The 54,029-nt window shown below is 76.0% G+C and carries 60 protein-coding genes, 1 pseudogene and 1 riboswitch (2 of these 62 running past the window's edge); of the genes and pseudogenes, 31 read left to right on the forward strand and 30 right to left on the reverse strand.

Annotation, left to right across the window (positions count from 1 at the left end):
• Window positions 1-1,067: the start of a putative bifunctional diguanylate cyclase/phosphodiesterase gene (locus tag Sya03_RS19595; RefSeq protein ID WP_239107692.1), read on the reverse strand. The gene continues 1,249 nt to the left of window position 1, outside the view; 1,067 of the gene's 2,316 nt are visible here — the first part of the coding sequence; it begins with the start codon at window positions 1,065-1,067; its stop codon lies off the left edge, out of view.
• 141 nt (window positions 1,068-1,208) lie between these two features.
• A complete protein-coding gene (locus Sya03_RS19600) occupies window positions 1,209-1,997 on the reverse strand; it encodes a universal stress protein (protein ID WP_203939785.1) in 789 nt (262 codons plus the stop codon).
• A 194-nt stretch (window positions 1,998-2,191) separates the two neighbouring features.
• Between Sya03_RS19600 and Sya03_RS19605 the strand changes: the two genes are divergently transcribed.
• A complete protein-coding gene (locus tag Sya03_RS19605; RefSeq protein ID WP_203939786.1) occupies window positions 2,192-3,475 on the forward strand; it encodes a citrate synthase in 1,284 nt (427 codons plus the stop codon).
• Window positions 3,476-3,522: 47 nt separating this feature from the next.
• Here Sya03_RS19605 and Sya03_RS19610 read toward each other — a convergent pair whose 3' ends face one another.
• From Sya03_RS19610 to Sya03_RS19620, 3 genes are read right to left on the reverse strand one after another with little or no spacing between them, the layout of a single operon-like run.
• Window positions 3,523-4,773 (reverse strand): glycosyltransferase, encoded by a 1,251-nt coding sequence (locus tag Sya03_RS19610; protein ID WP_203939787.1) that lies wholly within the window; start codon window positions 4,771-4,773, stop codon window positions 3,523-3,525.
• Between the two features lie 5 nt (window positions 4,774-4,778).
• Window positions 4,779-5,276: an SRPBCC domain-containing protein gene (locus Sya03_RS19615; RefSeq protein ID WP_203939788.1), complete on the reverse strand. Its 498-nt coding sequence runs from the start codon at window positions 5,274-5,276 to the stop codon at window positions 4,779-4,781.
• Window positions 5,273-5,584 carry an ArsR/SmtB family transcription factor gene (locus Sya03_RS19620; protein ID WP_203939789.1) on the reverse strand — a complete coding sequence of 104 codons (312 nt, stop codon included), beginning with the start codon at window positions 5,582-5,584 and terminating at the stop codon, window positions 5,273-5,275. Before Sya03_RS19620 ends, Sya03_RS19615 begins: the two co-directional genes overlap by 4 nt.
• Window positions 5,585-5,773: 189 nt before the next feature.
• On the opposite strand from Sya03_RS19620, the gene Sya03_RS19625 reads away from it, so the two are divergent.
• The 5 genes from Sya03_RS19625 (at window position 5,774) to Sya03_RS19645 (ending at window position 11,688) form a co-directional block, all read left to right on the forward strand.
• Complete coding sequence (locus Sya03_RS19625; RefSeq protein ID WP_203939790.1) at window positions 5,774-7,276, forward strand: gluconokinase; 1,503 nt, start codon at window positions 5,774-5,776, stop codon at window positions 7,274-7,276.
• A gap of 64 nt (window positions 7,277-7,340) precedes the next feature.
• Window positions 7,341-7,410, forward strand: a riboswitch (cobalamin riboswitch).
• Between the two features lie 85 nt (window positions 7,411-7,495).
• Window positions 7,496-9,523: a VWA domain-containing protein gene (locus tag Sya03_RS19630; protein ID WP_203939857.1), complete on the forward strand. Its 2,028-nt coding sequence runs from the start codon at window positions 7,496-7,498 to the stop codon at window positions 9,521-9,523.
• Window positions 9,523-10,107, forward strand: a complete 585-nt coding sequence (gene cobO / locus Sya03_RS19635; protein WP_203939791.1) for a cob(I)yrinic acid a,c-diamide adenosyltransferase — start codon at window positions 9,523-9,525, stop codon at window positions 10,105-10,107. Before Sya03_RS19630 ends, cobO begins: the two co-directional genes overlap by 1 nt.
• Window positions 10,104-11,468, forward strand: a complete 1,365-nt coding sequence (locus Sya03_RS19640; protein WP_203939792.1) for a cobyrinic acid a,c-diamide synthase CobB — start codon at window positions 10,104-10,106, stop codon at window positions 11,466-11,468. The genes cobO and Sya03_RS19640 overlap by 4 nt, the downstream gene beginning before the upstream one ends.
• Window positions 11,461-11,688: a hypothetical protein gene (locus Sya03_RS19645; protein WP_203939793.1), complete on the forward strand. Its 228-nt coding sequence runs from the start codon at window positions 11,461-11,463 to the stop codon at window positions 11,686-11,688. Before Sya03_RS19640 ends, Sya03_RS19645 begins: the two co-directional genes overlap by 8 nt.
• Here the strand turns inward: Sya03_RS19645 and Sya03_RS19650 are convergent.
• Window positions 11,685-13,163, reverse strand: coding sequence for a glutamate-cysteine ligase family protein (locus Sya03_RS19650; RefSeq protein ID WP_203939794.1), 1,479 nt, complete (start codon window positions 13,161-13,163; stop codon window positions 11,685-11,687). The two genes, Sya03_RS19645 and Sya03_RS19650, sit on opposite strands and share 4 nt — an antisense overlap.
• Window positions 13,164-13,262: 99 nt before the next feature.
• Here Sya03_RS19650 and Sya03_RS19655 point away from each other — a divergent pair, with 99 nt between their 5' ends.
• Window positions 13,263-13,574, forward strand: coding sequence for a DUF3817 domain-containing protein (locus tag Sya03_RS19655; RefSeq protein WP_203939795.1), 312 nt, complete (start codon window positions 13,263-13,265; stop codon window positions 13,572-13,574).
• Here Sya03_RS19655 and Sya03_RS19660 read toward each other — a convergent pair.
• From Sya03_RS19660 to Sya03_RS19685, 6 genes are all read right to left on the reverse strand, one after another.
• A complete protein-coding gene (locus Sya03_RS19660; RefSeq protein WP_203939796.1) occupies window positions 13,571-14,221 on the reverse strand; it encodes a hypothetical protein in 651 nt (216 codons plus the stop codon). The two genes, Sya03_RS19655 and Sya03_RS19660, sit on opposite strands and share 4 nt — an antisense overlap.
• Window positions 14,218-15,078 (reverse strand): alpha/beta fold hydrolase, encoded by an 861-nt coding sequence (locus tag Sya03_RS19665; RefSeq protein WP_239107693.1) that lies wholly within the window; start codon window positions 15,076-15,078, stop codon window positions 14,218-14,220. The genes Sya03_RS19660 and Sya03_RS19665 overlap by 4 nt, the downstream gene beginning before the upstream one ends.
• Before the next feature lie 24 nt (window positions 15,079-15,102).
• Entirely contained in the window at window positions 15,103-15,663 is a 561-nt protein-coding gene (locus Sya03_RS19670; RefSeq protein ID WP_203939797.1) for a hypothetical protein, read from the reverse strand.
• Between the two features lie 64 nt (window positions 15,664-15,727).
• Window positions 15,728-16,447, reverse strand: coding sequence for an ATP-binding protein (locus tag Sya03_RS19675; RefSeq protein WP_203939798.1), 720 nt, complete (start codon window positions 16,445-16,447; stop codon window positions 15,728-15,730).
• A 78-nt stretch (window positions 16,448-16,525) separates the two neighbouring features.
• Entirely contained in the window at window positions 16,526-17,671 is a 1,146-nt protein-coding gene (locus tag Sya03_RS19680) for a glycosyltransferase (protein WP_203939799.1), read from the reverse strand.
• Window positions 17,668-18,672 carry a glucosyl-3-phosphoglycerate synthase gene (locus tag Sya03_RS19685; RefSeq protein ID WP_203939800.1) on the reverse strand — a complete coding sequence of 335 codons (1,005 nt, stop codon included), beginning with the start codon at window positions 18,670-18,672 and terminating at the stop codon, window positions 17,668-17,670. Before Sya03_RS19685 ends, Sya03_RS19680 begins: the two co-directional genes overlap by 4 nt.
• 169 nt (window positions 18,673-18,841) lie before the next feature.
• Between Sya03_RS19685 and Sya03_RS19690 the strand changes: the two genes are divergently transcribed.
• The 3 genes from Sya03_RS19690 to secA2 are packed head-to-tail and all read left to right on the forward strand — an operon-like array spanning window position 18,842 to window position 23,243.
• Window positions 18,842-19,810 carry a Gfo/Idh/MocA family protein gene (locus Sya03_RS19690; protein ID WP_203939801.1) on the forward strand — a complete coding sequence of 323 codons (969 nt, stop codon included), beginning with the start codon at window positions 18,842-18,844 and terminating at the stop codon, window positions 19,808-19,810.
• The gene (locus Sya03_RS19695) at window positions 19,803-20,894 is read left to right on the forward strand and encodes a zinc-dependent alcohol dehydrogenase (protein WP_203939802.1); all 1,092 of its coding nucleotides are present in this window, start codon (window positions 19,803-19,805) and stop codon (window positions 20,892-20,894) included. The genes Sya03_RS19690 and Sya03_RS19695 overlap by 8 nt, the downstream gene beginning before the upstream one ends.
• Window positions 20,895-20,954: 60 nt before the next feature.
• Complete coding sequence (gene secA2 / locus Sya03_RS19700; protein WP_203939803.1) at window positions 20,955-23,243, forward strand: accessory Sec system translocase SecA2; 2,289 nt, start codon at window positions 20,955-20,957, stop codon at window positions 23,241-23,243.
• Between the two features lie 4 nt (window positions 23,244-23,247).
• Here the strand turns inward: secA2 and Sya03_RS19705 are convergent, their stop codons facing one another.
• The 3 genes from Sya03_RS19705 to Sya03_RS19715 all read right to left on the reverse strand — a co-directional run bounded on the left by Sya03_RS19705 (window position 23,248) and on the right by Sya03_RS19715 (window position 25,334).
• Window positions 23,248-24,207 (reverse strand): DUF3500 domain-containing protein, encoded by a 960-nt coding sequence (locus tag Sya03_RS19705; protein WP_275411463.1) that lies wholly within the window; start codon window positions 24,205-24,207, stop codon window positions 23,248-23,250.
• Window positions 24,204-24,551: an ankyrin repeat domain-containing protein gene (locus Sya03_RS19710; protein ID WP_203939860.1), complete on the reverse strand. Its 348-nt coding sequence runs from the start codon at window positions 24,549-24,551 to the stop codon at window positions 24,204-24,206. Before Sya03_RS19710 ends, Sya03_RS19705 begins: the two co-directional genes overlap by 4 nt.
• 81 nt (window positions 24,552-24,632) lie before the next feature.
• On the reverse strand, window positions 24,633-25,334 hold the full coding sequence (locus tag Sya03_RS19715) for a DUF305 domain-containing protein (RefSeq protein ID WP_203939804.1): 702 nt from the start codon (window positions 25,332-25,334) through the stop codon (window positions 24,633-24,635).
• A gap of 153 nt (window positions 25,335-25,487) precedes the next feature.
• Here Sya03_RS19715 and Sya03_RS19720 point away from each other — a divergent pair, with 153 nt between their 5' ends.
• The 10 genes from Sya03_RS19720 (at window position 25,488) to Sya03_RS19765 (ending at window position 33,609) form a co-directional block, all read left to right on the forward strand.
• Window positions 25,488-26,921, forward strand: a complete 1,434-nt coding sequence (locus Sya03_RS19720; protein ID WP_370872034.1) for an LVIVD repeat-containing protein — start codon at window positions 25,488-25,490, stop codon at window positions 26,919-26,921.
• A 482-nt stretch (window positions 26,922-27,403) separates the two neighbouring features.
• Window positions 27,404-28,087 (forward strand): winged helix-turn-helix domain-containing protein, encoded by a 684-nt coding sequence (locus tag Sya03_RS19725; protein WP_203939806.1) that lies wholly within the window; start codon window positions 27,404-27,406, stop codon window positions 28,085-28,087.
• Between the two features lie 17 nt (window positions 28,088-28,104).
• The gene (locus Sya03_RS19730) at window positions 28,105-28,740 is read left to right on the forward strand and encodes a nucleoside/nucleotide kinase family protein (protein ID WP_203939807.1); all 636 of its coding nucleotides are present in this window, start codon (window positions 28,105-28,107) and stop codon (window positions 28,738-28,740) included.
• Window positions 28,741-28,933: 193 nt separating this feature from the next.
• Window positions 28,934-29,386, forward strand: a complete 453-nt coding sequence (locus tag Sya03_RS19735; protein ID WP_203939808.1) for a TraR/DksA family transcriptional regulator — start codon at window positions 28,934-28,936, stop codon at window positions 29,384-29,386.
• Window positions 29,387-29,461: 75 nt separating this feature from the next.
• On the forward strand, window positions 29,462-30,334 hold the full coding sequence (locus Sya03_RS19740) for a DUF72 domain-containing protein (RefSeq protein WP_203939809.1): 873 nt from the start codon (window positions 29,462-29,464) through the stop codon (window positions 30,332-30,334).
• Window positions 30,331-31,071 (forward strand): DUF72 domain-containing protein, encoded by a 741-nt coding sequence (locus Sya03_RS19745; protein WP_203939810.1) that lies wholly within the window; start codon window positions 30,331-30,333, stop codon window positions 31,069-31,071. The genes Sya03_RS19740 and Sya03_RS19745 overlap by 4 nt, the downstream gene beginning before the upstream one ends.
• A gap of 84 nt (window positions 31,072-31,155) precedes the next feature.
• Window positions 31,156-31,347: a hypothetical protein gene (locus tag Sya03_RS19750; RefSeq protein WP_203939811.1), complete on the forward strand. Its 192-nt coding sequence runs from the start codon at window positions 31,156-31,158 to the stop codon at window positions 31,345-31,347.
• A gap of 4 nt (window positions 31,348-31,351) precedes the next feature.
• Complete coding sequence (locus tag Sya03_RS19755) at window positions 31,352-32,599, forward strand: cupin domain-containing protein (protein WP_203939812.1); 1,248 nt, start codon at window positions 31,352-31,354, stop codon at window positions 32,597-32,599.
• A 39-nt stretch (window positions 32,600-32,638) separates the two neighbouring features.
• A complete protein-coding gene (locus Sya03_RS19760) occupies window positions 32,639-32,998 on the forward strand; it encodes an ArsR/SmtB family transcription factor (RefSeq protein WP_203939813.1) in 360 nt (119 codons plus the stop codon).
• Window positions 32,995-33,609, forward strand: coding sequence for an SRPBCC domain-containing protein (locus tag Sya03_RS19765; protein WP_203939814.1), 615 nt, complete (start codon window positions 32,995-32,997; stop codon window positions 33,607-33,609). The genes Sya03_RS19760 and Sya03_RS19765 overlap by 4 nt, the downstream gene beginning before the upstream one ends.
• A 20-nt stretch (window positions 33,610-33,629) precedes the next feature.
• Here Sya03_RS19765 and Sya03_RS19770 read toward each other — a convergent pair whose 3' ends face one another.
• The 7 genes from Sya03_RS19770 to Sya03_RS19800 form a co-directional block, all read right to left on the reverse strand.
• Window positions 33,630-34,469 (reverse strand): hypothetical protein, encoded by an 840-nt coding sequence (locus Sya03_RS19770; RefSeq protein ID WP_203939815.1) that lies wholly within the window; start codon window positions 34,467-34,469, stop codon window positions 33,630-33,632.
• Window positions 34,466-34,726 carry a hypothetical protein gene (locus Sya03_RS19775; protein ID WP_203939816.1) on the reverse strand — a complete coding sequence of 87 codons (261 nt, stop codon included), beginning with the start codon at window positions 34,724-34,726 and terminating at the stop codon, window positions 34,466-34,468. The genes Sya03_RS19770 and Sya03_RS19775 overlap by 4 nt, the downstream gene beginning before the upstream one ends.
• An 83-nt stretch (window positions 34,727-34,809) precedes the next feature.
• Complete coding sequence (locus Sya03_RS19780; RefSeq protein WP_203939817.1) at window positions 34,810-35,133, reverse strand: hypothetical protein; 324 nt, start codon at window positions 35,131-35,133, stop codon at window positions 34,810-34,812.
• Window positions 35,134-35,195: 62 nt separating this feature from the next.
• A complete protein-coding gene (locus Sya03_RS19785; protein WP_203939818.1) occupies window positions 35,196-35,570 on the reverse strand; it encodes a PIN domain-containing protein in 375 nt (124 codons plus the stop codon).
• 62 nt (window positions 35,571-35,632) lie between these two features.
• On the reverse strand, window positions 35,633-37,147 hold the full coding sequence (locus tag Sya03_RS19790) for a S1 family peptidase (RefSeq protein WP_239107695.1): 1,515 nt from the start codon (window positions 37,145-37,147) through the stop codon (window positions 35,633-35,635).
• 101 nt (window positions 37,148-37,248) lie between these two features.
• On the reverse strand, window positions 37,249-38,226 hold the full coding sequence (locus tag Sya03_RS19795; protein WP_203939819.1) for a LysR family transcriptional regulator: 978 nt from the start codon (window positions 38,224-38,226) through the stop codon (window positions 37,249-37,251).
• Window positions 38,227-38,381: 155 nt separating this feature from the next.
• Window positions 38,382-38,990 carry a hemerythrin domain-containing protein gene (locus Sya03_RS19800; RefSeq protein WP_203939820.1) on the reverse strand — a complete coding sequence of 203 codons (609 nt, stop codon included), beginning with the start codon at window positions 38,988-38,990 and terminating at the stop codon, window positions 38,382-38,384.
• 119 nt (window positions 38,991-39,109) lie between these two features.
• Here Sya03_RS19800 and Sya03_RS19805 point away from each other — a divergent pair, with 119 nt between their 5' ends.
• Window positions 39,110-40,420: a M20/M25/M40 family metallo-hydrolase gene (locus Sya03_RS19805; RefSeq protein ID WP_203939821.1), complete on the forward strand. Its 1,311-nt coding sequence runs from the start codon at window positions 39,110-39,112 to the stop codon at window positions 40,418-40,420.
• Window positions 40,421-40,454: 34 nt separating this feature from the next.
• Window positions 40,455-41,120 carry a hypothetical protein gene (locus Sya03_RS19810; protein WP_203939822.1) on the forward strand — a complete coding sequence of 222 codons (666 nt, stop codon included), beginning with the start codon at window positions 40,455-40,457 and terminating at the stop codon, window positions 41,118-41,120.
• Window positions 41,121-41,324: 204 nt separating this feature from the next.
• Here Sya03_RS19810 and Sya03_RS19815 read toward each other — a convergent pair whose 3' ends face one another.
• From Sya03_RS19815 to Sya03_RS19835, 5 genes are all read right to left on the reverse strand, one after another.
• Complete coding sequence (locus Sya03_RS19815; RefSeq protein WP_203939823.1) at window positions 41,325-41,516, reverse strand: DUF5703 family protein; 192 nt, start codon at window positions 41,514-41,516, stop codon at window positions 41,325-41,327.
• 5 nt (window positions 41,517-41,521) lie between these two features.
• Complete coding sequence (locus tag Sya03_RS19820) at window positions 41,522-42,592, reverse strand: hypothetical protein (RefSeq protein ID WP_203939824.1); 1,071 nt, start codon at window positions 42,590-42,592, stop codon at window positions 41,522-41,524.
• Between the two features lie 79 nt (window positions 42,593-42,671).
• Window positions 42,672-43,322: a response regulator gene (locus Sya03_RS19825; protein ID WP_203939825.1), complete on the reverse strand. Its 651-nt coding sequence runs from the start codon at window positions 43,320-43,322 to the stop codon at window positions 42,672-42,674.
• Window positions 43,319-44,530, reverse strand: coding sequence for a sensor histidine kinase (locus tag Sya03_RS19830; RefSeq protein WP_203939826.1), 1,212 nt, complete (start codon window positions 44,528-44,530; stop codon window positions 43,319-43,321). The genes Sya03_RS19825 and Sya03_RS19830 overlap by 4 nt, the downstream gene beginning before the upstream one ends.
• The gene (locus Sya03_RS19835) at window positions 44,530-45,501 is read right to left on the reverse strand and encodes an aldo/keto reductase (RefSeq protein WP_203939827.1); all 972 of its coding nucleotides are present in this window, start codon (window positions 45,499-45,501) and stop codon (window positions 44,530-44,532) included. Before Sya03_RS19835 ends, Sya03_RS19830 begins: the two co-directional genes overlap by 1 nt.
• A gap of 128 nt (window positions 45,502-45,629) precedes the next feature.
• Between Sya03_RS19835 and Sya03_RS19840 the strand changes: the two genes are divergently transcribed.
• The 6 genes from Sya03_RS19840 (at window position 45,630) to Sya03_RS19865 (ending at window position 50,632) form a co-directional block, all read left to right on the forward strand.
• Entirely contained in the window at window positions 45,630-46,682 is a 1,053-nt protein-coding gene (locus Sya03_RS19840; protein WP_203939828.1) for an LLM class F420-dependent oxidoreductase, read from the forward strand.
• A 20-nt stretch (window positions 46,683-46,702) separates the two neighbouring features.
• Window positions 46,703-47,389: a histidine phosphatase family protein gene (locus Sya03_RS19845; RefSeq protein ID WP_203939829.1), complete on the forward strand. Its 687-nt coding sequence runs from the start codon at window positions 46,703-46,705 to the stop codon at window positions 47,387-47,389.
• Window positions 47,390-47,493: 104 nt separating this feature from the next.
• Complete coding sequence (locus Sya03_RS19850; protein ID WP_203939830.1) at window positions 47,494-48,102, forward strand: DUF3090 domain-containing protein; 609 nt, start codon at window positions 47,494-47,496, stop codon at window positions 48,100-48,102.
• A complete protein-coding gene (locus tag Sya03_RS19855) occupies window positions 48,099-48,905 on the forward strand; it encodes an SCO1664 family protein (RefSeq protein WP_203939831.1) in 807 nt (268 codons plus the stop codon). Before Sya03_RS19850 ends, Sya03_RS19855 begins: the two co-directional genes overlap by 4 nt.
• Window positions 48,906-48,959: 54 nt before the next feature.
• Entirely contained in the window at window positions 48,960-50,198 is a 1,239-nt protein-coding gene (mshC, locus tag Sya03_RS19860) for a cysteine--1-D-myo-inosityl 2-amino-2-deoxy-alpha-D-glucopyranoside ligase (protein WP_203939832.1), read from the forward strand.
• A gap of 77 nt (window positions 50,199-50,275) precedes the next feature.
• Window positions 50,276-50,632, forward strand: a complete 357-nt coding sequence (locus tag Sya03_RS19865) for a HEAT repeat domain-containing protein (RefSeq protein ID WP_203939833.1) — start codon at window positions 50,276-50,278, stop codon at window positions 50,630-50,632.
• On the opposite strand, the gene Sya03_RS19870 is transcribed toward Sya03_RS19865, so the two are convergent.
• A complete protein-coding gene (locus Sya03_RS19870) occupies window positions 50,625-51,416 on the reverse strand; it encodes a GntR family transcriptional regulator (protein ID WP_203939834.1) in 792 nt (263 codons plus the stop codon). The two genes, Sya03_RS19865 and Sya03_RS19870, sit on opposite strands and share 8 nt — an antisense overlap.
• 105 nt (window positions 51,417-51,521) lie before the next feature.
• Window positions 51,522-52,415, reverse strand: a complete 894-nt coding sequence (locus Sya03_RS19875; protein WP_203939835.1) for a TetR/AcrR family transcriptional regulator C-terminal domain-containing protein — start codon at window positions 52,413-52,415, stop codon at window positions 51,522-51,524.
• 142 nt (window positions 52,416-52,557) lie between these two features.
• Here Sya03_RS19875 and Sya03_RS19880 point away from each other — a divergent pair.
• From Sya03_RS19880 to Sya03_RS19890, 3 genes and pseudogenes are all read left to right on the forward strand, one after another.
• A pseudogene (locus Sya03_RS19880) lies at window positions 52,558-53,230 on the forward strand (ABC transporter ATP-binding protein).
• Between the two features lie 150 nt (window positions 53,231-53,380).
• On the forward strand, window positions 53,381-53,581 hold the full coding sequence (locus Sya03_RS19885; protein ID WP_203939836.1) for a hypothetical protein: 201 nt from the start codon (window positions 53,381-53,383) through the stop codon (window positions 53,579-53,581).
• On the forward strand, window positions 53,581-53,907 hold the full coding sequence (locus Sya03_RS19890; protein ID WP_203939837.1) for a hypothetical protein: 327 nt from the start codon (window positions 53,581-53,583) through the stop codon (window positions 53,905-53,907). The genes Sya03_RS19885 and Sya03_RS19890 overlap by 1 nt, the downstream gene beginning before the upstream one ends.
• 10 nt (window positions 53,908-53,917) lie before the next feature.
• Here the strand turns inward: Sya03_RS19890 and Sya03_RS19895 are convergent, their stop codons facing one another.
• Window positions 53,918-54,029, reverse strand: the end of a protein-coding gene (locus tag Sya03_RS19895) for a PAC2 family protein (RefSeq protein WP_203939838.1). Its footprint extends 758 nt past the window's final position; only the last 112 of its 870 coding nucleotides appear in the window; its start codon lies beyond the right edge, outside the window; the stop codon is at window positions 53,918-53,920.

Below are 54,029 nucleotides of genomic sequence, written 5' to 3' on the forward strand. Positions count from 1 at the left end.
ACCCGCGCCGGGGAGTCCCGCGGGGCGGCGGCCAGCAGCGCGCCGATCTCGCGGGCCATCTGGCGGCGGTTCGGCAGGCCGGTCAGCGGGTCGTGGCGCGCCTGGTGCTCGGCGTGCCGCTGGGCGGCGGCCTCCGCCTGCACGGCCGACACGGCGCGGGCGATCAGCAGCAGCGCGATCAGCATGCCGCCCACCGCGATGATCAGGCGGTCGGCGGCGGAGCGGCCGCCGGCCAGCAGGTCCAGCACGAACGGGACCGCCGTCACCGGCACCAGCAGGGTCAGCCGCTGCCACGACCACGCCTGCGGCGGCGGCCGGGTCGCCCGGTCCAGCTCCGCCACCGACGGGTGCAGGGCGGCCAGGCCCAGCAGCCCGTACGTGACCAGGTACGGCGCGTCCAGCAGCGGGGAGCCGTAGATCTCGCCGCGGGTCGAGATGACCCCGTAGGCCAGGTCGCCGACGAGCAGCGACACCACGCCCAGGGTCAGGAAGATCTGGCTGGGCCGCCACACCGTGGTGGTGAACGCCATGTTCACGAACACCAGCACCAGCGCGACGTCGAAGAAGGGGTAGAGGCCCGACAGCACCGACGCCAGGACCGACCGGCTCTCCACGGACGCCGCCGGCACCGACAGCAGCAGCGCGCACGCCAGGCCCGCGCCGATGCACACGATGAACGCGTCCAGCACCGCCTGCCGCTCCAGGCCGCCGCGGGCGCGCAGCAGCAGCACCACGCCGGGCAGCAGCACGAAGTAGCCGGGCAGCACCAGCATGTCGGCGATGAACTGCTGCCACCCCGACAGCTCCGACACGAACGGCCGCACCACAACGCCCAGCAGGAACAGCGACGCCGCCGTCGTCATCAGCCGCCAGGCGGCGCGGGCGCGCACCCGGTGCATCCGGGGACCCGCGACCATCGCGGCCACCGATCCGGCCCCGATGACGGCGAAACAGGCCATGCTGACGGCGAGGGAGACGTCGGCCACGTACAGCACCGTGGCGGCGGCCGCCGCGGCCGCGAAGGCCCGCCACTGCCACCGGCCGGTCGTCGACGGTCCTGTGCGCACCGCCACCGCCCTCCGCAAGCACCGGCGGACAACTGAAGGATCAGGCCACCGTACAAGTCCGACGCCGGTCCCATCGGCACACGAACGGGCACCCTGAGCGCTCCGAAGGAACAACCGTGCCGAGACGTTCAGCCGCCCCCATCAGGGCGTATGTCCGTGCACCACGACGACCGGGCCCGGCGCGTGCCGCACCACGTGCTGCGCGACCGGGCCGAACAGCCGGCTCGCCGTGCCGCGCGCCCCGATGACCAGCCGGCTGGCGCCGGCCGCCGCGCGCACCAGTTCGGCCCCGGGCTCGCCGGTGATCACCTCCGGCGTGTGGTCCTTGGCGGCGTCGTCCAGCGCGGCGGTCAGCTCCGCCGCCAGCGCCGCCGGCTCCGCGCCGGCCCGGGTCACGTGCAGCACCCGCAGCGGCACCGACGCGCGCGCCGCGCACGCGGCCGCGTGCCGGGCCACCTCCGCCGCGGCGGGGGAGGCGTCCACCCCGGCCACCACCGGCCCGCCGGGCGCGCCGCCGGCGCGGGCCACGAGCACCGGCCGCCACGACCGAGCCACCACCTGCAGCAGCACCGAGTCCAGCGGCACCGGGCTCGACGGGGCCTCCAGGTCGTCGCCGACCACCACCAGCCCGGCCGACCGGCTGTGCTGCACCAGCACCCGGGCGGGCGCCCCGTCGACGAGCACGCCGCGCACCGGGGTCCGCGGCGCCAGCCGCACCGCCGTGGCCACCGCGCGGTCCAGCAGCGCGGCCGCCTCGTCGCGCAGCTGCTGATACGGGCGCTCCGCGTCGTGCGGCGACCAGGCGAACGCGTGCACCACCCGCAGCTCGGCCCCGCGGGCCGCCGCCTCACCCGCCGCCGTGCGCACGGCGTGCAGCGCGGCCGCGGTGCCGTCCACGCCGACCACGACCGGGCCGTCCTCGGGATGCATGGGTGTCCGCCTCCTCCGGGTGTCGCCGGGTGTCTGTGTTCATCATGGTCGATGGGGCGGATGGGCGCTGCGTCAAGATTGAGGGCGGGTGATCAATGCCTCAGGGGGTGGACAGGCCGTGGACCGCCTAGATTGAGGGTTTACGGTGAAGTAGAGGTTCGCGGGGACATCTGCCGGTGAAGTGAGGGAAATACATGACGGATGTCAAGCTCGACCACCCCGGTGGGCAGCTGTCGATGCCGGTCCGCCCGGCCGTCGAGGGTCCGGGTGGGATCGACGTCGGCGCCCTGCTGAAGGAGACCGGCTACGTCACCCTCGACCAGGGCTTCGTCAACACGGCGTCGTGCTCGTCGACCATCACCTACATCGATGGTGACGCGGGCATCCTGCGCTACCGCGGTTACCCCATCGACCAGCTCGCCGAACGCTCGACGTTCCTCGAGGTGTCGTACCTGCTGATCCACGACGCGCTGCCGACCCCGGCCGAGCTGGCCGAGTTCGCCGACAAGATCCGCGTGCACACCCTCCTGCAGGAGGAGATGCGCCAGTTCTTCGGCGGCTTCCCGCGCGACGCGCACCCGATGGCCGTGCTGTCGTCCGCCGTCACCGCGCTGTCGACCTTCTACCAGGACGCGCTCGACCCCAACGATCCCGAGCAGGTCGAGATCTCCGGCATCCGCCTGATGGCGAAGCTTCCGACCATCGCCGCGTACGCCTACAAGAAGAGCATCGGCCACCCGCTGCCGTACCCGGACAACAGCCTGGACTACGTGCAGAACTTCCTGCGGATGACCTTCGGCCTGCCCACCGTGCAGTACGACGTGGACCCGACCCTGGCCAAGGTCCTCGACATGCTGTTCATCCTGCACGCCGACCACGAGCAGAACTGCTCCACGTCGACCGTGCGCCTCGTCGGCTCGTCCGGCGCGAACCTCTACTCCTCCGTTGCGGCCGGCGTCAACGCGCTCTCCGGCCCGCTGCACGGCGGCGCCAACTCGGCCGTGCTCGAGATGCTCGAGCAGATCCGCGTCGACGGCGGCGACGTCGACGCCTTCGTGCGCCGGGTCAAGGCGAAGGAGAAGGGGGTCAAGCTGATGGGCTTCGGCCACCGGGTCTACAAGAACTACGACCCGCGCGCCGCCATCGTGAAGAAGGCCGCCCAGGACGTGCTGTCCACGATGGCCAAGCCCGACCCGCTGCTGGAGATCGCCTTCAAGCTGGAGGAGATCGCGCTGGCCGACGACTACTTCGTGTCCCGCAAGCTGTACCCGAACGTCGACTTCTACACGGGCCTCATCTACAAGGCGATGGGCTTCCCGACGAAGATGTTCACGGTGCTGTTCGCGCTGGGCCGCCTGCCGGGCTGGATCGCCCAGTGGCGCGAGATGGTCAACGACCCGGCCAACAAGATCGGCCGTCCGCGCCAGCTCTACACGGGCTCGCCGGAGCGCGAGTTCGTCCCGATCGACAAGCGCTGACCCGCGCTGCGCGTACGGCCGTCCCCGGCGCGGGGGCGGCCGTTCGCTCATTCCCGGTTGCGGATCCAGTCCGCGACGCGGGCCGTGCCGTCCTCGGTGGCCAGCCGGCGCGAGACGCCGCGGGCGCAGCGGGCGTAGTCGTCGCGGCGGGCCTCCGTGATGGCCGCCGCGAGGGTGTCGGCGGTGAGCCGGCGCAGCGGCAGCGGGGGCGGGGCGGCGCCGAGGGCGTGCAGCCGGGCCGCCCAGAACGGCTGGTCGGCCAGCACGGGCACGGCGACGGCGGGCACCCCGGCGCGCAGGCCCGCGGCCGTGGTGCCGGCGCCGGCGTGGTGCACGACGGCGGCCACCCGCGGGAACAGCCAGTCGTGCGGCACCTCGCCGATCGACAGCACCCGGTCGTCGCCGCCGACGTCGAGGCCGGACCACCCGGCCTGCACGACGGCGCGCACACCGGCCCGCTCGACGGCCGCGCGCACGGTGCCGGCGAGCCGCTCGCCCTGGCCGGTGGCCATGCTGCCGAAGCCGACGAACACCGGCGGCGGGCCGGCGGTGAGGAACGCGGCCAGCTCGGGCGGCGGAGTCCAGCCGGGGCGCGGCGCGGGCCACCAGTAGCCGACGACCTCCAGCTGCGGGCGCCAGTCGCGCGGGCGCGGCACGACGGCGGTGCTGAAGCCGTGGAACGTGGGGAAGCGGCCGCCGTCCTGGCGGGCCCGGAGCCGGCGCAGACCCTGCCGGGGCAGGCCGAGCGAGCGCCGCAGGTCCATCACCGGCCCCCGGTACAGCCCCTGGCTGACGGTCAGCGCGGCGGCGGTCAGCGCCCGGTTGCCCGGGGCGCCGACGGACCGGCCGCCCAGCAGCACCGACCCGAACGCGCCGGTCGGGGCGATGGGCTGCAGGAACGCCCCCGCCCACGGCACCCCGGCCGCCTCGGCGACCTGGTAGCCGAGCGGGGCGACCATCGTGGACAGCAGCATCGCCTGCGGCCGGGTGGCCTCGGCGGCGGCCGCGATGCCGTCGCCCAGCTCGGCGATCAGCGGGTGCGCGATGCGCAGCAGCTGCGCCAGGGCGCGCGGGCCGGTGCCGGAGCGCTCGCCGTCCTGGCCGTGCGCCTGGGGCAGGACGGCGCGCAGGTCGCCGGGCAGCGGGTGGAACGCCGTCCCGGCAGCCCGCACCGCGTCGGCGAACGGCGCGTGGGTGGCGAGGGTGACCTCGTGGCCGTCGCCGCACAGGCGGGCGGCGAGGCCGGTGTAGGGCGCGACGTCGCCCATCGACCCGGACGTGACGATGAGGACGCGCACGCCTCCTAGTGTGCCGTGCCGAGGATCTCCGCGTACCGGTCGTGCAGCTCCTGCCACCCGTGGCGCAGCGCCTCCGCGCCCGCGACCGGCTCGGGGTCCGCCCCGGCGAGCAGCGCGTCGGCGGCGTCCAGGCACAGGTGCCAGCCGGCCGCGTTCATCGGCAGCTGCCCGGGCTCGGTGACGGTGTCGCGCAGGGTGAGCCGGGTGCCGCCGCCCGGGGTGGGTTCCAGCTCCCAGCGCAGCACGTTGTCGCCCCAGGTGTGCTCCAGCAGCGACGGCGCCCGCGCCGTCACCACGGTCACCGTCAGCGGGGGCGACGGCTCGTCGTCCACCATGGTCAGCGTGGCCGGGCCGGCGGCGCCGAGGTCGCGGTCGGCGGTGTACGGGGCCCAGCGGGCCAGCAGCTCGGGGCGCACCAGGGCGGCCCACACCCGTTCGGGGCTGTGCCGCAGCTCGCGCACGAACACCAGGGTCAGGCCGTCTGCGTGGACGTCACCGGTCATCGTTCCTCCTCGTCGAGCAGGGTCTCCAGGGCGTCGAGGTGCCGCTCCCACAGCGCCCGGTACGGCGCCAGCCAGGCGTCCAGGTCGCGCAGCGGTCCCGGCTCGATGCGGTAGACGCGCTGCTGGGCGGCCGGGCGCGCCGTGACGAACCCGGCCTCGCGCAGCACCCGCAGGTGCTTGGAGACGGCGGGCTGGCTGACGGCGAGGGCGGCGGCGAGGTCGCCGACCGTGCGGTCGCCGCGGCGCAGGGCGTCGAGGATCCGCCGCCGGGTGGGCTCGGCGAGGACGGCGAAGGTGTCGGCAGGCACCCAGCGACTATGCCTCACCAGGCATATACGCGTCAAGGCATGTACGGAACGAGACCAACCGATCCGGCCGGCTGCGGCCGCCGCCACCGCCGTCGAGGCGACCCGGCCGGGCGCCGCGCCGGTGGTGGTCGCGCTGCCCTGACGGGTCCCCGGCGTTTCGGCGGCGGCCCGGCAGGCAAGATTGCACGGGTGGACGTCGTGATCGCGCTCGATACCGGAACCACCTCGACCAAGGCGGTCGCCGCCGGGCCGGACGGGCGGGTGCGGGCGCACGCCGACGCCGGCTACCCGCTGCAGGTGCCGGGCCCGGGCCGGGCGGAGCTCGACCCCGTTGCCATCGTCGACGCGGTGCGCTCGGCGCTGGCCGACGTGCTCACCAAGCTGCCCGACGGCGACCGGGTCGTCGCGCTCAGCCTGAGCGCCGCGATGCACGGCGTCGTGCCGCTCGACGCCGACGGGCGGCCGTGCGGGCCGCTGGTGACCTGGGCCGACGACCGCGCCGCGGAGACCGTCGGGCGGCTGCACGAGGTGGCCGCCGGCCTGCACCGGCGCACCGGCACGCCCGTGCATCCGATGTCGCCGCTGGCGAAGCTGGCCTGGTGGCGGGAGAACGACCCCGAGCTGCTGGCCCGCGCGCACCGCTGGGGCGGGGTGAAAGACCTGCAGATCGCGGCCGTCTGCGGGCCCGGGCTGCCGATCGACCTGTCCAGCGCCGCCACCACCGGCCTGTACGACATCATGTCCCGCCGCTGGGACGACGAGGCCCTCGCCGTCACCGGGGTGCGCCACGACCAGCTGCCCGAGGTGGTGTCCACCACGCACCGGCTCAAGCCGCTGCCCGACCTGGGCGTCGGCGACGTGCCGGTCATCATCGGGGCCGCCGACGGCCCGCTGGCCAACCTCGGGCTCGGCGCCGTCGCGCCCGGCGTCGCGGCCGTGTCGCTCGGCACCAGCGGCGCCCTGCGGGTCATGACGGACCGGCCCGCCGTCGACGACGACCTGCGGCTGTTCTGCTACCCGCTCACCGACGACCACTGGGTGCTCGGCGGCGCGGTCAACAACGCCGGCTCGGTGCTGCGCTGGGCCCGCGACGCGTTCGAGGCGTCCGAGCAGGAGCTCATCGAGGAGGCCGCCGCGGAACCCGTCGGCGCCGAAGGGCTGCTGTGCCTGCCGTACCTGCTGGGCGAGCGCGCCCCGTGGTGGCGGGCCGGGCTGCGCGGGGCGTACCTGGGGCTGCGCCGCGACCACAATCGCGGCCACCTCGTCCGGGCCGCCGTCGAGGGCGTGTGCCAGCAGCTCGCGCTCGTCCGCGACGCCGTGCGGGCCGCCGGGGTCGAGGTGCGGGAGATCCGGGCCACCGGCGGGGCGGTCGCGTCGCCGTTCTGGGTCGAGACGCTCGCCGCCGCGCTCGACCAGCCGGTGCGCACCGCCGCGTCGCCGGAGGGCACCGGCGTCGGCGCCTGCCTGCTCGCGTTCCACGCCCTCGGCGTGCTGCCCGACCTGGACGCCACCGCCGACCTGGTCGCCCTGAACGAGCCGGTCGGGCCGGACCCGGCGGCCGCCGCCCGGTACGCGCGGATGCGCCCGCTGGTCGAGCGGGCCACCCTGGCCATCGCCGACGTGCTCGCCGAGCTGGACGACATCTCCGACACCCGGGCGCCCGGCGCGGAGCGGACCGCCGCGAAGGAGTAGGGCGGGTCGCGTCACGTTGACGCCGTCACGCCGGGTGGGGGAGGGTGGTCGGCGAGCGGTCGCGGAGGAACCCGGTGAAAGTCCGGGACGGTCCCGCCACTGTGACCGGGCGCGCGCCCGGGAGCCAGGAACTCCGGCCGCTCGCAGCACCCTCACTTCGGACGCGGGCGTGGACACCCGCGGAAGGGATCCGCGCATGCCGTCGCGCCGATGCGGGCGATGACCCCGTACCCGTTCGCCGCCGTCGTCGGCCTCGACGACCTCCGCCTGGCCCTGCTGCTCACCGCCGTGTCGCCCGCCGTGGGCGGGGTGCTGGTGCGCGGCGAGAAGGGCACCGCCAAGTCCACCGTGGTCCGCGCGCTCGCGGCGCTGCTGCCGGGCGTCGACGTGGTCGCCGGGTGCCGGTTCGCCTGCGACCCCGCCGCCCCGGACGCCGCCTGCCCGGACGGCCCGCACGCCGCGCCCGTCGCCGCCACCCGGCCCGCCCGCCTGGTCGAGCTGCCGGTCGGCGCCACCGAGGACCGGGTCGTCGGCACGCTGGACATCCGGCGCGCCCTCGCCGACGGCGTCACGGCGTACGAGCCGGGCCTGCTCGCCGCCGCCCACCGCGGGGTGCTCTACGTCGACGAGGTCAACCTGTTGCCCGACCACCTCGTGGACCTGCTGCTGGACGCCGCCGCGATGGGCCGCGCCCACGTCGAGCGCGACGGCCTCAGCGTCCAGCACGCCGCCCGGTTCCTGCTGGTCGGCACGATGAACCCGGAGGAGGGCGAGCCGCGCCCGCAGCTGGTCGACCGGTTCGGCCTGGTGGTGACCGTGCGCGCGCCGCGCGAGCCCGGCGCCCGGGCCGAGGTGGTGCGCCGCCGGCTGGCGTACGACGCCGACCCGGCCGGGTTCGCCGCGCGCTGGGCCGGCGCGGACGACGCGCTGGCCGTGCGCATCGCCGACGCCCGGCGCCGGCTGCCCGGCGTGCTGCTGCCCGACGCCCAGCTCGACCGGATCGCGCGCATCTGCGTCGAGTACGGCGTGGACGGGATGCGCGCCGACATCGTGGTGGCCCGGGCCGCGGTCGCGCTGGCCGCCTGGCACGGCCACGACACTGTCACCGCCGACGACATCCGCGACGCCGCCCGGCTCGCCCTGCCGCACCGGCGGCGCCGCGACCCGCTCGACCCGCCCGGCACCGACGAGCAGAAGCTTGACGACCTGCTGGAACGCGACGCCGCCGACCACCCCGACGAGCCGCCGCCCGGCGACTCCGACGGCGACGAGGACCCGCAGCCGCCCCCGCCCGGCGGCGGCGGCCCGAATCCGGACGACCCCGGCCCGGATGACGGCGGCCCCGACGGCGGTCCCGGCGGCGGTCCCGGCGGCGGCGCGCCTGCACCAACCGACGGCGCAGCGACGCCGGACGGCGACCCGGCCGGTGACCCCGGCGGCGACCCGGGCGACGCCGACCGCCCCGACCCGCGGCCCGCCCCGCAGCCCGTCGGCGCGCCCGCCGCCGCCGGACCCGCCTACCGCCCCCGCGCCCTGCGCCTGGCCGCCCGCGGCGACGGCGGCCACGCCGGCCGCCGCTCGCCCGCCTACGCCCGCCGGGGCCGGATCGTCCGGTCCCGGGCCCCGCGCGGCGACCGGCTCACCGGCGCGGTGCACCTGCCCGCCACCCTGCGCGCGGCGGCCCAGCGCGGCGCCCGCCGGGCGACCGTGGCGGACCTGCGCGAGGCCGTCCACGTCGGCCGGGAGGCGAACCTGGTGCTGTTCGTCGTCGACGCCTCCGGCTCGATGGCGGCCCGGCGCCGGATGACCGTCGTCAAGACGGCCGTGCTGTCGCTGCTGCGCGACGCGTACCAGCGGCGCGACCGGGTCGGCATGATCACCTTCCGGGGCCGGACGGCCGAGGCGGTGCTGCCGCCCACGTCCAGCCACGAGGTGGGCGTCGCCCGGCTCGCCGACCTGCGCACCGGCGGGCGTACCCCGCTGGCCGCCGGCCTGCGCACCGCGGCCGCGACCCTCGCCACCGAGCGCCGCCGCGACCCGCGGCGGCGGGCCCTGCTCGTGGTCGTCACCGACGGGCGCGCCACCAGCGGCCCGGATCCGGTGACCGTGGCCGGCGCCCTCGCCGGGGTGGCCGCCGTCGTCGTGGACTGCGAGTCGGGGCCGGTCCGGCTCGGGCTGGCCGGGCGGCTCGCCGCCGCGCTGTCGGCCGACTGCATCCCGCTGGAGCACCTGGAGAGGGCCGCCTGATGCCGCAGGGGAAGGTCGAGGTCGTCCCGGACGACGGGCTGACGACCCGCCAGCGCCGCCGCCAGGCCGTGCTGGCCGTGCACACCGGGCACGGCAAGGGCAAGTCGACGGCCGCGTTCGGGATGGCGCTGCGCGCGTGGAGCCAGGGCTGGCCGATCGGCGTGTTCCAGTTCGTGAAGAGCCAGAAGTGGCGGGTCGGCGAGGAGGCCGCCATGCGGCAGCTCGGCAACGTCACCTGGCACAAGATGGGCGAGGGCTGGTCGTGGATCCAGCGCGCCGGCACCGAGCGCGACCACGCCGCCGAGGCCGCCGAGGGCTGGGCGCAGATCAAGCGGGACCTGGCCGCCGAGACGTACCGCTTCTACGTGCTGGACGAGTTCACGTACCCGATGAAGTGGGGGTGGGTCGACGTCGCCGACGTGGTGGCGACCCTGCGGGAGCGCCCCGGCACCCAGCACGTGGTGGTCACCGGCCGGGACGCGCACCCGGACCTGCTGGCCGCCGCCGACCTGGTCACCGAGATGACGAAGGTCAAGCACCCGATGGACGCGGGCCGCAAGGGCCAGGCGGGCATCGAGTGGTGATCCCGCGCGTCGTCGTGGCGGCGCCCGCGTCCGGCCACGGCAAGACCACCGTCGCGACGGGGCTGCTGGCCGCGTTCGCCGCCCGGGGCACCCGGGTCGCCCCGTTCAAGGTCGGCCCCGACTACATCGACCCCGGCTACCACGCCTTGGCCGCCGGCCGGCCGGGCCGCAACCTCGACCCGGTCATGGTCGGCGAGGACACCGTGGCGCCGCTGTTCGCCCACGGCGCCGCCGGCGCGGACCTGGCCGTCGTCGAGGGCGTCATGGGCCTGTACGACGGGCGGGTCGGCGGCGGCGACACCGGCTCTACCGCGCACGTCGCCCGGCTGCTGGACGCCCCGATCGTGCTGGTCGTGGACGCCGCCGCGCAGGGCCGCTCGGTGGCCGCCCTGGTGCACGGCTTCCGCAGCTTCGGCGACGCCCGCATCGCCGGGGTCATCCTGAACCGGGTCGGCTCCGACCGGCACGAGTCGCTGCTGCGCGACGCGTGCGAGGAGGTCGGCACGCCCGTGTTCGGGGCGCTGCGCCGCGCCGACGCGGTCGCCGCCCCGTCGCGGCACCTGGGCCTGGTGCCCGCCGCCGAGCGGCACGCCGAGGCGCTGGCGTCCGTCGCCGCGCTGACCGCGCTGATCGCCGCGAGCGTCGACCTGGACGCGATCCACGCGGTGGCCCGCTCCGCGCCGCCGCTGGCCGCCGCGCCGTGGTCGCCCGCCGCCCCCGACCCGGTGCCGGGCTGCCCGGTGGTCGCGGTCGCCGGGGGCGCCGCGTTCAGCTTCGGGTACGCCGAGACCGTCGAGCTGCTCGCCGGCGCGGGCGCCGAGGTGGTCACCGTCGACCCGCTGCGCGACGAGGCCCTGCCGGCCGGCACCCGCGGCCTGGTCGTCGGCGGCGGCTTCCCCGAGGTGTACGCGGCCGAGCTGTCCGCCAACGCGGCGCTGCGCGACGCCGTCGCCGGCCTCGCCGCCACCGGCGCCCCGATCGTCGCCGAGTGCGCGGGCCTGCTCTGGCTGTGCCGCACCCTCGACGGCGCCCCCATGTGCGGCGTCCTGGACGCCGACGCCGCCATGACGCCGCGGCTGACCCTCGGCTACCGCGACGCCGTCGCCCTCGCCGACAGCCCCCTCGCCGCCACCGGCACCCGGCTCACCGGCCACGAGTTCCACCGCACCGCCGTGCACCCGCGCTCCGGCCTGCTGCTGTCGCCCGCGGGCGCGGCCGCCTGGGCGTGGCGCGGCGGCGACCCGGAGGGCTTCGCGGCGCCCGGCCTGCACGCGTCCTATCTGCATCTGCACTGGGCGGGCCGGCCGGACATCGCCCGGCGCGTGGTCGCCGCCGCGGGGTACAACGATCACCATGACTGAGCAGAACCGCAGCAACCCCGGCTGGGGCACGTCGCCGTGGGCGTGGGGCGTCGGCCTGCCGATCGGCATGATCGTCGGCATCGCCCTGTTCGACAGCATCGCCGTCGCCGTCATCGCCGGCCTGGCGATCGGCACCGCGTTCGCCATCGCCTTCGGCGCGGCCGACCGGGCCCGGCGCGACCGGACCGCGGAGGCGCCCCCGCCCGGCCCGGAGCGCTAGGCCTCCGGCCACTCGTGCACGGGCACGTTGTCGTGCATGGGCGGCAGGTAGCGGCGCAGCATCTCGCGCAGGGCGGCGGGCCGGTCCAGGTGCCCCTCGTCCTCCAGCGCGTGCAGCGTGTCCACCTGCCACGTGGCGCCGTTGCGGCCGGTCAGGCACCGCTGCTCGATGACGCCCAGCAGCCGGTCGCGGTGCTGCGGGGCGACGCCCCAGCGGTCCAGCCCGGCGTGCGCCAGCGGCAGCAGCCGCCGCAGCACCAGCTCGGCGACCGGCACGTAGCCCAGCTGCGGCCAGTAGACGGTGGCGGCGATGCCGTGCCGGGCGCAGGCGTGGAAGTTCTCCTCGGCGGCGCTGAACGACATCTGCGACCACAGCGGGCGCTCCGCCTCGGCGAGGGTGCGCACCAGCCCGAAGTAGAACGCGCCGTTGGCCAGGGTGTCGACGACGGTCGGCCCGGCCGGCAGCACCCGGTTCTCCACCCGCAGGTGCGGCCGGCCGCGCACCACCGCGTAGATCGGCCGGTTCCAGCGGTAGATCGTGCCGTTGTGCAGGCGCAGCTCGCTCAGCTCGGGGATGTCGCCGCGGTTGAGCACGTCGCCCGGGTCGTCGGCGTCCGAGATGGGCAGCAGCGCCGGGAAGTAGCGCACGTTCTCCTCGAACAGGTCGAACACGCTGGTGATCCAGCGCTCGCCGAACCACACCCGGGGGCGTACCCCCTGCGCCTTGATCTCCTCGCTGCGGGTGTCGGTGGCCTGCTCGAACAGCGGGATGCGGGTCTCGCGCCACAGCTCGCGGCCGAACAGCAGCGGCGCGTTGGCGCCGAGCGCGACCTGGACGCCGGCGATGGCCTGCGCGGCGTTCCAGTAACCCGCGAACCGTTCCGGGCTGACCTGCAGGTGGAACTGGGTGCTGGTGCACGCCGCCTCGGGCGCGATCGTGTCCGTGGTGACGGCGAGCCGGTCGACGCCGTCGATGCGGATGTCCAGGTCCTCACCGCGGGCGGCGAAGATCTGCTCGTTGAGCAGCGCGTAGCGCGGGTTCGCCGACAGCGCCGCCGACGTCAGGTGCTCCTTCCGCAGCGTCGGCAGGATGCCGATCATCGCCATGTGCGCGCCGGCCGAGCGGGCGTGCTCCTCGGCGTTGTTCAGGCTGGCCCGCAGCGAGTCCTCCAGCCCGGCCAGCTCGTCGCCGGCCAGCCGGCGCGGCGGCACGTTGATCTCGACGTTGAACTGGCCCAGCTCCGTCTGGAAGTCCGGGTCGGCGATGGCGTCGAGCACCTCGGCGTTGCGCATCGCCGGGTCGCACTGCTCGTCGACGAGGTTGAGCTCGATCTCCATGCCGGTGAGCGGGCGCTCCGCCTCGAAGCGCGACTCGCGCAGCATCTGGGCGAACACGTCCAGGCTCCGCCGGATCTTGTGCCGGTACCGCCGCCGGTCCTCGCGGGTGAACTCCCGGCTGTCGACCTCTTCACCCATCGGGCACCGCCTTCCGACTCGGGCCACCCCCGCTAGCTATGATCGCCGGGTTCGACCGCGCGCGCAGCACGTGCGGGCCCACTTTCGCCGGGAGTGCCAGTGCGCCGCTTCGTGCCACCGCTGTTCGCCGCCGTCGCGGTCGCCGAGGCGTGCAGCTGGGCGGCGCTCATCGTCGGCATGGTGTTCAAGTACGTGGTCGTCGGCAACGAGATCGGCGTCACCATCTTCGGCCCGATCCACGGCGCGCTGTTCGTCGCGTACCTGGGCCTGGCGCTGGCGATGGCGTACCTGGGCCGGTGGCGCTGGTGGGTGGCGCTGATCGCGCTGCTGTGCGCGGTGCCGCCGTTCGCGACGCTGGCGTTCGAGCGCTGGGCCCGCCGCACCGGCCACCTGGAGCCGGCGCCCGCCTAATCGCTGCGGTCCTGCATCTCCCACGCGTGGTCGAGGGCGTGCCAGGCGACGCGCCGGATCACGTACCGGGCGGGCCACCCGGTGGGGTGGGGCGGGCTGCCGTCCGAGGGCGCCCGCAGCGCGGCGAGCAGCTCGTCGCGCAGCGCGGCGATCGCCGCCGCGTCGCCCACCGCCGGCGGCTTGTGCTTCACCCCGAACTTGCGGGCGTACGCCGCCTCGGCCTCCAGCACGTGCGCCACCATCTTCGTGCGGTCCCGGCCGCCGCCGCGCGGGCCCTTGCGCAGCTGTTCGGGCGAGGTGGCGGCGGTCTCGTCCAGCACCTCCCACGCCGCCACGACCAGGGCGAGGAGCCGGTCGGCCTGCCGCCGGTCGTGCGCCCGCCGGTCGTCGGCGCCGATCGCGCCCGGGATGCCGAAGTCGGTGCTGGCGTCGCCGGGCAGCCGCTCGTCGACGACCATCGTGTCGGCGGCGTTCTTCGGCAGCCGCAGCCCGGCCCGCTCCGCCACCACCCGGTAGCGGTCCGCGTAGTCGGCCAGCGCGGCTATCGCCGCCTCCTCCGTGCGCCCGGAGCGGCACCAGCCGGGCCAGTCGTACACCCAGGCGAACGCCTTCTTCGCCGTGCTCTCCACCGCCACCGTCGTGGTCACGGCACCCAGTCTCGCAGGAAGTCGCGCAGCGCGGCGGCGAGCGCGGCGGGGTTCTCCTCCGCCATGTGGTGCCCGCTGTCGATGGGCACGCCGCGCACGTCCGGCGCCCAGTCCCGCCAGATGGCCAGCGGGTCGCCGTACAGCTCGACCATGTCGTCGCGGGTGGACCAGCAGAACAGCGTGGGGCAGCCGACGGTGCGCCCGGCGGCGCGGTCGGCGTCGTCGGCGGCGCGGTCGGCGCGCAGGCCCGCCCGGTAGTCCTCGCACATGGCGTGCACGGTGGCCGGGTCGTGCTGGGCGGCGCGGATGTCGGCGTACGCCTCGGCGGGCAGGCCGGCCGGGTCGAGGCCGTACCAGGCGTCGGGGTCGGCGAGGATGACCCGCTCGGCGGGCCGCGCGGTCTGGCCGAGGAAGAACCAGTGCCACCAGAGCGCGGCGAACCGGGCGTCGGCGCGGGCCAGGGCCTCGCCGATGGGGATGCCGTCGAGCACGGCGAGCCGGTCGACCCGGTGCGGGTGGTCGAGGGCGAGCCGCAGCGCCGCGTAGCAGCCGCGGTCGTGCCCGGCGACGGCGAACCGCTCGTGGCCGAGGGCGCTCATCAGGGCGGCGGCATCGCGCGCCATCGCCCGCTTGGAGTAGTCGCCCGGCTTCGACGACCCGCCGTAGCCGCGCAGGTCCGGGCACACGACGGTGAACCCGTCGGCCAGCTCGGCGGCGACCGCGTGCCAGGTGACGTGGGTGCGCGGGTGGCCGTGCAGGAGCAGCAGCGGCGGGCCGGAGCCACCGTGCCGCACCCGCAGGGTCGCCTCGCCGGTGCCGATGTGGTCGAGGAGGAACCCGTCGAAGAAGCCGTTCACCCCCCGATCATCGCGGCCGCCGGGTCAGCCCGCAGCGGTCGCCGCCAGCACCGCCCCGGCGAGCGTGAGGCCCAGGGCCGCCTGCAGCAGCAGGGCGGGGCCGAGGTGCGACCACAGCGTCGGGATGCGCGGCGTGAGCAGCTGCAGCGTGGTCATGTTGACGATGTGGGTGACCCGGTCGGGCAGGGCCCGGTCCTTCTGCGGCCGGGCGTGCACCTGGACCAGGTCGCCGCGGTGCAGCGCCGACTGGGGCAGGTGACCGTGCAGCTCGACCTCGTACCGGGTGCCGGTGTCGTCGCGCAGCTCCAGGTGCGTGACGAGGTACTCGGGGCCCTTCTTCAGCTCGGCGAACCGGCGCCGCGCCGCCCCCGTGCCGACGCCGCGGCGCAGCACCGACAGCAGGGCCGCGCCGCACGCCCGGGCGATCGAGGCGGCCGCCACGACGGCCATGAGCAGCGGCTGGCCGACCCGCACCTCACGCGTGTACGTGGTGCCGAAGCGGACGAAGCGGGCGTCGATGATCGGGCCGCCGTGCCGCAGCACCGGGTCGCCGAAGATCCGGGTGTCCCATCGCTCGGTGTCCATGTCTCATGGTACTCAGCGTCAGCGTGTGAGCACCTTGAGTGAATGTTTCACCGCGGCGGGCGGGTCAGGAGCCGATCGTCGCCCAGACGACCTTGCCGTCCACGACCGGCAGCACGCCCCAGGCGTCGCTCAGGTCCCGCACGAGGCGCAGCCCGCGCCCGCCGGCCTCGTCCAGCCCGGGGTCGGCGGGCTCGGGCTCGCGGGCGCTGCCGTCGCGCACCGCGATCGACAGCCGGCCGTCGCGCGGCGCCAGGGTGATCTCCATGCCGGTGCGGGCGTGCCGGATGACGTTGGCGACCAGCTCGGTCACCACCACGGCCGCGGTGGCGCGCAGCTCCGCCAGCCCCCACCGCTCGCACGCGTCGGCGACCAGCTCGCGGGCCTGCCGGCAGGCGCCCGTGGTGGGCCGCAGCCGGGCCCGCAGCCGCACGGGCGCCGCGGTGGAGCGCACCTCGTCCAGGGCGTGCTCGAGCGTCGGGTGCACCCGGCAGCCGGTGTCGGCGAGCTGGCGGGCGGTGCGGTCGCCGGGGGAGTGCAGCATGAGCGGCACGGCCGGCCAGTCGGCCGCCTCGGCGGTCATCGCCGGGAACACGTCCAGGGCGGTCGGGTGCCGCACGTCGAGGCCCGCGATGTCGACCACGACCGCGTCGGGCTGCGCCGCCAGGGCGGTGTGCAGGGCGGTGCGCAGGGCGGGCGCCGTCGCCGTGTCGAGGTCGCCCGTGACCCGCAGCACCGCCACGGGGAGTTCCTGTTCGGGCCGGCAGACCAGTCGGCTCGCTGGCATCCGCACTCCTCAACGCCGGTTACCGGTCCGCCGGGAGGTTCCCGGGCGGACCGGCCACCAAACGCGAGCCTGCGTCGGCTACCCGACAGTGGCGACCGCCGCCCGCTCCAGCACGCGCTCGTACAGCTCGGCGTACGCCGCCGCCATGACGTCCGGGGTGAACCGCCGCGCCGCCTCCGCGCGGCAGGCCCGGTCGTCCAGGCCGGCGGCCAGCGTGACCAGCTCGCCCAGCTCCTCCTCGGCGCCCAGCAGGCCGGTGCGGCCGTGCTCGATCAGCTCCGGCAGGCAGCCCTCCGGCGTGGCCACCACGGGGGTGCCCAGCGCCAGCGACTCGACCACGGCGGTGCCGCCCGGCTCCGCCCAGCGCAGCGGGAACAGCATCGCCTGCGCCGACGCCACGAGCGCGTCGCGCTCGGCCCCGGCGACGGTGCCGATCCAGCGCACCCGCACCCCGTCGACGTGCGGGGCCACCCGCTCGCGCCAGAACCGCACGTCGGGGTTCTGCGCCGCCGCCGGGTCGCCCTGCGCGGCGGCCAGGTCGCCGGGCTGGTGGTACGGCCCGACCGGCCCGGCCAGCACCAGGTCGAAGCCGTGCTCGTGGGCCAGCCGGGCGGCGGTGTCCTGGCCCTTGCCGGGCGTGATCCGGCCGAGGCTGACCACGTACGGCCCCTTCGGCACGCTCGCCCGCCGGTCCGCGCCCTCGGCCAGGGGCGTCGCCAGGTGCACGTGCCCGACGGCGTGCGCGCGCAGCGCCTGCGGCGCCCGGGCCAGCTGGGACGCCGAGACGCCGTTGACGAACACCCGGCCGGCGCCGTCGAAGGTGCCGTACAGGTCGGGGTGCTTCGCCAGGTCCCAGTGCAGGGTCTGCAGCGCCGGGCGGCCCAGCGCCGCCGCGAACGCCAGCCCGGCCGCCTCGACGTGGTCGTGCACCAGGTCGATGTCGTCGCGCTCGTGCAGCGCCCGGGCCACCGCGTGCTGGTGGGCCGGCACGATCCCGCACACCTGGTTGTACGGCCGCTGCAGCTGGGCGAACTGCCCCTCGCCGAACACGGTGACGCGGCCGTCGGCCGCCAGCGTGCTGTCGCCGACCGTGGCGAGCACGACGCGCACGCCGAGGCGGCGCAGCGGCGGCACCAGCGTGGCGACGACGTTCTCGATGCCGCCGTAGCCGCGCGGCGGCACGGGCAGCCACGGCCCGGCGTTCATCAGGACCGTGCGGGTCACCGGCCCACCGCCCGGCGGGAGCGCGCCAGCGACGCCAGCGGCGGGCGCTCCTGCACGTCGATGTCGGTGACGTCGATGGTGCGGTCCAGCCCCGGCAGGGCGTCCTCCGCGCCGCGGCGGAACTGGGTCAGCACGGTGGCCGGCGGCCGCTCGGTCAGGACCAGGCCGGCCCGGTGCAGGCGCGACCAGGCGGTCACCATGATCTGCGCCGACATCCGGCCCAGCGCGGCGGTGTCCTGGTGGCGGTGCCGCCGCTCGCCCAGGTCGACCTGGGCCAGGGCGTCGAGGCCCACCAGGTCGAGCAGGTCGACCAGCATGGCGAACTCCACGCCGTAGCCGGACACGAACGGGATGCGCTCCAGGGTGCGCCGGCGGCCGGCGTACTCGCCCGCCAGCGGCTGCACGACGCCGGCCAGGGTGGGCCAGAACAGGTTGAGCAGCGGGCGGGCGGCCAGCTCGGTGACCCGGCCGCCGCCGTCCTGCTCGACGCCGCCGGAGCGCACCAGCGGCCGGTGGTAGAAGCCCTTGACGAACTCGACGGACGGGTCGCTGAGCAGCGGCCCGATCAGCCCGGTGACGAAGTGGTCGGAGAAGCCCTCCAGGTCGCCGTCGATGAACGCGACCACGTCGCCGGTGGACGCGGCGAGCCCGGCCCACAGCGCGTCGCCCTTGCCGCTCAGCCGGGGCAGGCCCCGCGTGACGTCGTCCTGGTGCACCACGCGGGCGCCCGCCGCCTCGGCGACCTCGGCGGTGCGGTCGACGGAGCGCGAATCGACCACGACGATCTCGTCGACCAGTCCGGTGCGCTGGGCGAGCCGCCGCACCGTGGCGACGATGGCCCCGACGGTGGCCTCCTCGTTGCGGGCCGGGATGACGACGCTGACGGTCGTCGTTCCCTTGCGCCGGATCAGTTCGGCGGGTTGCCACCGGCCGGCGCTGCTCGTGCGGTAGGTCGTCCACGCCTCCACGACGGGTGACGCGGTCAGGTCGGTCTGGTCCACGATGCTCCCCCAACGATCGGTAGCCCCTAACCGGCGGGGATCCCCTCGATCGTTCCGCGTCAATCGTTCTCGCCGATAACGATGCGGTGTCGAAGTCGATCGATCCCAGAACGTTTGGGGGAACGGCCGGCGGAGAAGTACCGGGCCGTCGAGAGAGTGGAGATCACCTATGGCGGTCAGCAGGATCGGTCTGGTCGGAGCCGGCGGCGTGGCGCAGCGGCATGCGCGCGTGCTGTCGGGGTTCGCCGACGTGCGCCTGGCGGGGGTGACCGACGTGCTGCCCGAGGCGGCCGAGCGGCTCGCCGGCGAGTACGGGGCCCCGGCGGTCCCGACGGTGGAGGACCTGCTGGCCGACGGCGTCGACGCGCTGTACGTGTGCGTCCCGCCGTTCGCCCACGGCCCCGCCGAGCGGGCGGCGGCCGAGGCTGGCGTCCCGCTGTTCGTCGAGAAGCCGGTCGGGCTCGACGCGGCCGTCCCGGAGGAGGTCGCGGCGCTGGTCGAGCGGCGCGGGCTGCTCAGCGCCGCCGGGCACCACTGGCGCTACCTGCGCACCGTCGAGGAGGCCGCGAGGCTGCTGGCCGGCCGCGAGATCCGGCTGGTCGCCGGCGCCTGGCTGGACAAGGTGCCGCCGGTCGGCTGGTGGCCGCACCGGGACCGCTCCGGCGGCCCGGTCGTCGAGCAGGCCGCGCACGTGCTCGACCTGGCCCGGCACCTGGCCGGGGAGGTGGCCACGGTGAACGCGGTGGGCAACGGCACGCCGCCGCCGGTGCCGGGCGCGGACGTGGACACCGCCACCGCCGCCGTCCTGCGCTTCGCGGACGGCGCGGTCGGCACCCTGTCGGCGACCTGCGCGCTGGGCTGGAAGCACCGGGCCGGGCTCGAGGTGTACGCCGACGGCCTGGCCCTGGCGATCACCGAGGACGAGCTGGTCGTCCGCGACGCCGACGGCGAGCGGCGGGTGGCCGGCGACGCGGAGGCGGCCCGGGTCGCCGTCGACCGCGCGTTCGTCGACGCGGTGCGCGGCGAGGGCCACGACGTGCGGGTGCCGTACCCGGAGGCGCTGCGCACCCACCGGCTGGCCCTGGCGGTGGCCGAGTCCGCGGCGACGGGCCGCACCGTCGAGGTGCCGCGTGGCTGACCGCGAGCTCGTCGTCACCGGGCCGGGCGCCGTCGAGCTGCACGACAGCGAGCCGGCCGAGCCGGCCGGCGGGCAGTTCCGCGTCGAGACCCTGTTCTCCGGCGTCTCCGCCGGCACCGAGCTGACCTTCGTCAAGGGCACCAACCCGTGGCTGCACCGCGGCTTCGACGCCGAGCTGGGCCTGTTCCGCGACACCGACCCCAGCACGCCGTACCCGGTGCGCGGCTTCGGCTACATGCAGGTCGGCCGGGTCACCCGCAGCGCCACCCCGGCGGTGGCGGAGGGGTCGGTGGTGGCGATGACCTACGGCCACCGCACCGCCCACGTGGCCGACCCGCTGCGCGAGCGGGTCGTGCCGCTGCCCGACGGGCTGGACCCGGTGCTCGGCGTGTACGCCGCCCACATGGGCCCCATCTGCGCCAACGGCCTGCTGCACGCCGCGGCCGACCTGCACGGCGCCGACGTGCGCGACCTCGGCGACGGGGTGCGCGGCCGCCGCGTCGCGGTCACCGGCGCGGGCGTCGTCGGCCTGCTCACCGCCCTGTTCGCCCGTCGGCACGGCGCCGCGTCGGTGGTGGTCGTCGACCCGACGCCCGAGCGGCGCGCCGTGGCCGAGGCGCTCGGCCTGGAGACCCTCGACCCGGACGGCGCGCACGACCCGGCCGTCGTCCTGAAGACCCGGTGGCGGCACGCGGCCGGCGACCGCGGTGCGGACGTGGTGTTCCAGTGCCGCGGCCGGGCGAACGCGCTGCACCTGGCGCTGCGCCTGCTGCGCCCCCAGGGCGTCGTCGTGGACCTCGCGTTCTACCCCGGCGGCGCCGACGAGGTGCGCCTCGGCGAGGAGTTCCACCACAACGGCCTGGCGCTGCGCTGCGCCCAGATCGGCCGGGTCCCGCGCGGGCTCGCCGGGCACTGGGACCGCGAGCGGCTGTCCGCCGAGACGGTCGGCCTGCTGCACGCCGACGGGGCCGCGCTGCGCGCGCACCTGATCACCGCGGTGGTGCCGTTCGCCGAGGCTCCGGCCCTGTTCGCCGACCTGGCCGGCGGGCGCCGGCACGAGCTGCAGGCGGTGCTCGCCTGCTGATCCACCGCGGGCGGGAGTAGGCACCCGCGCGGGGGCGCGCGTGCAGTACCGTTGCCGCCCATGGGCGTCTCGCAAAAGCTGAAGAGCCGGCTGCGCAAGTTCCTCCAGCGGCCGGGCACCACGGTCGACCTGGCCCCGCTGGAGAAACTCCTGCCCGCCGTCGAGGCGATGGAGGACGAGCTCGCCGCGCTCGACGACGCCGCGCTCACCGAGCGCGCCGCGCAGGCGGAGGAGTACACCGAGATCTGCGCCGTCGGCCGCGAGGCCGCCCGCCGCGCCCTCGACCAGCGCCCGTACGACGTGCAGCTGCTCGGCGCCATGTCGCTGCTGGCCGGCAAGGTCGCCGAGATGGCCACCGGTGAGGGCAAGACCCTGACCGCCACCATCGCCGCGTACGGCCACGTGCGGCAGGGCCGCGGCCCGGTGCACGTGCTGACCGTCAACGACTACCTGGCCCGCCGCGACGCCACCTGGATGGAGCCGGTCTACGACCTGCTCGGCCTGACCGTCGGCTGGGTCACCGAGGCGTCCACCCGGGACGAGCGCCGCGCGGCGTACGCCCGCGACGTCACCTACGTCTCGGTCAGCGAGGCCGGCTTCGACTACCTGCGCGACCAGCTCGTCACCGACATCGCCGACCGGGTGCAGCCCGAGCTGACCACGGCCATCGTCGACGAGGCCGACTCGATCCTCATCGACGAGGCCCGTGTGCCGATGGTGCTGGCCGGCACCGTGCCCAGCGAGAGCGACCCGGTGCACGCGGCCGCCGCGATCGTCGCCGACCTCAAGGCCGGCCGCGACTACAAGGTCGGCGAGGACGGCCGCAGCGCCGCCTTCACCGCCCGCGGCACCGCGGCGGTCGAGAAGGCGCTCGGCGGCATCAACCTGTACGACGACGAGCACACCGCGCAGCTGTCGGCCGTCAACGTCGCCCTGCACGCCAAGGCGCTGCTGCACCGCGACGTCGACTACATCGTCCGCGGCGGCACCGTCGAGCTGATCGACGAGATGCGTGGCCGGGTGGCGCAGCGGCGCCGCTGGCCCGACGGCCTGCAGGCCGCCGTCGAGGCGAAGGAGGGCCTCGACGCCACCGCCGAGGGCGAGCAGCTCAACACGCTCACCGTGCAGGCCTACATCGCGCTGTACACCACCGTGTGCGGCATGACCGCCACCGCGGTGCACGTCGGCGAGGAGCTGCGCGAGTACTTCGGCCTCGAGGTCGCGGTCATCCCGCCGAACACCCCGAACATCCGCAAGGACGACGAGGACCGCATCTTCGCCACCCGGGTGGAGAAGGAGGAGGCGATCGTCGCGGAGATCGCCGCCGCGCACGAGCGCCGGCGCCCGGTGCTGGTCGGCACGCTCGACGTCAAGGAGTCCGAGCGGCTGGCCACGGCGCTGGAGGCGGCCGGCATCCCGTCGGTGGTGCTCAACGCGAAGAACGACGACGAGGAGGCCTCGATCATCGCCGAGGCCGGCGCGCTCGGCGCGGTCACGGTCTCCACCCAGATGGCCGGCCGCGGTGTCGACATTCGGCTCGGCGGCAGCGCCGGCAAGGACGCGGAGAAGGTCGTCGACCTCGGCGGCCTGCTCGTCATCGGCGCCGGCCGGCACGACAGCCGCCGCGTCGACGACCAGCTGCGCGGCCGCGCGGGCCGGCAGGGCGACCCGGGCGGCTCGCGGTTCTTCGTCTCGCTGGAGGACGAGCTGATCACCCGGCACGCGGGCGAGATGATCCCGCCGTCGCCGAAGATGGACATGGACGGCAACGTCCACGACGAGATCGTCGACTACGCCATCGAGCACGCGCAGCGCGTCGCCGAGGGCGTCAACCACGAGATCCACCGCAACACGTGGCGCTACTCGGTCGTCGTCGAGCAGCAGCGCAAGGCGCTCGCCGAGCGGCGCGAGCGGCTGCTCACCACCGACGTGGCCGGCGACATGCTGCGCAAGCGGCTGGCCGACAAGCTGGCGGACGTCCCGGACGAGGTGGTCAACGAGGCCGGCCGGGCCGTCGCGCTGTACCACCTCGACCGGCTGTGGGCCGAGCACCTGGCCGAGCTGGCCGAGGTGCGCGAGGGCGTGCACCTGCGCGCGCTCGGCAAGCTCGACCCGCTGGACGAGTTCCACCGCGCGGCCGTCCCGGCGTTCCAGAAGCTGATGCCCGAGATCGAGGAGCGCACCGTGCTCACGGTCGAGGAGCTGGACCTCAGCGACGGCTACCAGCCGGACGCCGCCGACCTGGTGCGCCCGAGCGCCACGTGGACGTACCTGGTGCACGACAACCCGTTCGGCTCCGAGCTCGACCGGCTCATCGCGGCCGTCGGCCGCCGCCTCACGGGGCGCTGACCGCTCAGGCGGCGTGCCCGTCGCCCAGGTGGGCGGCGAGCACGTCGTCGCCGAAGTCGCTCAGCGGTCGGCGCAGCACGGTGTGCGCGTGGTTGCCGTCGTCGGTGGTGTTGTCGTACTCGACGAGCAGGTCGGGGGCCTGCAGCCGGTAGTAGTGCCGCACCCCCGGCCCGGGCGGGCCCTCCCACGCGAAGTGCAGGGCGCGCCGGTCGAGCCGCCGGTCCTCCGCGTCGGCCAGCTCCTCGGGCAGCCGGGCCAGGTAGAGGGCGACGAGCTGCTCCACCAGCGACCGCGCGCCCACGCCCAGGTCGGCGACGGGCACCCCGGCCGGTTCGATCGTGGCGGCGGCCCGGGCGGCGATCCCGCTGCGGATGTCGTCCGGCGCCGCGTCGGCCACCACGGCCCGCCGCCGGTCCTGCGGCGCCATGGCCAGCAGCACCGCCCGGCCCAGGTCCTCCTCGGGGGCCAGCGGCCGCAGCACCGGGTGCCCGGCGTGGTCGACGCGCGCCGGGTTGGCGCCCAGGAACAGCGGGGCGGGGGAGACCCGGTCGCCGGCGAGGGTCATGGTGACCGACAGGTGGTGGCCCTCGAACCGCCAGCCGAACGCGTCGTCGCCGGGGCCGCCGAACAGCACCACGCGGAAGTCCTCGCTGTGCCGCCCGCGCGCCCAGCCCTCCCGCCGGTCGAGCACCTCCTCCAGGGCGAGCACCGCCATGGCCTGGGCGTACGCCCCCGGCGACAGCGCCGTGGCGAGCAGCCGGTGGGCGTTCTTGCGCGCGGTGACGCCCAGGTCGGCGAGGCTGACGCCGGGCCGGGGGCGCGGCCGGTACTCGAGCCAGCGGCGCCGGTCGTCGGCGAACGGGCGCCCGGCGGCGGCCCGGCCGCCCTCGTCGAGGGAGCCGAGGAACGCGGCCGCGGCGGCCCGCATCCGGGCCGCGGGGGAGCCGTCGCCGGTCACGGTCACGCGCCCCGCAGCCGGGCCGCCATCTCCGGCAGGCCGAAGAACGCGGCGGTCTCGGCGGCGGACGGGCCGCCCGCGTCCGGGTCGGCTCCGGCGGCCAGCAGGGCGTCCACGGTGGCCGGGTTGCGCCGGAACACGGCGGCCGCCAGCGCGGTCTGGCCGCGGTCGTTGGCCCGGCCGTGGTCGGCGCCGCGGGCGAGCAGCGCCGCCACGGTCTCGGGGTGGTCGTGGTACGCGGCCAGGATCAGCAGCGTGTCGCCCTTGCCGTTGGTGAGGTTCACCGGCAGGCCGGCGTCGACGTTGGCCGCCAGCTCCCCGGTGCTCCCGCCGCGGGCCAGGTCGAACATGCGGTGCGCGTACGCCAGCGTCGCCTCGTCCAGGTCCTGCGCCGTCTCGTCGGTCACGGCTCGACTCTAGGCCGCCCGGCGTCAGCGGACGAGCGACGTCATCCGGTTGATCTCCGCGGCCTGTTCGACGCCGATCTCGTTGGCCAGCTCGCCGAGCATCTGGTCGGCGCCGCCGGACAGCACGTCGCCGACCATTCGCAGCGCGCCGCGGTGGTGCTCGGTCATCATCGCGACGAACCGGCGGTCGAAGTCGGCGCCGCGGGCGGCGGCGAGCGCGTCGAGGGCGGCCTGGCCCTGCATGCCGGGCATGGCGGCGTGGTCGTGGCCGGGCGGGGTGGCGGGCAGCCCGCGGGTGCTCAGCCAGGTCTGCAGCTGCGGCAGCTCGGCGCCCTGGGCCAGCCGGATCCGCTCGGCGACGGCCGCGACGCGGGGGTCGCCGGCCCGGCCGGGCGCCAGCTCGGCCATCCGCAGGGCCTGCTGGTGGTGCGGGATCATCATCTGCACGAACGCGGCGTCGATGCCGTTGTGCGGCGCCTGCGCCGGCGCGCTGACCCGGGCGCCGTCGGCCACCCGGTTCGGCTCGCCGGGGCGGCCGGGCACCACCACGGGCACCGGCTCGCTCGGCGGCACGGGCGCCGAGGAGACCGCCGCCGAGACCGCCGCCGGGGCCGACGGCGCCGGCCCGGCCGTCCCGCCGTCGCCGCCCGCCGCTGCCGCCACCCCGGCGGCGACGCCGGCGCCGGCGACCACGGCCGCCGCGAGGAGCAGGCGCGCCCGGTTCATGATCCCCCTCGGGTCCGGAAGGCATCGACGACCGCCACGCTACCCGCCCGCGCGCCGGTATGTCGTGATCGATACCCGTCCACGTAATGACCCGGGGCCGCATCGATGCTTATCGTGATGGGGTCCTACCACCCCAGACGAGGGAGATCCACAGTGCACACTGCCCCACGAGGGCGGCGGCTCAGACTCCTGGCCGGTGCCGGAGCGGCGGCCACGCTGCTGCTGAGCCTGCTGGTCGCCCCGGGCGGCCCCGCCGCCGCGGCCGACCGCGGGCCCGCCCCGAGCACCCCGCCGGCCGTCGACGAGATCTCGTCGAGCCGCAACCTGCGCCAGATCGCCCACCTGCCCAAGCAGGCGCCCTTCACCGACACGCCCGGCACCGACTGGGCGTTCCAGGGCGGCTACGCCTACGGCGGCAACTACAACGGCTTCACGGTGTACGACATCCGCCGGCCCAGCCGGCCGCGGATCGTCACCCAGGTGCTCTGCCCGGGCGCCCAGAACGACGTGTCGGTGCGCGGCAACCTGCTGTTCCTGTCCACGGACTCGCAGCGCACCGACGACTCCTGCGCCAGCGCCGGCTCGACTGCCGCGGCGCCCGGCGCGCGCTGGGAGGGCATCAAGATCTTCGACATCTCGCGCCCGGCCAGCCCCCGCTACCTGAAGTCGGTCAAGACGGCGTGCGGCTCGCACACGCACACGCTGGTGCCCGGCAAGCGCGGCGAGCGCAACGTCTACCTGTACGTGTCGTCGTACAACCTGGCGCCGGCCTCGCTGCCGAACTGCGAGCTGCCGCACGACAAGATCTCGATCGTCAAGGTGCCGCTGCGCCACCCCGAGCGGGCGGCCGTGGTGGCGACCCCGGTGCTGTTCCCGGACGGCGGTTTCCCCGGCTCGGCGTACGGCTCGGCGACGACGGGCTGCCACGACATCACCGTGTTCCCGCAGAAGAATCTCGCGGCGGGCGCCTGCATGGGTGACGGCGTGCTGTTCGACATCTCCCGGCGCACCGCGCCGCGGGTGATCACGACGGTCCGCGACGAGGCGAACTTCGCGTTCTGGCACTCGGCCACGTTCAACAACGCCGGCACCAAGGTCGTCTTCACCGACGAGCTGGGCGGCGGCGGGGCGGCCACCTGCAACGCGACGGTCGGCCCGAACCGCGGCGCCGACGCGATCTACGACATCACCGGCCGCGGCGACAACCGCCGGCTGGAGTTCCGCAGTTACTTCAAGATTCCGCGGGCGAACACGGCCACGGAGAACTGCGTCGCGCACAATGGCTCGCTGATTCCGGTGCGCGGGCGCGACATCATGGTGCAGGCCTGGTATCAGGGCGGCATCTCGGTCTGGGACTTCACCGACTCGCGCAACCCGCGGGAGATCGGTTTCTGGGAGCGGGGCCCGCTGAACGCGACCACCCTGACTCTGGGCGGTTCCTGGTCGGCGTACTGGTACAACGGATATGTTTTCTCGAACGACATTCAAAAGGGCCTGGATGTCATCCAGGTGAACGACCGGCGCATCCGCTCGGCGAAGCACGTGCGGTTCCGCGAGTTCAACGCCCAGACGCAGTACAGATACTGATCATCGGCAGCACCGGCGCCCGGCACCCGCATCCCGCGGTGGCCGGGCGCCGTCGCGTGGGTAGAGTGTGAGAGCGCTCCCTCGCGGCCGTCCTCACGCCGCACCGGAACGGCGCCGGACCCTGACTGATCGGAGGAACAGGGCCCGGTCGACACGTGTCCCGCGTCACCGAAATCGCTATCTCGCGCCGTCGTTCGGTAAATCGGCACCTTTCCGACGGCCGTCGTTCATCGGAGTGACCGTGGTCGCTTTCATGCCAGGGAAATCGTCATCCCGTCGCGGTTCCACGCTAATGTCGGGACGGCTTCCCACACTGTGGTTGTCGCCTTGACCGCATGCCCCGAAACGCGAAACATCGTCCGCGTGTTTACGCAGGGTGATGGGCCCGTTTCGGCCGCACCCCGCCTACCGGTGGACGGTCCCGGTGCTCATCCCGTGACCGCGGAGGCACCGTCCGGCCCGCAGTCCCACGAGGAGGACCCATGTCCGTCACCGCCCTCCCGGCCCGCGCCGGCCGGCGAGCGTCGCACCCGGCCGGCCCCGGCCGGCTCTCCGGCATCGGCCGGCGCGGCACGCCTGCGGGCGCCCCGGTGACGCCCCCGGTGACCCCGGCGACGCCGCCCGCGACGTCCCCCTCGCTGACGGTCACGCTGGCCATCCCGCTGGCCGGCGAGACGCTGAGCCCCGAGGCCTACCGGCTGATCGACGTCCTGCGCGACCTGGTCGAGCGCGGCAACGGCACGGTGACCGTCGACGGCCCGGCCGGTGCCGCGGCCGGTGACACGCCCGCCGGCGCGCCGGTCCTGCCCCGCCAGCGCGTCCCCGAGTCCGTGCCGGCGGCCCCCGAGGCCCCGGCCGACCCGGCCGAGGTGCGCCTGCTGGCAGGCTCGCGCCAGGTGCTCGTCGGCGGCGTGCCGCTGCCGATGACCCGCCTCGAGTTCGACCTGCTGCACTTCCTCGCCGCCAACCCGCGCCGGGTGTTCAGCCGGGTCCAGCTGCTCGCCGCCGTGTGGGGCTACGAGCACACCGGCGAGCGCACCGTCGACGTGCACGTGCGGCGCCTGCGGGTCAAGCTCGGCGCCAACGTCCCACTGGTCACCACCGTCTACGGCGTCGGCTACCGGCTGGCCGACGACGCCCGGGTGGTGCTGGTCGAGCACGCCTGACGGCTAGCATCGGCGGCATGCCGGTCCGCCCCATCACGCCCGGCGCCCTGCGCGCCGAGCTGGCGGCCCGGCTGGCCGCCGCCGTGCCGCCCGGCGGCCGGCTGCGGGTCGCCGTCGACGGGGCGCCGCCCGCGCACCCCGGTGAGCTGGCCGCCGGCCTGGTCGAGCCGCTGCGCGCCGCCGGCCACCACGCCGTGCACGTCGCCACCGCCGACTACCTGCGGCCCGCGTCGCTGCGCCTGGAGTTCGGCCGCACCGACCCGGACGCCTTCTACACCGACTGGCTCGACGAGCAGGGCCTGCGCCGCGAGGTGCTCCTGCCGGCCGGCCCGGGCGGCACCGGCCGCGTCCTGCCCGCCCTGTTCGACGCCGCCCGCGACCGCGCCACCCGCGCCCCCTACGTGACCCTGCCGCCCGGCGGCGTCGTGCTGGTCAGCGGCGCCTTCCTGCTCGGCGGCACGCTGCCGTTCGACCTGACCGTCCACCTGGAGCTGTCGGCCGCCGCGCTGGCCCGTGCGACGCCGCCCGGCGAGGCGTGGACGCTGCCCGCGTACGCCCGCTACGCCGACGAGGTCGGCCCGGCCGCCGTCGCCGACGTGGTCGTCCGGTGCGACCGGCCCGGCCGTCCGGCCCTCGTCGACGCCGCCCGGTAGACCGCCCGTCCCATCTCTTCGAGCAGTTCGCGGCGGTTTTGACCACGGACCGTTGTGCTTCGATTACATTTCCGCGAAGATCCGGTTTGGCGTCGTCAGGCGCCGGGTACCTGGCCGGTCCTCACGGCGGAAGACGTGACCGGTCAGGGCGGGGGATGTCCACCGGCACGGCAACGGGAAGGCAGGGCAGCACATGCTCGTCAACAGTGCGGTCATCACCGGTCAGCAGGCCGCGCCGGGGATCGCGGCGCCGCTGGGCGGCGATGTGGCGACCGGCCGGTCGCTGCCGGAGGTCGAGCAGATCCGCGAGGTGCTGCAGGGCCGCTACGACGCCCTGAACAAGGAGTACGAGGACGCGGTCGCGCAGAACCAGCAGCTGCGGCTCGTCGAGATCGGCGACGCGGCCGGCGACGACCAGGCCGACAGCGGCACCAAGACGGCGGAGCGGGACGCGGCCCTGTCGCTCATCCGGACCCTCGCCGACCGGCGCGGCCAGGCGGAGCACGCGCTGCAGCGGCTCGCCGACGGCAGCTACGGCAACTGCGAGGGCTGCCACAAGCCCATCCCGACCGAGCGCCTCACCATCTTCCCGTCGGCCACCACCTGCGTGGCCTGCAAGTCCAACCGGGAGCGCCGCGCCCTGTAGGGGGACGCCGCACGCGTGAGATCGTCCGCCGCCGGGTACCACCGGCGGCGGGCGATTCTCGTCGAGGGGGCAGCCATGGGCGCCATCAAGGTCGGCACGGCCTCGTGGACCGACCGCACCCTGCTCGGCTCGGGGTGGTACCCGCAGACCGCGGACAACCCCGAGAAGCGGCTGGCGTACTACGCGCGGCGGTTTCCCGTCGTCGAGGTCGACGCCACCTACTACGCGCCGCCCGCCGAGCAGACCGCGCGACTGTGGGTGGAGCGCACGCCCGCCGGCTTCACGTTCAACGTCAAGGCGTACGGGCTGCTCACCGGTCACCCGGTGAAGACCTCGTCGCTGTACAAGGACCTGCGGCCCGACACCGACAAGAAGAACGTCTACCCGAAGGACCTGCCCGCGCAGGCCTACGAGGACGTGTGGACGCGCTTCCTGTCCGCGCTGGACCCGCTCGTCGGGGCGGGCAAGCTGGGCGCGCTCCTGTTCCAGTTCCCGCCGTGGTTCGGCATCCGCAAGGACAACAAGCAGTACGTCCTGGAGGTGGCGGCCCGGTGCCGGCCGCTGCGCCCGGTGTTCGAGTTCCGCAACGCGTCCTGGTTCGAGGGCGCCAACCGCAACGAGACCCTCGACTTCCTGCGCGCCCACCGGCTCGCTTACGTCAGCGTCGACATGCCGCAGGGCCACCGCTCGTCCGTGCCGCCGGTGCTGGCGGCCACCGCCGACCTGGCGGTCGTGCGGTTCCACGGGCACAGCGACAAGTGGACGAGCCGCGACATCTACGAGAAGTTCGGCTACCGGTACTCGGCGGAGGAGCTGGCCGGCTGGGCGCCGAAGCTGCGCGGGCTGGCCGGCGAGGCGGAGCAGACCCACGTGCTGTTCAACAACTGCTACTCCGACTACGCCCAGACCAACGCCCAGCAGCTGCTCGACCTCCTCGAGGACGCATGATCCACCTCGGCACGTCCGGCTGGCAGTACCGCGACTGGCGCGGCCGGCTCTACCCGGAGAAGCTGCCCCAGCGGCTGTGGCTGGAGCACTACGTCACCGCGTTCGACACCGTCGAGGTGAACAACGCGTTCTACCGGCTGCCGGAGCGCGCCACGTTCGCCGCCTGGCGTGAGCGCACCCCGCCCGGCTTCGTCGTCGCGGTCAAGATGAGCCGGTACCTGACGCACATCAAGCGGCTGCGCGAGCCCGACGAGCCGGTGCGGCGGTTCCTCGACCGGGCGGGCGCGCTGGGCGACAAGCTCGGCCCGGTGCTGCTGCAGCTGCCGCCGACGCTGAAGGCCGACCCGGCGGCGCTCGACGCCACCCTCGCGCTGTTCCCGGCCGGCGTCCGGGTCGCCGTCGAACCGCGGCACCCGACGTGGTGGACCGGCGAGGTCCGCGCCGTGCTGGAACGACGCGCGGCCGCGCTGTGCTGGGCCGACCGCTGCGGCCGGCCGATCACCCCGCTGTGGCGCACCGCGCCGTGGGGTTACCTGCGGCTGCACGAGGGGCGGGCGAAGCCGTGGCCCCGGTACGGCCGGCAGGCCCTGGACACCTGGGCGGCCCGGCTCGACCCGGCGGCGGAGACGTTCGTGTACTTCAACAACGACCCGGGCGGCGCCGCCGTCACCGACGCCGCGTCGTTTGCGTCGCTTGCCCGCCGCCGGGGGCACACCGTCACCCGGTCACCGGGTTAGAGCCGATCATTTGGGGGGTAGATGCTCCTCGCCATCGCGCCCCGTCGCAGACGCCGGGGCGCTCACACCGTTGAAGGGGCCGAGATGACACTCAGCGACGACGACATCACCGCAGGCGGCGCGAACCCGGACGAGGGCCCGGCGGACGGCGGCGCGAACGCGTCCGGCCACGACGGCGGCGCGGACGGCTCGGCCGGCGGCTCCGGCGAGGGCCCGGCCGACGGTGGCGCCAACCCGGGCGGCCACGACGGCGGCGCCGACGGCAGTGCCGACTGATCCCATGCCCGACATCGACGCGCCGGGCGGCATCGACCGCCCGGCGCTCGCCCGTTGCATCGCCGTCGAGCCGGCCAAGTTCGCCGCCGACCACTGGGGCCGCGCCCCGCTGCTGTCCCGCGCGGACGAGCTGAACGGCCCGGACGGCTTCGGCGACCTGCTGTCGCCGGACGACGTCGACGAGCTGCTCAGCCGCCGCGGCCTGCGCACCCCGTTCCTGCGCGTCGCCCAGGCCGGCACGGTCCTGCCCGCGAGCCGGTTCACCGGCGGCGGGGGAGCCGGCGCCGAGATCGGCGACCAGGTCCGCGACGAGGACGTGCTGCGCCTGTACGCCGGCGGCGCCACCCTCGTGCTGCAGGGCCTGCACCGCAACTGGCCCGCCCTGGTCGACTTCGCCGGTGCGCTCGGCCGCGAGCTGCGCCAGCCGCTGCAGGTCAACGCCTACCTGACGCCGCCCGGCAACCAGGGCTTCGCCACCCACTACGACACCCACGACGTGTTCGTGCTGCAGGTCGACGGCCGCAAGCGCTGGCGCATCCACCCGCCCGTGCTGCCCGAGCCGCTGGAGCGCCAGGCGTGGGGCGGGCGCGCCGACGAGGTGTCCGCCTCCGCCGAGGGCGAGCCGGTCCTCGACGTCGAGCTGACCCCCGGCGACGCCCTCTACCTGCCCCGCGGCTGGCTGCACGCCGCCGCCGCGCAGGACAGCCGCTCGCTGCACCTGACCGTGGGCGTGCGCGCTCTGACCCGGTACGCGCTGGTCGAGGAGCTGCTCGCGCTGGCCGCCGAGGACCGCCGGCTGCGCGCGACGCTGCCGTTCGGCCTGGACGTGGCCGACGCCGACCAGGTGGAGCCGGAGCTGACCGAGACCGTCGAGGCGCTGCGCGACTGGCTGACCACGGCCGACCCGGCCGCGCTCGCCGCCCGGCTGCGTGAGCGGTCGTGGCCCGCGTCGCGCCCGGCGCCGATCCGGCCGCTGGCCCAGCTCGACGCCGCGGCGGCGCTGACCGCCGACGACCGGGTGCGGCTGCGGCCCGGGCTGCCCGCCCGGCTGACCGGGTCGGGGGAGCGCGTCACCCTCGCCTTCGCCGGCGGGTCGCTGGGCCTGCCCGCGGGGTGCACCCCGGCGCTGCGGATGCTGCTGACCGGCGAGCCGTGCCGCGTCGGCGACCTGCCGGGCCTGGACGGCGACGCCGACCGCCTGGTGCTGGCCCGCCGGCTGCTGCGCGAGGCCGTGGTGGTTCCCGCTTCTTAACGCTTGACTTATATAAGGCTGCGCTGCAACACTCGGCGCATGCACGCGTTCGACGTCCTCGGGGATCCGGTTCGCCGCCGGATCCTCGAGCTGCTCGCCGCCGGTGAGCAGAGCGCCGGCGCCCTCGCCGCCACGGTCCAGGCCGAGTTCGGCATCTCCCAGCCGGCCGTCTCCCAGCACCTGCGGGTGCTGCGGGAGAACGGGTTCACGACGGTCCGCGCGGACGGCACCCGCCGCCTGTACGCGGTCGACGCCGCCCCGCTGCGCGAGGTCGACGAGTGGCTGGAGGGCTTCCGCCAGTTCTGGAGCCAGCGCCTCGACGCCCTGGCGACGGAGATCGCCCGCGGCAAACGGGCCCGCCGCGCCGCCGAGCGCCCCGATGAGGAGACCGCCCAGTGATCGACATCGTCCGCGAACTGCAGGCCATCCACCGCTCCGTCGCCCGGCTGCCCGCCGGCGACAGCGAGACCGTCAGCGTGGTGCTGCGCCGGGTGTACCCGGCCGCCGCCGCCGACGTGTGGGACGCCGTCACCGACCCCGACCGCCTGAAGCGGTGGTTCTTCCCGATCAGCGGCGAGCTGAAGGAGGGCGGCGCGTTCCAGCTGGAGGGCAACGCGGGCGGCGACATCCTCACCTGCGACCCACCGCGGCACCTGCGCGTCACGTTCGGCGGCCCGGCCAGCGTCGTCGACCTGCGGCTCACCGGCGACGGCGCGGACACCACCCTCGAACTGGAACACACGGTGCCCATCGAGATGGCCGGCAGCGGCGCCGGCGCCCTGTTCGTCGGTCCCGGCTGGGACGGCGGCCTGCTGGCGCTCGGGCTGTTCCTGCGCGGCGAGGTCGCCGACGACCCGGTCGCCGCCGCGAACTCCGCGGAGGGCGTCGCGTTCGCGAAGCAGAGCACCGAGACGTGGGCCGAGGTCGTCGCCGCCTCGGGCACCGCGACCGCGGAGGAGATCGAGGGCATCCGGGCGATGGCCCTGGGCCAGTACGCGCCGGAGGCCTGAGCCTCCACACCGGACACCCGTCAGCGGCGCGCCTCCGCGCGCGGCGCGGCGGCCCGCGGCGCCCGGCCGAGCAGCCCCGCCACCACGGCGGCGACCACCGCGGCGTCGGCCGGGTGGCCGGTGCGCGGGGCCGCGGCGGGCGCGCCGCACACCCCGGCCAGCACCGCCTCCGCGGTGGCCGGGTCGGCGCCGGGCACCAGCCGGGCCGTCCCGGCGGCGGCCGCGCGCAGCGCCGGCAGGTCGGCCGGCCGCGGGTCGTGGCCCAGGCGGTCCCGGGCCAGGTCCCCGAGCACCCGCGCGGCCGCGGCGGCCAGGCCCAGCCCCACCCCGGCGTCCACGACGCGCAGCTCGGCGGCGAGCCGCTCGCGGCCCGCCCCGGCGACCCGCCGCAGCAGCTCCCCGGCGTCACCCGCGGGCGGCCGGGTCGCGCCGCCGTCCGCCGGTGGCGGGTCCGCGATGCCGGTCAGTTCCGCCACCCGGGTGCGCCACCACGACGCCAGCGGCCCCGGCGCGCGGGCCGGTTCCCGCTGCGCGGCCGGGCGCGGCACCCGCGCCTGCGGCCCCGGCCCGGCGGGCGGCGGGGCGGCGGGCGGCGCTCCCGCGTCCCCGGCCAGGCCGGCGGCGGCCAGGTAGTCGCCGAGCGCGTCGCGGGTGGCGAGCAGCTGGTGGACGGCGCGCTCCGCGTGCTCCAGGGCGGCGCCCAGCGGCGGCACGCCGATCGGGTCCACGGAGGACTGCCGCACGCGGTCGAGCAGTTCGGTGGCGGTGCGCAGGCGGTCGGCGGCGGCCGCGATCAGGTCGAGGGGCAGGTCGTCCGACGCGGACCGCACGCGGGCGGCCACGTCGGTCACCAGGCTCACAGGGCCGCCGCGTACGTCTGCGCCTGCTCCACCGCCAGCAGCGTGGCGGACAGGCAGTCGCCGAGCTGCTGGTCGGCCTGGGCGAGTGAGGCGCGGGCGGTGCCGACGGCCTCGGCGGCGCTGCCGTCGAGCGCGGCGGTGAGGGTCGTCTGGGCCTCGCCGACCCGGTCGCGGGCGGCGCGGATCGCGGCCTGGCCCTCGCTGACGTGCTGCAGGGCCGCGGCGACGGCGGCCTTCACCTCGGCGACGCTCGCCACTGCCGGTGCCTCCCGCCCCAGTTCGGTCCGATGTGCCGACTGTAGACGGAGATGACCGATCCGGACTGGATCTTGCGGTGTCGTCAGCGCCGTGTCGCGGTCGGCTCCGGCGACGGGGTGGCGGTGCGGTCGTCGACGCGGGCCGGGAACAGCGGGGTGGCGCCGTCGTCGCGGGCGTCGCGGATGTTCCAGGTGACGATGAGGCCGACGGCGACCGCGACGAACACCCCGACCTTGACCAGCGCCCGGAAGCTCGCCCAGAACCCCTTGCGCATCGACTTCACGGCGCCCTTGGTGGCCTTGTAGTCCCTGTTGGCGCGCCGCATGACCGCCCAGCCGTAGCCGAAGGCGATGAGGATGCCGCCGACCAGGACCAGGGTGAGGAGGGAAATGTTGCTGTGCTGCACCAGAACAGCCTGAATTCCCGGTTACGCCCGTGCAACAGCCGAACGGAGGTTGTGAGTGATCTTCAGCCGGACAGCCAGCGCGGCCCGCGCACCTGCGCGCCGTGGGCGGCGACCCGCTCGCGCAGGGCCCGGTCGGCGGTCACGACGACGGCCGGGCGGTCGCCCGCGGCGGCCACGAGCGCCACGATCGCGTCGTCGCCGGAGCCGGGTGCGCGCTCCAGGCGTACCCCGGCCGTGGCGGGGATGTCGCGGGCCCGGCCCTCGACGACCAGGACGACCTCGACGGGCCCGGCGAGGTCCGGCCAGCTCCCGGCGGCCGCCAGGCGGGCCAGCCGGTCGCGCAGCCGCACCGCTGCGCCGGCCCGGTCGCGCCACCAGCCGTCGGGCACCGAGCCGACGACGTTGGCGCCGTCCACCACCAGCAGGGTCGGGTCCATCCCCCGAGCATGCCGCAACCCCGCCGCGCGGGTGCGCGACGGGGCTGCGGTCGTGCGGGGGCCTACGGGTTGGTCACGCCCAGGCTGTACGAGCCGGAGCCGGAGTACGCGTGCACCCGCACCCGGTAGCGGCCGGCGGTGCCGCTGTAGGAGATGGTTTCGTCCGGGCCGGCGCTGGTGCCGGAGGCGACGTTGGTCCACCCGAAGGTGCCGTACTTCTGCAGGTAGATGTCGAAGTCCGCGCCGGTCGGGCCGTCCAGGCAGATGCGGTGCGTGCCGCTGACGGTGGTGGTGTAGTAGCTGCCGCCGGGCTGGTAGGCGCTGGCGCCCGAGGACAGCGAGCCGCCGTAGGTGGACTCGTAGCCGGTGCAGGAGCCGCCGCCCGGCGGGGGCGTGGTCGGCGGGGTGGTCGGCGGGGTGCCGCCGCCCGAGGTGGTCAGCGTGAGCCCGTACGCGCTCAGGATCTCGTTGACCGGCTGGAAGTAGGTGGTGCCGCCGGTCGAGCAGTTGCCGGAGCCGCCGGAGGTGACGCCCTGCGCCTGCTGGCCGGACAGCCACGAGCCGCCCGAGTCGCCGGGCTCGGCGCAGGCGTTGGTGCGGGTCAGGCCGGTGACGGTGCCCTGCGGGTAGTTGACCGTCGAGTTCTTCGCCTGCACGGTGCCGCAGCGCCAGCCGGTGGTGGAGCCGGAGCGGCAGATCGACGCGCCGACGGCGGCCTCGGTGGAGCCGGCCACGGTGACGTTGCCGCCGGAGTAGTTGTTGACCCACGGCTGCGAGACCCAGTTGCTGTTGGTCTGCACCCAGGCGTAGTCGTTGCCGGGGAACGACGAGCCGCGGAAGGTGCCCTGCGCGACCCGGTTGAAGCCGGTGGTGGCGGCGCCGGTGCTGCCGCAGTGGCCGGCGGTGACGAAGCCGCCCGTGACGGAGAAGCCGACGGAGCAGCGGCCGCTGCCGATGTAGTAGGCGTCGCCGCCGCGGGTGTCGTACAGCGGGCGCGGGGCCTCGGCGCTGGCGACGACGGCGACGCCGCTGACGCCGGCCGCCTTCACGAACGCCTTGGCTGCCTTGTCGCCACCGCGGGCGAGCACGACGACGGCGTTGCGGGCCGGGTCGACGTACCAGCCGGGCACGGCGCCGGCCGGGGCCTTGGCCGCCGCGGCGTCGAGCCGGGCCTTGGTGGCGTCGAGGTCGGCGCCGCTGCGGGTGACGACCTTGGCGGTGGCGCCGGCGGCGGTGACCGTGGCGGCCTGCGCCGCGTCGGTGACGGCGACGGTGAACGTGGTGGCGTCGGCGCTGAGCCACGAGCCGGCGTACGCGGCGCCGAGCGCCTTGCGCAGCCGCAGGTCGGCGCGGGCGGCCTTGTCCTCGGCGGACAGCCGGGCCCGGGCCTTGTCGGGGGTGACCCGCAGGTCGCGGGCCAGGGCGGCGAGCATCTGGGGGTTCGCGGCGTCGGCGGGGGCAACGGCCGTGACGGGGGAGGGGTTCAGCTCGGCGGCGGCGGGCAGTGCGGTGGCGACGGCCAGCGCACCGACGGGCAGGGCGATGGCGGCGGTGACCGCGAGGGTTCTACGGCGCATCCCGGTGCTCCTCGTGCAGGGGAGTTGGATGCCCGTCAACCTAACGGCCGGTATCGACGCTCATATATCCCAGCTGGCTCATACCACCGTGCATCGGTTTCTCAGGCGGCGGTCAGCTGCGCCACCCCGAGCTGCGGGTGCGCCGCCTGCCACAGCACGTACTGCGGGTTGCGGGCGATGGCGTCGCGGTACGCCTCCGTGGCCATCTCCAGCAGCCGCGGGGCCATCGCGGCGGCCGGGCTGTCGGGGTGCCAGCCGAGCACCTGCCGCCAGCGCAGCGGCGCGCCCGCGATCGGGCGGTGCGCCAGCCCGGCGGGCGGCCGGAACGTGGGCTGGCAGATGGCGACGGCCGAGCCGGCCTCCACCATGTCGACGCAGCCGCGGATGTCGGTCTCGAGCATGCGCCGCGGCGCGAAGCCGGCCCGCGCGCAGGCCGCGGCGAAGCAGTCGCCGAAGCAGCCGTCGCCGGCGCCCGCCACCCACAGCTCGTCGGCCAGCTCGGACAGGTCGAGCTCCTCGTTCTTCAGCGCCGGGTGGTCCTCGGGCATGAGGACGCAGACGCCGTCGACCGCGATGGTGCGCCAGACCAGCCCGTACTCCGCCGACGGCATGGCGTCGCCGCACACGCCGACCTGGGCGAAGTCGAGCTTGCCGGCGAGCACCATGGACGCCAGCTCGTCGACGTAGTACGAGGCGTGGGTGGTGATCTGGGCGTTCGGCTGGTCCTCGGACAGCCGGTGCACCAGCCCGCCGATGATGGGACCGCCGCAGGCGCCGATCCGGTAGCGGGACATGCCGGTCTCCTGCTCGGAGCCCGCCAGCCGGGCCGCCTCGTCCTGCAGCCCCTTCATGGCGGGCAGCAGCACCTTGGCCCGGGCGAGCACGAGCTCGCCGAGTGCGGTGGGGCGCGCGCCCCGGCGGTCCCGCTCGAACAGCGGGCCGCCCAGCGTGCGCTCGATGCGTTGCAGCTGGGCCGTCAGGGCGGGTTGCGCCAGTCCCAGCATCGACGCGGCCTTGGTCACACTCCCTGTCTCCGCGATGGCGCAGACCACCTTGAGGTGACGTAGCTCGAGGTTCATAGCGTGACGGTAGGACGTTCGCGGGATTGCCGGAAGACCTTCGGACCCGCAAAGCTCATCCGTTCGTGACGAACCGGTTAATCAAATGGACAAGTCTCGCCAATAAGTAAGGAACTACGAGACGAAAGTCCACGATGCCCGGTGCGCGCGGAACCTCAGAGCTTGTCCGTGTACGTGACCCGCCGGGTCAGCGCGTCGCGCATCTTGTCCCAGACCCCCATCGCCGGATCGACCACCTTGTTCCACGGCGGGGTCGACGGCGTCGCCGGGTGCGGCCGGGTCGGGGCCGCCTCCTCCGCCGTCTCGAACCGGTTGCCGAGCCGGATGAGGTCGTCCGCCGGCGCCAGCTGCAGCAGCAGCGGCAGCAGCTCCTCGCCGGCCGCCTCGGCGTGCCGGCGCACCTGCGTGCACAGCGTCGCCGCGACCGCGCGCAGCTCGTCGCCGCCCGCCGTCTGCAGCTCGCGCAGCGTCACCATCAGGGCGTCGTCCTCGGCCAGCTCCCGGTCGGCCAGCTGCGGGCCGTTCGGCACCGTCACCCGGATCGCCGGGTAGAGGTACTGCTCCTCGGCCGACAGGTGCCGGGCCAGGCTCGCCACCACCACCTGCGCCAGCCGGCGGCGGCGCGCCTCCGGCACCGTGTCGTCCAGCAGGTCCGCGCACAGGGCCAGCAGGTCCCGGTGCTCGCCCGCGACGACGTCGACGACGTTGCGGCCCGACGGGGTCTCGGGCCCGAACGGCGGCAGCGGGGGCAGGGGTACGGACATGCGGGCGCTCCTCGGCTGGTCGTCCTGTTCGGACCCCGACCGGGCTACCCGCGGCGCCCGCCGGTGAAACGCGGGCCCGCGCCGCCCGCGCCCGCCGGACCTGCTGGTATGAAGGGCGGATGGAACCCGGGACTGCGGAGAGCGAGGTCGTCGACCTGTGCCGCGACCTGCTGCGCATCGACACCTCGAACACCGGCGACACCACCACCAGCGCCGGCGAGCGCGATGCCGCGGAGTACGTCGCCGCGAAGCTGGCCGAGGTGGGCGTCCAGGGTGAGATCTACGAGTCCGCGCACCGCCGGGCCAGCTACGTCGCCCGCATCCCCGGCGCCGACCCGGCCCGCGGCGCCCTGCTCGTGCACGGCCACCTCGACGTGGTGCCCGCCGACGCCTCCGAGTGGTCGGTGCCGCCGTTCGCCGGCGAGATCAAGGACGGCTACCTGTGGGGCCGCGGCGCCATCGACATGAAGGACTTCGACGCGATGGTGCTGGCCGTGGTGCGCCAGTGGCAGCGCACCGGGGTCGTGCCGCCGCGCGACATCGTCCTCGCGTTCACCGCCGACGAGGAGGCGGGCAGCGAGTACGGCGCCCACCACCTGGTGCGCGAGCACCGCGACCTGCTGGCCGACTGCACCGAGGCGGTCGGCGAGGTCGGCGGCTTCTCCTACACGGTCAGCGACGACCTGCGGCTCTACCTCATCGAGACCGCCGAGAAGGGCATCGACTGGCTGCGCCTGCACGCCCGCGGCCGGCCCGGCCACGGCTCGTTCGTGCACGACGACAACGCGGTCACCGCCCTGTCCGAGGCGGTCGCCCGGGTCGGCCGGCACCGCTTCCCGCTGGTCGTCACGCCCACCGTGCGGGCGTTCCTCGACCAGGTGTCCGAGGCGCTCGGCATCGAGCTCGACCCGGACGACCCGGAGCTGGCCATCGCCAAGCTCGGCCCCATCGCCAACCTCATCGGCGCGACCGTGCGCAACACCGCCAACCCGACCGGGCTGACCGCCGGCTACAAGCACAACGTCATCCCCGGCCGGGCCTCGGCCACCATCGACTGCCGGCTGCTGCCCGGCCAGGAGCGCGTGTTCCTCGACCAGCTGCGCGAGGTCATCGGCCCCGACATCGACATCGAGCACGTCACCCAGCAGCCGCCCCTGGAGACCGGCTTCGACGGCCCGCTGGTCGACGCGATGGCCGCCGCCCTGCGCGCCGAGGACCCGGGCGCCCGGGCCGTGCCGTACATGCTGTCGGGCGGCACCGACGCCAAGGCGTGGGACCACCTCGGCATCCGCTGCTTCGGCTTCGCGCCGCTGCGGCTGCCCGCCGACCTGAACTTCTCGGCGCTGTTCCACGGCATCGACGAGCGCGTCCCGGTCGACGGTCTACAGTTCGGCGTGCGTGTGCTCGACCGGTTCCTCCGGCAGAGCTGACCCCCGACCGTCCGTCCGAAGGGATTCCCTCACCATGTCCGACCGCAACGCGGAGCTGGCCGCCGCACTCGACAGGGTCGTCGAGGCCGCCCGCGGCCACCTCGCCGCCGTGCAGTCCGCCCAGGGCCGCATCGACGACGACGGGGTGTGGCAGGCGTACGTCGCCCTGAACAACGCCTCCTTCGCGTACGACGAGCTGCTGCTCGACGCGTACGGCGAGGTCACCCCGTGGGACGTCGAGGCGATCGACCCCGACGAGGCCGACCGCGCGTTCGGGTCCGACGTGGCGACGGGCGAGGAGCCCGCCGACCCGCACCCGCAGGTCATCTCGGTGCGCCAGCGCCGCGACTACCGGGTGCCGAGCACCGCCGCCCTGCTGCGGGTCGCCGAGACCGCCCGCCGCGCCGCCGTGCCGGACGACGCCGAGATCGAGCCGGTCGAGAGCGTCGGCGAGGCGGTGCTGGAGCTGCTGCAGTCCGGCGACGGCTCGCTCGCCGCCCTCGACGTGCCGGAGCTGGAGCCGCTCGACGGCGTCGTGACGGTCAGCGAGGTCGCCGTCCCGCTCGACCTGGAGGCGTTCGCCGACGACGACGCGGCCGGCCCGTTCACGCCCGCCGAGCAGGACGTGCTGGTCGGGCGGCTCGACGAGCACCCGTACACCGGCGAGGACGACCACGAGGGCCACGACCACGCCCACTAGGCGGGTCGGCCGTTCGGCCGGTGTGCACAGCCGCACAGCCTGTGCGCCACCCCCGCTCGCGGGCGGCGCACAGTAGGAGTCAGAAGCCGGTCGGGTCCGAGAGGTGCCGATCCCCAGGCCCGGCTGTTGCGCACCACCGACCTCGGCGGTCCCTCCCGGAAGCGGGGAGGGACCGCCGACTCGGGCCGGTGGCCCGGCGGGGGCTCAGTAGGAGAGACCCGGCTGCGACTGGTTCTGCAGCCGCCGGCGCAGCACCACCTGCCGCGACCCGTCGGGGTACAGCCGCACCCGGGCCAGCTCCCAGCCGGAGAACTCCGCCTGGATCGCCAATTGCGCCGCGGCGGTCAACCGGTCGACATTCGAGGGCAACCGCAGCGGCGCGTATTCGTAGTCCATGTGCCCTATCGTGCGCCCGCCACCTGCGCTCGCACCACCCCCGCGCCGCACGTCGCACACCCGCCGCGGCGGCGCAGGTGGTACGCCAGCGCGGCCGCGCCGAGGGCCACCCCCCACACCGGCCAGAGCAGCATGGGCGCCGACGCGGCGCTGATCCCGCCGCCGACCATGCCGAGGAAACCGTCGGTGCTGAGCAGCCCGACCGAGGCCGACGTGACGAGCACCGCGACCAGCCCCGCCGGCACCGTCGCCAGCCGCACCGGCACCCGCCGGCCCGCGAGGCCGGGCAGCCACCGCGGGAACACCTCGCCCCAGCGCTGCGTCAGCCCCAGCGTCAGCACGGCCCCGGCCAGCGCGAACGCCCCCAGGCCCGCGCCCGCCCACACCAGGCCGCTGGCCCGCATCTCGCGCAGGAACTCCGCCGGGATGCCCAGCGGGACGCCCGCCGCCCAGGCCAGCCGGGTGACGGCGTACAGGGCGGGGATGACCGCGGCGACCGCGACCGCCCACCGGCCCCAGCGGGCGGCGGCGGCCGGCGTCGTCCAGCCGCGCTCCGGGTGGCGCCGCCCGCACGCCACGCACGCCCCGGCGGCGGCGCGGCCCCGCAGCAGCGCCGCCCGGGCCAGCAGCACCCCGCCGGCGACGCCGGCCACCTGCGCCGCGGCGGCCCCGGTGAAGATCTCGCCGTAGTCGACGGGCGGGTACCCGAACGGCGCGCCGACGACGAGGACCGGCAGGTACCCGGCGAGGGTCAGCAGCCGCGCGTCGGGCACCACCACCAGCAGCGCGGCGGCCACCGCCCAGGCGTACCCGAGCGCGGCGGGGAGCACCCCGCGGCCCGGCGCCGCCCGGGCGGCCAGCACCAGCGCGGCGGCCGCGGCGAGCAGCAGCACGGCGGCGGACAGCGGGGCGCCCACGGCCGGGTCCACGGCGCGCAGCGGGCTGCTCGCGTTGTGCGGGTCGCCCGTCCCGAACGGGAAGCCGCGGCCGGCGGCGGTCCAGGCGAGGGCGACGGCGCCGGAGCCGCCGGCCCAGGCGGCCGCGGCGAGGGCGGCGGAACGTGCGGATGTCGTCATGCCTCCACGCTGGCCGCCGCGCGGCCGCGGGGGCTCCCGAGCGCGGGTGGACCGGCTCCCCCGCGCGGGGGAGCGGCGGTCAGCCCGGCGGGACGAACCCCGACCGGTACGCGGCGATGACCGCCTGGGTGCGGTCGCGCACCCCGAGCTTGGCCAGCACGTTGCCGACGTGCGTCTTCACCGTCTCGACGCCCAGCACCAGCTCGGCGGCGATCTCCGCGTTGGACAGCCCGGCCGCCATCAGCCGCAGCACCCCGGCCTCCCGCTCGGTCAGCGGCGCGCCGGGCAGCCCCGCCGCGCCGCCGTACGCGGCCGTCAGCCGCCGGATCGCCGCCGGGAACAGCAGCGAGTCGCCGCGCGCGACCAGCCGCACCGCGTCGACGATCTGCGCCGGCCGGGCCCGCTTGAGCAGGAACCCGCTCGCGCCGGCCCGCAGCGCCGCGTACACGTGCTCGTCGTTCTCGAACGTCGTCACGACCAGCACCCGCGGCGGGTCGTCGACGCGGGTCAGCACCAGCCGGGTGGCCTGGATGCCGTCGAGGGCCGGCATCCGCACGTCCATCAGCACCACGTCGGGGCGCAGCCGGGTGACGGCGGGCAGCACCGCGGCGCCGTCGGCGGCCTCGCCCACGACCTCCAGGTCGGCCTCGGCGCCGAGCACGGCGCGCAGGCCCACCCGGACCAGCTCGTCGTCGTCGGCGATGAGCACCCGCACCGGCGTCGCGGTCATCCGGCCCCCCTTCCCAGCGGCAGCGTCGCGGTGACGTGCCAGGCGCCGTCCCGCGGGCCGGCGGCCAGCTCGCCGCCGAGCAGGCGGACCCGCTCGCGCATGCCGGCGATCCCGCGCCCGCCCGTGCGGTCGCCGCCGGCCGGCCCGCCGAGGGGATTGTCCACGGCGATGCGCAGCGTCCCGGCGTCCGTCCCCACGGTCAGCGTGACCGGGCCGGCGCCGCCGTGCCGGGCGGCGTTGGTCAGGCCCTCCTGGACGATGCGGTAACCCTCGCGGGACACCGCGGCGGGCAGCTCGCCCAGCGCCCCGGTGGCGCGGACCCGCAGGTCGACGCCGCTGGTGCGCATGTCGGCGCAGAGCCGGCCGAGGTCGGCCAGCGTCGGCTGGGGCCGGGCGGCCCCGGCGCCGGGGGAGTCGCGCAGCACGCCGAGCACGTGGTCGAGGTCGTCGACGGCGGCGCGGCCGACCTCCTCGATCGCCGCGAGGGCGCGCCGGGCGAACGCCGGGTCGGTGTCGAACACGGCCTGCGCGGCGGCGGCCTGCAGCGTCGTCGCGGTCAGCGCGTGGCCGACCGAGTCGTGCAGCTCCCGGGCGAGCCGGTTGCGCTCGGCCAGGGCCCGCTCCCGGGCCTCGACGGCGGCGATCCGCTCGGCCGGCGACGGCCCCAGCAGCACCGGCGCCATGACGGCGGCCAGCGCGCCCAGCCCGGCGGTGGCGTACACGGTGGCCACCAGCAGCGCCAGCCCGCCGAGGGTCCACAGCCACCGGTCGGCGGTGCGCAGCGCGTCCGGGACGATCCCGCCGGGGTCGGCCAGCGCGATCAGGGCCATCGGCACGGCGGTCAGCAGCGCCGCGCCGACCACCCCGCCGACGGCCAGGTGCACGGCGAACCACAGTGCGCCGCGCAGCCGGGTCTCCAGCGGGAGCCGGCCCGGCGGGGTGTCCGGCAGGTCCACGCCGAGCAGCTGCCGGGCGGCGGCGAGCTCCAGCTCCCGGGTGCCGCCGAGGAACGGCGGCACGGCCGCGAGGGCCACCGCCGCCGCCGCGACGAGCAGGCCGCCCGCGCGGCCGCCGCCGGGCCCGGTCAGGACCTGCCACAGCAGGGCGCCGAGCAGCGCGTACGGCAGCAGGATCACCGCGCCGAGCAGCAGGTGCACGGCGCGCCGGTAGGTGCTGGCCCGCACGAGAGGCGCCAGCGCTGCGCGCATCAGCCGTCGCGCTCCGGGTAGCCGACGTCGATCGCGGACACGTCGTCGAGCGCGACCGTGATCTCGGCGGGCAGGGTCAGGTCCTCGCTGGCCAGGGCGCCCTGCAGCTGACCGGCGGTGCGCGCGCCGAGGATGGGCGCGGCCACGCCCGGCCGGTCGCGGATCCAGGCCAGGGCCACCTCCAGCGGCGACACCCCGAGCCCGGACGCGGCGGTGACGACGGCCTCGACGATCGACGAGCTGCGCGGCTCCAGGTACGGCTGGACGAACGGCGCGAAGTGCGGCGACGCGGCCCGGCTGTCGGCGGGCCGGCCGTTGCGGTACTTGCCGGTGAGCACCCCCCGGCCGAGCGGCGACCACGGCAGCACGCCCAGGCCCAGCGCCGCGCAGGCCGGCAGCACCTCGCGCTCGACGCCGCGTTCCAGCAGCGAGTACTCCACCTGGGCGGCGACGATCGGGGCCCGGCCCGGCCAGGCGGCCTGCCAGGCGGCGGCGCGGGCGGTCTGCCAGCCGGCGAAGTTCGACACGCCCGCGTAGCGGGCCCGGCCGCTGCTGACCGCGTGGTCGAGCGCGGCCAGGGTCTCCTCCAGCGGGGTCAGCTCGTCGTAGCCGTGCACCTGCCACAGGTCGACGTGGTCGGTGCCCAGCCGGCGCAGCGACGCGTCGAGGGTGCGCAGCAGGTGCCCGCGGGAGCCGTCGCGCCGGCGGGCGGTGCCGGGGCGCAGGCCGGCCTTGGTGGCGATGAGCAGCTCGTCGCGCGGCACGAGGCCGTCGAGCAGCGAGCCGATGACCGCCTCGGCGTCGCCGTCGCCGTACACGTCGGCGGTGTCGACCAGCGTGCCGCCCGCCTCGAGGAAGAACTTGAGCTGGGCGGCGGCGTCGTCGGGCTCGGTGTCCCGTCCCCAGGTCATGGTGCCGAGGGCAAGCCGGGAGACCGCCAGCCCGCTTCGGCCGAGCGGTCGCTGTTGCATGGCATGAACCCTATTCATCCTGCGCTCGCGGCGACATCCTCAGGACCGGCGCGCCGCACCGACCGCTCGTCGGGAACCGGACGTATCTCCCGTTCCGCACCTGGTTACCGGCGGGTAGGGTGTGGGGCATGCGGCTCGGACTCAGCCTCGGCTACCAGACGGCGACCACGACACCGGCGGCGCACCTCGCCCTGGCCCGGGAGGCCGAGCAGCTCGGCTACGCGGTGGTGTGGGCCGCCGAGGCGTACGGCTCGGACGCCCCGACCATCCTCGCCTGGATCGCCGGCCAGACCGAGCGCATCGACGTCGGCGCCGCCGTCATGCAGATCCCCGCGCGCACCCCGGCCGCCACCGCGATGACCGCGGCCACCCTCGACACCATCTCCGGCGGCCGGTTCCGGCTCGGCCTCGGGGTGTCCGGCCCCCAGGTGTCCGAGGGCTGGCACGGGGTGCGCTTCGGCAAGCCCCTGGCCCGCACCCGCGAGTACGTCGACATCGTGCGCCTCGCCCTGGCCCGCAAGCCCGTCGCCTACTCCGGCGAGCACTGGACGCTGCCGCTGCCCGGCGGCCCCGGCAAGGCGCTGCGGCTGGGCTTCCACCCGCCCCGCGCCGACATCCCCGTCTACCTGGCCGCCGTCGGCCCGAAGAACCTGGAGCTGGCCGGCGAGATCGCCGACGGCTGGCTCGCGGTGTTCCACTCGCCCGAGCACGCCGCCGAGCCGCTCGGCCACATCGCCGCCGGCCGGGCCCGCCGCGGCCTGACCATGGCCGGCTTCGACGTGGTGCCCAGCGTGCCCGTGGCGATCGGGCCCGACGTGGCGGCCGCCGCCGACGTGATCCGCCCGTACGCCGCCCTGTACGTCGGCGGCATGGGCAGCCGCGAGCAGAACTTCTACAACGCCCTGGCCGTGCGGATGGGCTACGCCGACGCCGCCCGCCGCGTGCAGGACCTCTACCTCGACCGCCAGCTGCGCGACGCCGCCGCGGCCGTCCCGCAGGAGTTCATCGAGGCCACCTCGCTCGTCGGCCCCGCCGACCGCCTCGCCGACCGGCTCGTCGCCTACGCCGAGTCCGGCGTCACCACCCTGTCGGTCACCCCGTTCGTCGCCGACGTCGAGTCCGGGCTGCGCACGCTGCGGGAGCTGGCCGGCGCCCTGGACAAGTCGGGGGTCGGCGGCTGACGGCCTTGTAGGCTGACGCGGTGCCGACCGTCCTGCTGCTGCGCCACGGCCGCACCACCGCCAACGCCGGCGGCATCCTCGCCGGCCGCCTGCCCGTCGAGCTCGACGACGTCGGCCGGGCCCAGGCGGCGGCGGTCGGCGAACGGCTGCGCCCGCTCCCGCTGGCGGCCGTGGTCACCAGCCCGCTCGTCCGCTGCCGGCAGACCGTCGGGCTCGCCCTGCCCGAGGCGTCGCCCGCCGTCGAGGACGACCTCACCGAGTGCGGGTACGGCTCCTGGGAGGGCCGCACGCTGTCCGAGCTGACCGGTGATCCACTCTGGCCGGTCGTCCAGCAGCACCCCAGCGCGGCCGTCTTCCCCGGCGGCGAGGCGATGGCGGCCATGTCGGCCCGCGCGGTCGGCGCGGTGCGCGCCTGGGACGCGAAGGTCGCCGCCGAGCACGGCCCGGACGCCCTGTGGGTGGCGTGCAGCCACGGCGACATCATCAAGGCGATCGTCGCCGATGCGCTCGGCATCCACCTCGACGGCTTCCAGCGCATCGTCGCCGACCCGGCGTCGGTGACCGCGATCCGCTACACGGCGACCCGGCCGTTCGTGCTCCGGGTCAACGACACGGGGTCGCTCGCCGGGCTGGCGCCGCAGCCGCGCCCGGCCGCGGACCGGGACGAGTCGGACGCCGCCGTCGGCGGCGGCGCGGGCGCGGCGTAACGTATTTATCACCGTGCGTGGCCGAGGCGGCGCGCGCGTTCGCGGCGGGCGGAATCCGCTCGGCAGGCTGCGCGCGTGCGCGCGCGGGCGGATAGGGTCGTGTCATGACCCACCAGGTGTACGCGTTCGAGCCGCCGGAGCGGTTCGTCGCCGGGACCGTGGGGGAGCCGGGCGACCGCACGTTCTTCCTGCAGGCCCGCGGTGGCGGCCGGGTGATCAGTGTGTCGCTGGAGAAGGTCCAGGTGTCGCTGCTCGCCGAGAAGCTCGAGGAGCTGCTGAGCGAGGCCAGCCGCCGCTTCGGCGTCGCCCTGCCCGACGCGGCGCCCCCGGCCGGCAGCGACAACGAGCCGCTCGAGGCGCCCGTCGACGAGGAGTTCCGCGTCGGCACGCTGGGGCTGGCGTTCGACGTCGACACGGCCACCGTCGTCATCGAGGCGATCGCCGCCGGCGACGCCGAGGTCGAGCTGGTCACCGACGACGACGATGACGAGCCCGGCGACGACCTCGACGACGATGACGACGCCGAGGACGACGACGAGCCCGACGACGACCTCGACCGGCTGCGGGTGCGGCTCACCCCCGAGGCCACCCGCGCCTTCATCGACCGGGCCCGCCGTGTCGTCGCCGCCGGCCGCCCGCCGTGCCCGCTGTGCGGCCAGCCGCTCGACCCGGCCGGCCACCTCTGCCCCCGGCACAACGGCTACCACCGGTGACGGACACGACCCTGGTCGAATCCGACGCCGTCGCGCTGCTCACCCACGGCTCCCTGGAGCTCGAGGGGCGGCTGCTCGATGCCTCCAACACCACGCTGCGCGCCGTGATCACCCACGAGGGGGTCACGGCCCGCTGCGTCTACAAGCCCGTGCAGGGCGAACGCCCGCTGTGGGACTTCCCCGACGGCACCCTGGCCGGCCGGGAGGTCTCCGCCTACCTGGTCTCCCGGGCCACCGGCTGGGGGCTCGTGCCGCCCACCGTCCTGCGCGACGGCCCGCTCGGCCCGGGCGCCTGCCAGCTGTGGATCGACGAGGACGAGACCGCCGAGGCGCCGGTCGCGTTCGTGCCGGCGTACGACGTGCCCGAGGGCTGGTTCCCGGTCGCCGCCGCCCGCGACGACGAGGGCGACGCCTACTCCCTCGTGCACGCCGACGACCCGCGGCTGGCCCGGCTCGCCGTGCTCGACGCGGTCATCAACAACGCCGACCGCAAGGGCGGCCACGTGCTCGTCGGCGCCGGCGACCGCCTCTACGGCGTCGACCACGGCGTGTGCTTCCACACCGAGGACAAGCTGCGCACGGTCCTGTGGGGCTGGACCGGCAAGCCGCTGCCCGGCTGGTCGCGCCCCGTCCTCGCCGCGCTGGCCACCGACCTCGGCGGCGCGCTCGGCGACGCCCTGGCCGACCACCTGACCCTGACCGAGATCCGCCAGATCGGCCGCCGCGTCGCCCGCCTGCAGCGCTCCGGCCGGTTCCCGGAACCCCCCGCCGGCTGGCCCGCGATGCCCTGGCCGCCGATCTGACGCGTGCCGACGGTCACCGGCGGGTTGTCACATCCGCTGGCTAGGGTGGTGACCATGGAACCGTGGACCGGGCACGACGTGCCGACCCTGCCCGGGCAGGGCACCCCTCCCGCGCTGTACGACTCGGCGCGCCAGGCCGTGCACCGCACCCGCCCCCGCGAGGCCGCCACCATGTACGTCTGCGGCATCACGCCGTACGACGCCACCCACCTCGGCCACGCCGCCACCATGATCACCTTCGACCTGGTGAACCGCCTGTGGCGCGACGCCGGCCACGACGTGCGCTACGTGCAGAACGTCACCGACATCGACGACCCGCTGCTGGAGCGCGCCACCCGCGACGGCGAGGACTGGATGGTCCTCGGCATGCGCGAGACCGCCCTGTTCCGCGAGGACATGGAGGCGCTGCGGCTCGTCCCGCCCGCCCACTACGTCGGCGCGGTCGAGTCCATCCCGGCCATCGCCGCGGCCGTGCGCCGCCTGCTCGACGCCGGGGCGGCGTACCGCCTCGACGACGGCACCGGCGACGTCTACTTCACGATCGCCGAGGCCGCCCGCTTCGGCTACGAGTCGAACCTGACGCGCGCCGAGATGATCCCCATCGCGGCGGAGCGCGGTGGCGACCCGGAGCGCCCCGGCAAGCGCGACCCGCTCGACCCGCTGCTGTGGCGCGGCGCCCGCGAGGGCGAGCCCGCCTGGGACGGCGGCGACCTCGGCCCGGGCCGCCCCGGCTGGCACATCGAGTGCGCCGTCATCGCGCTCGGCCTGCTCGGCGACACCATCGACGTCCAGGGCGGCGGCAACGACCTGCTGTTCCCGCACCACGAGTGCTCCGCCGCGCACGCCGAGGTCCTCACCGGCGCCGCGCCGTTCGCCGCCCACTACGTGCACGCCGGCATGATCGGCCTCGACGGCGAGAAGATGTCGAAGTCGCGCGGCAACCTGGTGTTCGTGTCCCGCCTGCGCGGCGACGGCGTCGACCCGATGGCCATCCGGCTCGCCCTGCTGTCCGGCCACTACCGCACGGACCGCACCTGGACCGACGACGTGCTCAAGACCGCCGAGGTGCGGCTGGGCCGCTGGCGCGCGGCCGCGGCGGCCCCGGCCGGGCCGTCGGGCGCCGAGCTGCTGGCCCGGGTCCGCGCCCAGCTGGCCGACGACCTCGACACCCCGGGCGCCCTGGCGACCCTGGACGCGTGGGCCGACGCGGCCGCCGACGGCGAGGGCGACGACCGCGACGCCCCGGCCCTGATGGCCCGCACGGCCGACGCCCTGCTCGGCGTCCGCCTCTGAACCCCGTCCCCGGTCCGGCCGGGCCGCCGCGGGAGCGCATCGCGGCGGCCTGTGCCGCGCGCGGCGCCGACGAGGTCGTGCGCAGCTGCGTCGCCCTGATCCGGCACGGCGAGGCCGACCCGGCGCTGGTCGCCGTGCTCGGCGGCCCGCAGGCGCCGCGGTTCCTCGACGCGCCGCCGCGGCACCGGCACTGGCTGCGCGTGTGGGGCGCCCGCGGCCTGCTGTGGGCGCTGCCGCCCGACCCGCCGCCGGCCGCCGTGGCCGCCGTCGTGGCGGCCCTGGACGACGACAGCTGGCGGGTGCGGGAGATGGCGGCGAAGGTGGTCGCGCGGCACCGGCTCGACCCGGCGCTGCGCGCGGTCGAACGGCTCCAGCACGACCCGGTGCCGCGGGTGCGCGCCGCGGCGGCGCGGGCGCTGCGGATGCTCAGCTGACCGCCAGGCCGGGGCTCGAGTCCGGCTCCGGCGCGGGCGCCGGGATGCGGTACTCCTCGGTCAGCGTGGTGACGGGGCCGGGCCAGGTGGCCTGCGCGACCTCGATCGGCTTGCGGTTGTCGTCGAACGCCACGTGCAGCAGGTGCAGCACGGGGGTGTCGGGGCGGATCTGCAGCAGCACCGCCTCCTCCCGGCTGGGCTGACGGGCGCTGATCGTGTCGGTGGCGTGGGCGTAGCGCCGGCCCAGCACCTCCTCGGCCTCCTGGTACAGCGGGCGGCCGAACGCCTCGGCGCGGGCCAGCGAGGTGCCGGCGGCGCCCTCCGGGCGGAACCAGGACGCGCCCACCTCGACGGGGGCGTCGTCGGTGCGCACCACGTACCGGCGCACCAGCAGGCTGGTGCCGTCCTTGACGCCGAACGCGTCGGCGACCTCGGCGGGGGCCGGGGCGAGGCCGACCTCGTCGAGGTGCTGGCGGTACCGGGCGGCCAGGTCGCTGTGGTAGCCGCGGTGCACGCCGTAGCGGCCGCGGGACAGCCGGTTGAGGCGGCGCCGGGTGCCGCGCACGTACGTGCCGGAGCCCGGCTTGGTGATGAGCACGCCCTCGACGCGCAGCTGGTCGACGGTGCGCTGGACGGTCTGCTTGGCGACGCCGAACATCTCGGCCATGGCCGGGATGCTGGGCAGGCGCTCGCCCGGCTGCCAGTCGCCGCGGCGGATCTTCTCGCGCAGCAGGCCGGCGATCTGCCGGTGCGGGAACTCGGCGGCTCCGGGGTTGACGGTCACGCGGCACCTCCAGGCAGACAGGCAGCTAGGTTCCTAGGATGGCCTACGCGGTGTGACCCACCGTGCCGACACGCCGGACGACGCGTGACGCGCCGGGACGCCGCGTCAGTCCAGCAGGGGAGCGAGGCCGTCGAGGAGCCGCTGGAGCCCGAACTCGAACAGCGTGTCGAGGCTGAAGTCCGCCGACCCGGGGGCGCCGACGTACGCCGACATGTGCGGGAACCGGCCGGTGGACAGCACCGACTGCAGGACGTGCATGCGCTCGCGCAGCCACTGGTCGTCGGTCAGGCCGGTGTCCTGCTCCGCCTGCGCCTCCGTCTCCAGGTTCACCGCCGTGCCGCGGACGTGGTTGGCGAGCGTGACCGCCGCCGTGAACGCCCCGGCGGGGCCCAGCCCGGCCAGCGCCCGCATCGTCCACTCGGTGTGGGCCATCGCGTGCGGGGCGAGCACCGGGCGGGTGAACGACATCGACTGCGCCAGCCAGGGCCGCCGCCGGTACAGCGCCCACTGCAGCCTGGCGATGGCCTCGGCCTGGGCACGCCAGCCGGCGGGCGGCGGGTCGGGCGGCGGGTTCTCGGCCATCACCGCGTCCATCATGAGCAGCAGCAGCTCGTCCTTGTCGGTGACGTGGCGGTACACGCTCATCGTGGCGACGCCCAGCTCGGCGGCCAGCCGGCGCATGGTGAGCCCGCCGAGGCCCTCGCGGTCGGCGACGGCGACGGCGGTGCGCACAACCCGGTCGGCGGCGAGCGCGGGGTCGGGGCGCCGGGGCGGGCGGGCCCGGTCGGCCACCACGGTGCCGATGCCGGGGACGGGGCGCACCAGGCCGTCGGCGCGCAGGGCGGCGAGCGCCTTGCTGGCGGTGGCCATGGCGACGCCGTACTCGGCGGTGATCTGGCGGGTGGACGGCACCCGGTCGCCCGCACGCAGGTCGCCGTCGGCGATGCGGCGGGCGATGCGGGCGGCGATGCGGGCGTACGGCGGTTCCGCCAGGTCCATCCCGGCACCCCCTCTGCACAAGTGCCGCCAGGCTAGCCGACCTAGTGCACCGGTGGTGATGGCACCCCTGCGACGCAGGCAGAGCCCTGAATACGGTGTACGCATAACTTCGACATACGCCGCACGGACCCCGGGCCTGCCGATGGTGCACGGATCGACCGTCGTCGCGCTGGACGACGTGAGCGTCGCCCTGGCCGCGGGCACCTTCACCGCCGTGACGGGGCCGTCCGGCTCCGGCAGGACCACGCTGCTGCACTGCGCCGCCGGGCTGGTGGCGCCCACCGCCGGGCGGGTGTTCGCCGGCGGCACCGAGCTGACCGGGCGCACCGAGCGCGAGCGCACCGTGCTGCGCCGCGACCGGGTGGGCTTCGTGTTCCAGGACCTCAACCTGCCGCCGTCGCGGACCGTGCGGCAGAACGTCCGGGACCGGTGCGACGCCGTGCTCGCCCGGGTGGGGCTGGCCGGGCTGGCCGGGCTGGCCGACCGGCTGCCGGGGGAGCTGTCCGGCGGGCAGCGCCAGCGCGCCGCGATCGCCCGGGCGCTGGTGACCGGCCCGGCCGTGGTGTTCGCCGACGAGCCCACCGGCGCGCTGGACCTGGCGAGCGCGTCCGCCGTCCTGGCGCTGCTGCGCGAGGCGGTGCGCGACTTCGGCCGCACCCGTCGTCATGGTCACCCACGACCCGGTGGCCGCCGCCGCGGCCGACGCGGTGCTGTTCCTCGCCGACGGCCGGATCGTCGGCGAGCTGGCCGCGCCCACCGCCGACGCGGTCGCCGAGCGCCTCGCCCACCTCGCCGACCGGGTGGTGGCCGCGTGATCGCGGTCGCCCTGGCCACGCTGCGCCACCGCGCCGGCGCGTTCCTCGCCACGTTCCTGTCGGCCGTGCTCGGCGCGACGCTGCTGACGGCGCGCCGCCGAGCTGGAGCTGCTGCGCAGCGCCGGGGCGACCCCGCGGCAGGTGCGCCGGATGGTCGTCGCCGAGGCGGCCGCGGTCGGGCTCGCGGGCGCCGCGGCGGCGGTGCTGCCGGGGCTGCTGCTCGGCCGGGGGCTGTTCCGGCTGCTGCGCGCCACCGCGGCGGCGCTGGACCGGCCGCTGCGCCGCGGCGTCGCCGGCGAGCTGGCGCTGGTGCGGCTGCGGGCCCGGCCGTCGCCGTCGGCGGGGCCCTGATGCCGGTGGTGCTGTTCACCGGCGTCACCACCGGCACGGTGGTCATGCAGGCCGTCGAGGACGCGGCGGCCCGCGCGCAGGTGCTGCGGACGGTCGCCGTGGAGGCGCTCGCCGTCGCCGGGGCCGGGGTGGTGGCCGGCACGGCCGCGTCGCTGGTCACGATCCTGCCGTTCGGATACGCCCGGACGGGTGAACCCTGGCCGTCCGTCGCGCTGTGGCCGGGGGCGGCGGTCGCGGCGGCCGCGGTGGCGCTGACCCTCGCCGCGTGCCTCGGCGCGGCCCGCCGGGCCCTGGCCGGACCGGCCGTCGACGCGGTGCGCGCCTGAGCCGGGCCGGCTACCAGGAGCCGGCGGTGGGCCCCGCGGAGCCGCCGCGGCGGCGCAGGTACTTCTCGAACTCGCTGGCGATCTCGTCGCCGGTCAGCGGCTGGATGCCCTCGTCGCCGACG

This window comes from Spirilliplanes yamanashiensis (assembly GCF_016863475.1).
GTDB classification, from domain to species: Bacteria; Actinomycetota; Actinomycetes; order Mycobacteriales; family Micromonosporaceae; genus Spirilliplanes; species Spirilliplanes yamanashiensis.

Excerpts from the sequence above, each read along its gene's own strand:
- Sya03_RS19600 (WP_203939785.1), bottom strand. The coding sequence starts at position 1,997 with ATGCATCCCGAGGACGGCCCGGTCGTGGTCGGCGTGGACGGCACCGCG.
- Sya03_RS19605 (WP_203939786.1), top strand. The coding sequence starts at position 2,192 with ATGACGGATGTCAAGCTCGACCACCCCGGTGGGCAGCTGTCGATGCCG.
- Sya03_RS19615 (WP_203939788.1), bottom strand. The coding sequence starts at position 5,276 with ATGACCGGTGACGTCCACGCAGACGGCCTGACCCTGGTGTTCGTGCGC.
- Sya03_RS19630 (WP_203939857.1), top strand. The coding sequence starts at position 7,496 with ATGACCCCGTACCCGTTCGCCGCCGTCGTCGGCCTCGACGACCTCCGC.
- cobO (WP_203939791.1), top strand. The coding sequence starts at position 9,523 with ATGCCGCAGGGGAAGGTCGAGGTCGTCCCGGACGACGGGCTGACGACC.
- Sya03_RS19645 (WP_203939793.1), top strand. The coding sequence starts at position 11,461 with ATGACTGAGCAGAACCGCAGCAACCCCGGCTGGGGCACGTCGCCGTGG.
- Sya03_RS19650 (WP_203939794.1), bottom strand. The coding sequence starts at position 13,163 with ATGGGTGAAGAGGTCGACAGCCGGGAGTTCACCCGCGAGGACCGGCGG.
- Sya03_RS19670 (WP_203939797.1), bottom strand. The coding sequence starts at position 15,663 with ATGGACACCGAGCGATGGGACACCCGGATCTTCGGCGACCCGGTGCTG.
- Sya03_RS19675 (WP_203939798.1), bottom strand. The coding sequence starts at position 16,447 with ATGCCAGCGAGCCGACTGGTCTGCCGGCCCGAACAGGAACTCCCCGTG.
- Sya03_RS19690 (WP_203939801.1), top strand. The coding sequence starts at position 18,842 with ATGGCGGTCAGCAGGATCGGTCTGGTCGGAGCCGGCGGCGTGGCGCAG.
- secA2 (WP_203939803.1), top strand. The coding sequence starts at position 20,955 with ATGGGCGTCTCGCAAAAGCTGAAGAGCCGGCTGCGCAAGTTCCTCCAG.
- Sya03_RS19710 (WP_203939860.1), bottom strand. The coding sequence starts at position 24,551 with ATGTTCGACCTGGCCCGCGGCGGGAGCACCGGGGAGCTGGCGGCCAAC.
- Sya03_RS19715 (WP_203939804.1), bottom strand. The coding sequence starts at position 25,334 with ATGAACCGGGCGCGCCTGCTCCTCGCGGCGGCCGTGGTCGCCGGCGCC.
- Sya03_RS19725 (WP_203939806.1), top strand. The coding sequence starts at position 27,404 with ATGTCCGTCACCGCCCTCCCGGCCCGCGCCGGCCGGCGAGCGTCGCAC.
- Sya03_RS19730 (WP_203939807.1), top strand. The coding sequence starts at position 28,105 with ATGCCGGTCCGCCCCATCACGCCCGGCGCCCTGCGCGCCGAGCTGGCG.
- Sya03_RS19735 (WP_203939808.1), top strand. The coding sequence starts at position 28,934 with ATGCTCGTCAACAGTGCGGTCATCACCGGTCAGCAGGCCGCGCCGGGG.
- Sya03_RS19740 (WP_203939809.1), top strand. The coding sequence starts at position 29,462 with ATGGGCGCCATCAAGGTCGGCACGGCCTCGTGGACCGACCGCACCCTG.
- Sya03_RS19745 (WP_203939810.1), top strand. The coding sequence starts at position 30,331 with ATGATCCACCTCGGCACGTCCGGCTGGCAGTACCGCGACTGGCGCGGC.
- Sya03_RS19750 (WP_203939811.1), top strand. The coding sequence starts at position 31,156 with ATGACACTCAGCGACGACGACATCACCGCAGGCGGCGCGAACCCGGAC.
- Sya03_RS19755 (WP_203939812.1), top strand. The coding sequence starts at position 31,352 with ATGCCCGACATCGACGCGCCGGGCGGCATCGACCGCCCGGCGCTCGCC.
- Sya03_RS19760 (WP_203939813.1), top strand. The coding sequence starts at position 32,639 with ATGCACGCGTTCGACGTCCTCGGGGATCCGGTTCGCCGCCGGATCCTC.
- Sya03_RS19785 (WP_203939818.1), bottom strand. The coding sequence starts at position 35,570 with ATGGACCCGACCCTGCTGGTGGTGGACGGCGCCAACGTCGTCGGCTCG.
- Sya03_RS19790 (WP_239107695.1), bottom strand. The coding sequence starts at position 37,147 with ATGCGCCGTAGAACCCTCGCGGTCACCGCCGCCATCGCCCTGCCCGTC.
- Sya03_RS19795 (WP_203939819.1), bottom strand. The coding sequence starts at position 38,226 with ATGAACCTCGAGCTACGTCACCTCAAGGTGGTCTGCGCCATCGCGGAG.
- Sya03_RS19800 (WP_203939820.1), bottom strand. The coding sequence starts at position 38,990 with ATGTCCGTACCCCTGCCCCCGCTGCCGCCGTTCGGGCCCGAGACCCCG.
- Sya03_RS19805 (WP_203939821.1), top strand. The coding sequence starts at position 39,110 with ATGGAACCCGGGACTGCGGAGAGCGAGGTCGTCGACCTGTGCCGCGAC.
- Sya03_RS19810 (WP_203939822.1), top strand. The coding sequence starts at position 40,455 with ATGTCCGACCGCAACGCGGAGCTGGCCGCCGCACTCGACAGGGTCGTC.
- Sya03_RS19815 (WP_203939823.1), bottom strand. The coding sequence starts at position 41,516 with ATGGACTACGAATACGCGCCGCTGCGGTTGCCCTCGAATGTCGACCGG.
- Sya03_RS19820 (WP_203939824.1), bottom strand. The coding sequence starts at position 42,592 with ATGACGACATCCGCACGTTCCGCCGCCCTCGCCGCGGCCGCCTGGGCC.
- Sya03_RS19825 (WP_203939825.1), bottom strand. The coding sequence starts at position 43,322 with ATGACCGCGACGCCGGTGCGGGTGCTCATCGCCGACGACGACGAGCTG.
- Sya03_RS19830 (WP_203939826.1), bottom strand. The coding sequence starts at position 44,530 with ATGCGCGCAGCGCTGGCGCCTCTCGTGCGGGCCAGCACCTACCGGCGC.
- Sya03_RS19835 (WP_203939827.1), bottom strand. The coding sequence starts at position 45,501 with ATGCAACAGCGACCGCTCGGCCGAAGCGGGCTGGCGGTCTCCCGGCTT.
- Sya03_RS19840 (WP_203939828.1), top strand. The coding sequence starts at position 45,630 with ATGCGGCTCGGACTCAGCCTCGGCTACCAGACGGCGACCACGACACCG.
- Sya03_RS19850 (WP_203939830.1), top strand. The coding sequence starts at position 47,494 with ATGACCCACCAGGTGTACGCGTTCGAGCCGCCGGAGCGGTTCGTCGCC.
- mshC (WP_203939832.1), top strand. The coding sequence starts at position 48,960 with ATGGAACCGTGGACCGGGCACGACGTGCCGACCCTGCCCGGGCAGGGC.
- Sya03_RS19875 (WP_203939835.1), bottom strand. The coding sequence starts at position 52,415 with ATGGACCTGGCGGAACCGCCGTACGCCCGCATCGCCGCCCGCATCGCC.
- Sya03_RS19885 (WP_203939836.1), top strand. The coding sequence starts at position 53,381 with ATGGTCGTCGCCGAGGCGGCCGCGGTCGGGCTCGCGGGCGCCGCGGCG.
- Sya03_RS19890 (WP_203939837.1), top strand. The coding sequence starts at position 53,581 with ATGCCGGTGGTGCTGTTCACCGGCGTCACCACCGGCACGGTGGTCATG.